The 57,671-nt window shown below is 70.2% G+C and carries 47 protein-coding genes (2 of these 47 running past the window's edge); 27 read left to right on the forward strand and 20 right to left on the reverse strand.

Going from position 1 to position 57,671, the window contains the following annotated elements; translation table 11 throughout:
- Positions 1 to 91, reverse strand: the start of a protein-coding gene (locus NAG42_RS21670) for a dienelactone hydrolase family protein (RefSeq protein ID WP_250032466.1). 785 nt of this gene lie to the left of the window's left edge; only the first 91 of its 876 coding nucleotides appear in the window; its start codon is at positions 89 to 91; its stop codon lies off the left edge, out of view.
- 203 nt (positions 92 to 294) lie between these two features.
- On the opposite strand from NAG42_RS21670, the gene NAG42_RS21675 reads away from it, so the two are divergent.
- Positions 295 to 1,170, forward strand: a complete 876-nt coding sequence (locus tag NAG42_RS21675; protein ID WP_250032469.1) for an alpha/beta hydrolase — start codon at positions 295 to 297, stop codon at positions 1,168 to 1,170.
- Here NAG42_RS21675 and NAG42_RS21680 read toward each other — a convergent pair.
- The 7 genes from NAG42_RS21680 to NAG42_RS21710 all read right to left on the reverse strand — a co-directional run bounded on the left by NAG42_RS21680 (position 1,158) and on the right by NAG42_RS21710 (position 11,568).
- Positions 1,158 to 1,667: a cyclophilin-like fold protein gene (locus NAG42_RS21680; RefSeq protein WP_250032472.1), complete on the reverse strand. Its 510-nt coding sequence runs from the start codon at positions 1,665 to 1,667 to the stop codon at positions 1,158 to 1,160. The two genes, NAG42_RS21675 and NAG42_RS21680, sit on opposite strands and share 13 nt — an antisense overlap.
- A gap of 34 nt (positions 1,668 to 1,701) precedes the next feature.
- Positions 1,702 to 2,829, reverse strand: a complete 1,128-nt coding sequence (locus tag NAG42_RS21685) for a (R)-mandelonitrile lyase (RefSeq protein WP_250032475.1) — start codon at positions 2,827 to 2,829, stop codon at positions 1,702 to 1,704.
- Between the two features lie 34 nt (positions 2,830 to 2,863).
- Positions 2,864 to 3,886 (reverse strand): zinc-dependent alcohol dehydrogenase family protein, encoded by a 1,023-nt coding sequence (locus tag NAG42_RS21690; RefSeq protein WP_250032478.1) that lies wholly within the window; start codon positions 3,884 to 3,886, stop codon positions 2,864 to 2,866.
- A 106-nt stretch (positions 3,887 to 3,992) separates the two neighbouring features.
- A complete protein-coding gene (locus tag NAG42_RS21695) occupies positions 3,993 to 8,438 on the reverse strand; it encodes a multicopper oxidase domain-containing protein (RefSeq protein ID WP_250032483.1) in 4,446 nt (1,481 codons plus the stop codon).
- 18 nt (positions 8,439 to 8,456) lie between these two features.
- Positions 8,457 to 9,161 (reverse strand): DUF2182 domain-containing protein, encoded by a 705-nt coding sequence (locus NAG42_RS21700; RefSeq protein WP_250032486.1) that lies wholly within the window; start codon positions 9,159 to 9,161, stop codon positions 8,457 to 8,459.
- On the reverse strand, positions 9,158 to 9,820 hold the full coding sequence (locus NAG42_RS21705; protein ID WP_250032488.1) for a DUF1326 domain-containing protein: 663 nt from the start codon (positions 9,818 to 9,820) through the stop codon (positions 9,158 to 9,160). The genes NAG42_RS21700 and NAG42_RS21705 overlap by 4 nt, the downstream gene beginning before the upstream one ends.
- A gap of 14 nt (positions 9,821 to 9,834) precedes the next feature.
- The gene (locus NAG42_RS21710) at positions 9,835 to 11,568 is read right to left on the reverse strand and encodes a PKD domain-containing protein (protein WP_250032489.1); all 1,734 of its coding nucleotides are present in this window, start codon (positions 11,566 to 11,568) and stop codon (positions 9,835 to 9,837) included.
- Positions 11,569 to 12,651: 1,083 nt separating this feature from the next.
- Here NAG42_RS21710 and NAG42_RS21715 point away from each other — a divergent pair.
- From NAG42_RS21715 to lysS, 10 genes are all read left to right on the forward strand, one after another.
- On the forward strand, positions 12,652 to 13,476 hold the full coding sequence (locus NAG42_RS21715; RefSeq protein ID WP_250032491.1) for a class I SAM-dependent methyltransferase: 825 nt from the start codon (positions 12,652 to 12,654) through the stop codon (positions 13,474 to 13,476).
- Positions 13,477 to 13,580: 104 nt separating this feature from the next.
- Entirely contained in the window at positions 13,581 to 14,078 is a 498-nt protein-coding gene (locus tag NAG42_RS21720) for a dCTP deaminase (RefSeq protein ID WP_250032492.1), read from the forward strand.
- On the forward strand, positions 14,075 to 14,620 hold the full coding sequence (gene dcd, locus NAG42_RS21725) for a dCTP deaminase (protein WP_250032495.1): 546 nt from the start codon (positions 14,075 to 14,077) through the stop codon (positions 14,618 to 14,620). The genes NAG42_RS21720 and dcd overlap by 4 nt, the downstream gene beginning before the upstream one ends.
- Entirely contained in the window at positions 14,607 to 16,349 is a 1,743-nt protein-coding gene (locus NAG42_RS21730; RefSeq protein ID WP_250032497.1) for an amino acid--tRNA ligase-related protein, read from the forward strand. Before dcd ends, NAG42_RS21730 begins: the two co-directional genes overlap by 14 nt.
- 22 nt (positions 16,350 to 16,371) lie before the next feature.
- A complete protein-coding gene (locus NAG42_RS44980; protein WP_250032500.1) occupies positions 16,372 to 17,568 on the forward strand; it encodes a cytochrome P450 in 1,197 nt (398 codons plus the stop codon).
- A 104-nt stretch (positions 17,569 to 17,672) separates the two neighbouring features.
- Positions 17,673 to 18,455: a class I SAM-dependent methyltransferase gene (locus tag NAG42_RS21740; protein WP_250032501.1), complete on the forward strand. Its 783-nt coding sequence runs from the start codon at positions 17,673 to 17,675 to the stop codon at positions 18,453 to 18,455.
- An 11-nt stretch (positions 18,456 to 18,466) separates the two neighbouring features.
- On the forward strand, positions 18,467 to 19,708 hold the full coding sequence (locus NAG42_RS21745) for an MFS transporter (protein ID WP_250032502.1): 1,242 nt from the start codon (positions 18,467 to 18,469) through the stop codon (positions 19,706 to 19,708).
- Complete coding sequence (locus NAG42_RS21750; RefSeq protein WP_250032505.1) at positions 19,705 to 21,783, forward strand: hypothetical protein; 2,079 nt, start codon at positions 19,705 to 19,707, stop codon at positions 21,781 to 21,783. Before NAG42_RS21745 ends, NAG42_RS21750 begins: the two co-directional genes overlap by 4 nt.
- Positions 21,780 to 22,361 carry an AAA family ATPase gene (locus NAG42_RS21755; protein ID WP_250032507.1) on the forward strand — a complete coding sequence of 194 codons (582 nt, stop codon included), beginning with the start codon at positions 21,780 to 21,782 and terminating at the stop codon, positions 22,359 to 22,361. Before NAG42_RS21750 ends, NAG42_RS21755 begins: the two co-directional genes overlap by 4 nt.
- A gap of 37 nt (positions 22,362 to 22,398) precedes the next feature.
- A complete protein-coding gene (gene lysS / locus NAG42_RS21760; RefSeq protein ID WP_250032510.1) occupies positions 22,399 to 24,099 on the forward strand; it encodes a lysine--tRNA ligase in 1,701 nt (566 codons plus the stop codon).
- Positions 24,100 to 24,125: 26 nt separating this feature from the next.
- On the opposite strand, the gene NAG42_RS21765 is transcribed toward lysS, so the two are convergent.
- Positions 24,126 to 25,268 (reverse strand): MalY/PatB family protein, encoded by a 1,143-nt coding sequence (locus NAG42_RS21765; protein WP_250032513.1) that lies wholly within the window; start codon positions 25,266 to 25,268, stop codon positions 24,126 to 24,128.
- Positions 25,265 to 25,927, reverse strand: coding sequence for a hypothetical protein (locus NAG42_RS21770; protein ID WP_250032514.1), 663 nt, complete (start codon positions 25,925 to 25,927; stop codon positions 25,265 to 25,267). Before NAG42_RS21770 ends, NAG42_RS21765 begins: the two co-directional genes overlap by 4 nt.
- A 351-nt stretch (positions 25,928 to 26,278) precedes the next feature.
- Here NAG42_RS21770 and NAG42_RS21775 point away from each other — a divergent pair, with 351 nt between their 5' ends.
- Entirely contained in the window at positions 26,279 to 27,196 is a 918-nt protein-coding gene (locus tag NAG42_RS21775; RefSeq protein ID WP_250032516.1) for an SDR family NAD(P)-dependent oxidoreductase, read from the forward strand.
- 31 nt (positions 27,197 to 27,227) lie between these two features.
- Here NAG42_RS21775 and NAG42_RS21780 read toward each other — a convergent pair whose 3' ends face one another.
- The 3 genes from NAG42_RS21780 to NAG42_RS21790 form a co-directional block, all read right to left on the reverse strand.
- Positions 27,228 to 29,942 (reverse strand): ATP-binding protein, encoded by a 2,715-nt coding sequence (locus NAG42_RS21780; protein WP_250032517.1) that lies wholly within the window; start codon positions 29,940 to 29,942, stop codon positions 27,228 to 27,230.
- 131 nt (positions 29,943 to 30,073) lie between these two features.
- Positions 30,074 to 31,261, reverse strand: coding sequence for a GAF domain-containing sensor histidine kinase (locus NAG42_RS21785; RefSeq protein WP_250032518.1), 1,188 nt, complete (start codon positions 31,259 to 31,261; stop codon positions 30,074 to 30,076).
- Between the two features lie 86 nt (positions 31,262 to 31,347).
- Positions 31,348 to 34,098: a helix-turn-helix transcriptional regulator gene (locus NAG42_RS21790; protein ID WP_250032521.1), complete on the reverse strand. Its 2,751-nt coding sequence runs from the start codon at positions 34,096 to 34,098 to the stop codon at positions 31,348 to 31,350.
- 148 nt (positions 34,099 to 34,246) lie between these two features.
- Here NAG42_RS21790 and NAG42_RS21795 point away from each other — a divergent pair, with 148 nt between their 5' ends.
- A complete protein-coding gene (locus tag NAG42_RS21795) occupies positions 34,247 to 34,798 on the forward strand; it encodes a GNAT family N-acetyltransferase (RefSeq protein ID WP_250032522.1) in 552 nt (183 codons plus the stop codon).
- Here the strand turns inward: NAG42_RS21795 and NAG42_RS21800 are convergent.
- On the reverse strand, positions 34,781 to 35,464 hold the full coding sequence (locus NAG42_RS21800; protein ID WP_250032523.1) for a GOLPH3/VPS74 family protein: 684 nt from the start codon (positions 35,462 to 35,464) through the stop codon (positions 34,781 to 34,783). The two genes, NAG42_RS21795 and NAG42_RS21800, sit on opposite strands and share 18 nt — an antisense overlap.
- Before the next feature lie 298 nt (positions 35,465 to 35,762).
- Between NAG42_RS21800 and NAG42_RS21805 the strand changes: the two genes are divergently transcribed.
- Positions 35,763 to 38,504 carry an ATP-binding protein gene (locus NAG42_RS21805; RefSeq protein ID WP_250032525.1) on the forward strand — a complete coding sequence of 914 codons (2,742 nt, stop codon included), beginning with the start codon at positions 35,763 to 35,765 and terminating at the stop codon, positions 38,502 to 38,504.
- On the opposite strand, the gene NAG42_RS21810 is transcribed toward NAG42_RS21805, so the two are convergent.
- The gene (locus NAG42_RS21810) at positions 38,482 to 39,519 is read right to left on the reverse strand and encodes a zinc-dependent alcohol dehydrogenase family protein (protein WP_250032526.1); all 1,038 of its coding nucleotides are present in this window, start codon (positions 39,517 to 39,519) and stop codon (positions 38,482 to 38,484) included. The two genes, NAG42_RS21805 and NAG42_RS21810, sit on opposite strands and share 23 nt — an antisense overlap.
- A 161-nt stretch (positions 39,520 to 39,680) precedes the next feature.
- On the opposite strand from NAG42_RS21810, the gene NAG42_RS21815 reads away from it, so the two are divergent.
- A complete protein-coding gene (locus tag NAG42_RS21815; protein ID WP_250032529.1) occupies positions 39,681 to 40,445 on the forward strand; it encodes a S1 family peptidase in 765 nt (254 codons plus the stop codon).
- A 32-nt stretch (positions 40,446 to 40,477) separates the two neighbouring features.
- On the opposite strand, the gene NAG42_RS21820 is transcribed toward NAG42_RS21815, so the two are convergent.
- Positions 40,478 to 41,617, reverse strand: coding sequence for a cupredoxin domain-containing protein (locus NAG42_RS21820; protein WP_250032530.1), 1,140 nt, complete (start codon positions 41,615 to 41,617; stop codon positions 40,478 to 40,480).
- Positions 41,618 to 41,787: 170 nt separating this feature from the next.
- Between NAG42_RS21820 and NAG42_RS21825 the strand changes: the two genes are divergently transcribed.
- The 4 genes from NAG42_RS21825 (at position 41,788) to NAG42_RS21840 (ending at position 45,653) form a co-directional block, all read left to right on the forward strand.
- Positions 41,788 to 43,038, forward strand: coding sequence for a tetratricopeptide repeat protein (locus tag NAG42_RS21825; RefSeq protein ID WP_250032531.1), 1,251 nt, complete (start codon positions 41,788 to 41,790; stop codon positions 43,036 to 43,038).
- 67 nt (positions 43,039 to 43,105) lie between these two features.
- Positions 43,106 to 43,819 carry a TetR/AcrR family transcriptional regulator gene (locus tag NAG42_RS21830; protein ID WP_250032532.1) on the forward strand — a complete coding sequence of 238 codons (714 nt, stop codon included), beginning with the start codon at positions 43,106 to 43,108 and terminating at the stop codon, positions 43,817 to 43,819.
- Between the two features lie 96 nt (positions 43,820 to 43,915).
- A complete protein-coding gene (locus tag NAG42_RS21835; protein WP_250032534.1) occupies positions 43,916 to 45,061 on the forward strand; it encodes an FAD-dependent oxidoreductase in 1,146 nt (381 codons plus the stop codon).
- A 7-nt stretch (positions 45,062 to 45,068) separates the two neighbouring features.
- Entirely contained in the window at positions 45,069 to 45,653 is a 585-nt protein-coding gene (locus NAG42_RS21840; protein WP_250032535.1) for an NADPH-dependent FMN reductase, read from the forward strand.
- A 23-nt stretch (positions 45,654 to 45,676) separates the two neighbouring features.
- Here the strand turns inward: NAG42_RS21840 and NAG42_RS21845 are convergent, their stop codons facing one another.
- Positions 45,677 to 46,273 carry a TetR/AcrR family transcriptional regulator gene (locus NAG42_RS21845; RefSeq protein WP_250032536.1) on the reverse strand — a complete coding sequence of 199 codons (597 nt, stop codon included), beginning with the start codon at positions 46,271 to 46,273 and terminating at the stop codon, positions 45,677 to 45,679.
- Positions 46,274 to 46,416: 143 nt separating this feature from the next.
- Between NAG42_RS21845 and NAG42_RS21850 the strand changes: the two genes are divergently transcribed.
- Complete coding sequence (locus NAG42_RS21850) at positions 46,417 to 47,232, forward strand: SDR family NAD(P)-dependent oxidoreductase (protein WP_250032537.1); 816 nt, start codon at positions 46,417 to 46,419, stop codon at positions 47,230 to 47,232.
- Positions 47,233 to 47,280: 48 nt separating this feature from the next.
- Here NAG42_RS21850 and NAG42_RS21855 read toward each other — a convergent pair whose 3' ends face one another.
- Positions 47,281 to 47,934, reverse strand: coding sequence for a response regulator transcription factor (locus NAG42_RS21855; protein ID WP_250032538.1), 654 nt, complete (start codon positions 47,932 to 47,934; stop codon positions 47,281 to 47,283).
- Positions 47,931 to 49,241: a sensor histidine kinase gene (locus NAG42_RS44985; protein WP_250032542.1), complete on the reverse strand. Its 1,311-nt coding sequence runs from the start codon at positions 49,239 to 49,241 to the stop codon at positions 47,931 to 47,933. Before NAG42_RS44985 ends, NAG42_RS21855 begins: the two co-directional genes overlap by 4 nt.
- A gap of 129 nt (positions 49,242 to 49,370) precedes the next feature.
- Here NAG42_RS44985 and NAG42_RS21865 point away from each other — a divergent pair, with 129 nt between their 5' ends.
- The 7 genes from NAG42_RS21865 (at position 49,371) to NAG42_RS21895 (ending at position 56,728) form a co-directional block, all read left to right on the forward strand.
- Positions 49,371 to 49,937, forward strand: a complete 567-nt coding sequence (locus NAG42_RS21865) for a hypothetical protein (protein WP_250032544.1) — start codon at positions 49,371 to 49,373, stop codon at positions 49,935 to 49,937.
- Positions 49,934 to 51,013 (forward strand): peptidoglycan-binding protein, encoded by a 1,080-nt coding sequence (locus NAG42_RS21870; RefSeq protein ID WP_250032546.1) that lies wholly within the window; start codon positions 49,934 to 49,936, stop codon positions 51,011 to 51,013. Before NAG42_RS21865 ends, NAG42_RS21870 begins: the two co-directional genes overlap by 4 nt.
- On the forward strand, positions 51,010 to 51,696 hold the full coding sequence (locus NAG42_RS21875) for an ABC transporter ATP-binding protein (RefSeq protein ID WP_250032548.1): 687 nt from the start codon (positions 51,010 to 51,012) through the stop codon (positions 51,694 to 51,696). The genes NAG42_RS21870 and NAG42_RS21875 overlap by 4 nt, the downstream gene beginning before the upstream one ends.
- On the forward strand, positions 51,693 to 52,877 hold the full coding sequence (locus tag NAG42_RS21880) for an ABC transporter permease (protein ID WP_250032549.1): 1,185 nt from the start codon (positions 51,693 to 51,695) through the stop codon (positions 52,875 to 52,877). Before NAG42_RS21875 ends, NAG42_RS21880 begins: the two co-directional genes overlap by 4 nt.
- Before the next feature lie 82 nt (positions 52,878 to 52,959).
- A complete protein-coding gene (locus tag NAG42_RS21885; RefSeq protein ID WP_250032550.1) occupies positions 52,960 to 53,535 on the forward strand; it encodes a PadR family transcriptional regulator in 576 nt (191 codons plus the stop codon).
- Complete coding sequence (locus tag NAG42_RS21890) at positions 53,532 to 54,257, forward strand: ABC transporter ATP-binding protein (protein WP_250032552.1); 726 nt, start codon at positions 53,532 to 53,534, stop codon at positions 54,255 to 54,257. The genes NAG42_RS21885 and NAG42_RS21890 overlap by 4 nt, the downstream gene beginning before the upstream one ends.
- Entirely contained in the window at positions 54,254 to 56,728 is a 2,475-nt protein-coding gene (locus tag NAG42_RS21895; RefSeq protein WP_250032553.1) for an FtsX-like permease family protein, read from the forward strand. The genes NAG42_RS21890 and NAG42_RS21895 overlap by 4 nt, the downstream gene beginning before the upstream one ends.
- A gap of 97 nt (positions 56,729 to 56,825) precedes the next feature.
- Here the strand turns inward: NAG42_RS21895 and NAG42_RS44990 are convergent, their stop codons facing one another.
- Positions 56,826 to 57,671, reverse strand: the end of a protein-coding gene (locus NAG42_RS44990; protein ID WP_250032557.1) for a putative bifunctional diguanylate cyclase/phosphodiesterase. The gene runs 1,092 nt beyond the window's last position; only the last 846 of its 1,938 coding nucleotides appear in the window; its start codon lies off the right edge, out of view — the gene reads right to left on this strand; its stop codon occupies positions 56,826 to 56,828.

Below are 57,671 nucleotides of genomic sequence, written 5' to 3' on the forward strand. Positions count from 1 at the left end.
GACTGGCGGCCGACGCCGGGCTCGGCGCGGCAGCGGCGATGAGCGCGGCGAAAGTCATCGCCGCGGCGGCCAGGATTCTCCGGATCACCATGAGCTTCCTCTTTCTGGAACGTTTCAGTCACACCACGTACGCACCGTCGCCCAGTCCGAAATTCGTCTCATCCCGGCCGTGAGGCGCAGGCCACGACCTATGGAAAACGTTTCTCACAGGTTTCGAGACAACCATAGGCATCGATACATGGCGGGTCAAGACGCCTGTCCCCTCCACCCGAACCACCTCGAGAGGCTCTTGTCATGACGGTTTCGACGACGGAACGGAAGATCATCGGCCCGCACGGTGAGATACCGATGCGCGTCTACGCTCCCGCGGCGGGTGAGCGGTCGATCCACCCTCGACGGGGTCTGGTGTGGGCGCATGGGGGCGCCTTCGCCGGAGGCGACCTCGACATGCCCGAGAACGACTGGGTAGCCCGGCAGCTCGCCGGGCGCGGAGTCGTGGTCGTCACGGTGGACTACCGGCTCTCGCCGCTTCCGGACGGCGAGAGCTCCGGTGCACCGGCAGTGCGGCGGTTCCCTTATCCGGTCGCGTCCGAAGAGGTGACCGCGGCCTTCGTCTGGGCCACCCATTCCGATTCCGCGGTCCCCGCCGCCAACTGGGCTCTCGGCGGCGCCAGCGCGGGCGGCAACCTGGCCGCGGGCGCGGCCCTGCGGCTACGCGATACCGGCGGCCCGACCCCCTACGCGTTGATGCTGGCCTACCCGGTGCTGCACGCCGCACTGCCACCGGTCCCGCCGGAGCTGGCAGCCAGAGTGCGAGCCCTCCCGCCGCCGTTCAACTTCAGCGCGGAGCAGGTCGCGACGATGAATCTGGCCTATGTGCAGGATCCGGGAGCGTTGAGAGAGGCGTACGCGTTTCCCGGCGGCCACGATGTCTCCGGGCTTCCGCCGACCTTCATCCTCAACGGCGACGCCGACAGCCTTCGCGCGTCCGGACAGCAATTCGGCGCCGAACTCGCGGCCGCTGGTGTCGACGTCATGGTGATACGTGAGCCCGGCACCAGTCACGGCCACCTCAACGATCCGAACGACCCGGCAGCGCCGCGCAGCATCACCCGGATCGCGGACTGGCTGACCCGTTCCGCCCTTTCCGGCGATAGTCAACCGGCCTGAACGTCGACGGTCGCCGTGATGGCGCCTGGCCGGTCGGCGATCCGGCGGGCGGCGTCGCCGTCCAGTCGACCGATGATCACGATTCCGGGGTAGTACGACTGATCCCCGTAGTAGAAGACGAGATCGTTGCCCGGTGCGTAGTAGCCGACGTCGCCGACGTCGGGGTCGGCGCCGTCGGGTTGCCCGTCCAGTGACAGCGGTGACGGCAGCGGGCCGGTCTTCTCCACCGAGCCGTGATCGGTCATGGCGATGGTCAGCGGCAGTTGCGCGATGAGGTCACGGCCGGCGGCGCTGTCGAGAATCGTGGCCTGATGGCGCTCGTCGCCGATCGTGATGCTGATTTTCATCCGGTCCTCCTGAGGGGTGGCGGCCTCACCGGTCGGCTGAGGCGTTGCCGGCCGGGTGTCCTCGGCCCGGCCGGGGCCACTGCAGCCGGCCACGGTCAGTCCGGTGATGGTGAGCAGCACGGCCCAGACGGCCGCGCGGGGCGCCGGCATGGCATCTCCCTTCGTCGGGCAGCCCTCCGGGCTATCAGCGGTGGCGGACGACCTCGTCGAGGATCCGACCGGCGTCGGCGGCCTGCCGAGAGCCGACCTCGTGACTCAGCACCTGGATGAGCCCCCGCAGCTGAGCCTCGGACAGGCCGGTGTGGAGTCCGATGGTGAAGTGTGACCGCAGTTGTGACTCCGTGCCCGCGAGCGTGGCCAGCGCGGCGATGGTGGCTATTTCGCGGCTGCGCCAGTCGAGGTTGTCGCGGCTGAAGATGTCGCCGAACAGGTGTGCCTTGAGGAACTCGTCAATCGCCGGGGCGAAGTCGAACAGGGGACCGGTGACCGGGGCGCCGGTCAACTCGGTCTGGTTCGCGGTGCCGAGCTCGAGGATGTCCGTACCGTCGGGCAGTGGGCTCGGCTCCGGACCGCTCTCATCCTTGGTCCCGTTGTCCTGGCGGTGCTCCAGCACGGTCATGAACGTGCTGATGGCATTGAGACTGCGGGGGAAGCCGGCGTAGGCGTACATCTGCACCAGCACTTCCTTCACCTGGTTGACCGTCACACCGGCGTCCAGGCTCTGCTTCAGCGCCGTCGTCAGCCGGGGCAGGTCGCCGCTCGCGGTGAACGCGCCGATCATGGTGATCGCGGCATGCTGGTCGCTGAGCGCCCCGGTCTGCTCGCGGTCACCGGCCACGCGTCCGTCGTACTGCTCGTCGGACACCTGCTCCAGCCAGGTCACGGCCTGCTCGTCATGCACCCCGGTCAGAGCCACGTGGGTCAGGACGCTGTCCGGTGCCGCGCCGTGCCAGTGCTTGACGCCGGGTGGGCACCACACGACATCACCGGCCCGGATCTCCCGCAGCGGTCCGCCCCACTGCTGGGTACGGCCCACCCCCTCGGTCACCACGAGGCGTTGCCCGGCCGGATGGGTGTGCCAGGCAGAGCGGGCCCCGGGCTGGAAGGTCACGGACGCGCCCGAGTACGGGGCCGTCCCGTCGGCCGGAAACAGTGTGCTGACGCGAACGTCGCCGGTGAAGGTGTCCGGCGAGCCGGCGGTGGACGTCTGATCCTCGCCCCGGGTGATCGTCTGCGTCTTGCTCCGGTCGTCCTTGTCCGCGGCGGCCGCGCCGGTGGCGGCGTTCGATCCGAGCGCTTTGCGGCGTTCCATAAAGGTGAACCTCACATCTCGGGGTCGCGATGGGCTACGGGCGCAGCAGGGTCTTGACGGCGCGGCGCTCATCCATGGCCTGATAGCCCTCGGCGGCCCGGTCGAGGGGCAGGTCGAGGTCGAACACCCGGCCCGGGTTGATGGCGCGGTCGCCGATCATCTCCATGAGGTCGGGCAGGAATCGGCGGACCGGTGCCGGGCCGCCGTGCAGGTGCACCAGAGCGCCGAAGAGTTCCAGGCCGGGCAGCGCCACGTCGTGGGTGACACCGACGAAGCCGACGTGCCCGCCGTGGCGGGTCGAGTGGATGGCCTGCATCATCGACTCCTGCGTGCCGACGGCCTCGACCACCGAGTGCGCCCCGAGTCCCCCGGTCAGGTCCTTGATCCTCGCGATGCCCTCGTCGCCGCGCTCGGTGACGATGTCGGTGGCGCCGAACTCGCGGGCCAGTTCCTGCCGCGGCTCGTGCCGGCTCATCGCGATGATCCGCTCGGCGCCCAGCTGCTTGGCGGCCAGCACCCCGAGCAGGCCGACGGCGCCGTCACCGACGACCGCGACGGTTTTGCCCGGCCCGGCCTCGGCGGCGACCGCGGCGAACCAGCCGGTGCCCAGCACATCGGAGGCGGCCAGGTAGCTCGGGATCAGGTCAGCCGGTGGCACGTCGGAGGTGGCGACCAGGGTGCCGTCGGCGAGCGGGATCCGCGCGTACTGCGCCTGGGTGCCGACGGTGCCCATCAGCACCCGGTGCACGCAGCCGGACTGGTAGCCGGCGCGGCAGATCTCGCAGGTGTTGTCGGAGGCCCAGAACGAGCCCACGACGAACTGTCCCGGCCTGATCGTGGTGACCTCGGGGCCGACTTCCTGGACGATGCCGACGTACTCGTGGCCCATCGGCGTCGCACCGGCAAGCTTTTCGATGCCCCGGTAGGGCCAGAGGTCGGACCCGCACACGCAGGCCGCCGACACCTTGATGATCGCGTCGGTGGGCTGCTCGATCCGCGGGTCCGGACGGTCCTCCACCCGGACGTCGCCGGGGGCGTGCATGACGACACCACGCATGATGACTCTCCTTGCTGATCGTTTCGCACCTCCATCCAATCGCGCCGGCGCGGCGCGGAGAAGTTCCTGCTCATACGTGTACTGGCAGGGCATCCCACCACGGGCCTCAACGCACCCGGATGATGCCCCACACGCCGTTCTCCGTGGCCCAGCGGAACGCCCCCGACCGGTAGGCGTGATCGCCGCGGTGCCGCGCCTTCATCACCAGAGTGCGGGCGGTTGCCGTGGTCAGGCCCGAGAACGAGCCCTCCGGCTGGCCCGGTGCCGCTTCCCACGCCATGCCGTGCACCGTGAAGGTGTGCGCCCGTGGCTTGTCGCAGGCGCCCACCACCCGCAGCCACAGCGTCTGCCCCACCTGGGCGGGCCAGATCGGGGTGGGCGGGTCGTCCCGGGTCAGCCCGTCGCGCGGATGGGCCAGTGGTGAGCCGTAGCTGATGCCCTTGCCGCCCGAGTCCTCCGGGTCGTCGTCCGGCACGATGTCGCGTACCGGAAGGTCGGGGTTGCCGGCCACGAAGTGACGCAGGCCGTCCTGCACCAGCAGGACCTGTTCGTTGGCCACGACCCGGCCGTGCCGGTCGCGCAGCAGGACGTTGCCGCCGGTCCAGCGTTCCAGGCCGGTGTCCGGATCGGTCGCGGTCACGTCGCCCGGCTCCACGACGAGGGCGCCGATCAGCCCATGGTGGCGGTGATTCCGTACGTCAGCCATGTCCTGCAGGTAGCAGACCTGGCCGGGCCCGTCCGTGTGCGACGCGGGCGCGAGCTTCTCGTCCGCATACCACCAGTAGGTGCGCCAGTTCTCCTGGTCGTGGTCGTGACGCGCGGTCCGCCGGAACACCACCCGGCCGGCCGCCTCGGGGTCGACCGGCTCGTGCCGGTGCGCGCCGCCGGGCTCCGGGCGCGAGGCCACCGTGCCGTCGTGGTTGCGTCCGACGTAGGCGCCGTCGTCGCTGACCACGTCGTAACGCACCAACGCCGGATGCATCGACACCCGTGGTGACACCGTGCGCTGTCTCTCGTCCAGCGGCAGCCGCGGCGCCATCGGCTCCACAGTGAACTCCGGCACCAGCGAGCCGTCGTCGTCGATGACCTCGTTGATCAGCGTCACCTTCACCCATTCACCCCGGCGGGCCCGCAGGATCAAAGGCTCGGCAGTCTCCCGTACGCCCGTAGCCCGCCGGCTGCCGTCGTCGCCGGTTTCCCAGCCGTCGGCCTCCTCGTAGATCAGCCCCCACGGGTCGGTCAGCTGCCGCCCGTCGTACTCGTGCTCGTGCCGCCGGGCCCGCACCACGTACTCGCGGACACCGGTGCCGTTGACCGGACGAGCCGGCAGGGTCGCCGGCCGGGGCCGGCCGGGCAGCGGCGGCACCTCGAGCAGGTTGGACGCGTGCGGTACGAGCGCGCGAACCAGTCCCCAGCACCCGAGCCACAGGTCGTCCATGGACGCGAAGTGCCACAGGTGGTCGCCGATGCCGTAGTCGTCGACCTCGAGGGTGAAGGCCTCCGAGATGCCGATGGTCTGCTGGTTGACCAGCGGCGAGTGTTCGTCGTGCCACTCGCGGGGCCAGCGCAGCCCGTGGGTGACGAAACTGTGCGATTCCTCGTGTGAGCCTTGGATGAGGCGCAGGCGCAGGCGCTCCCCGGCGTACGTCCTGATCAGTTCGGTCTCGGGATCCCCGGTCTCGACCGGTGGCGCCAGGGCGTCCTCTTCCTCGGGTTCCTCGGGCGCGGGCGTGCCGCTGCTGGCGAACCACTCGGAGGGGTCGTCGCCGCGGAAGGTGAGCGGGCTGGACCGGAAGTTGACCGCCATCGAGCCCGGGTCGTCGTCGCCGCTGAGCTCACCGGGCGGGTTGAGCGGGCCGTGCTCGTCGACCAGCGGCACGAAGTCGGCCACGGCCAGGCACGCCTCCCGGTAGGGCTCCAGGCCGCTGCCGGTCGGCGGGAGGATCACGGCCTGCGGCCCGGACCAGGCGACCGTCTCCTGATCGGGCAGCAGCCACACCGACCCGTGCGGTTCGGCGATCAGGGCCGCGTAGAGCCCGTGTTTCTGCCGGTAGTTGGCCAGCAGGTGGTCGTGGAAGAAGCACGGCCCGAACTCCTCGTCGACCACCCAGCGGTGCAGCCCGACATTGACCGGCAGGTTGCCGGGATCGTCCGGCACGGCGTCGACCGCCGCCCGGCAACTCGCCCCGGACAGGTAGTTGAAGCCGGTCGACGACCCGTCGGACGCGAGCACGTCGAACTTGACCAGGTGCACGTGCAGGCCGCACTCCACCGGCGGGGTGGGCAGGTCGAAGTCGTCCGCCGGGAACGGCGTCAGCTCGTTGACCATCCGCAGCTCCACCACGTCGCCGTGGTTGGCCCGCGGGTAGAACGGCTCGATCCGCTCGGCGGGTGGCGCCAATTCCTCGCCGTCCACCGCGACCCGCACGATCTGGTAGTGGTGGCCGGTCCGGTCCGTCCAGCCGCGGTTGTTGTAGGTCACTTCGTCGGCGCGGACCCGTACGTCGTAGCTGATCACGCGGGGCGCGGGCAGCCCGGCGCGCGCGTTCCAGGCGGCCGCGTCCCCGTCGAGGTCCACGAACAGCGCACCGGGTCGCGGATCCGCCACCGCGCCCGGCGCGAACGCGGCGAGCTCACGCTCGGAGTGCAGCGGCATGCCGAGCAGCCGCCGCCGGGCACCGAGGAACTCGGGAACGATCGCGGGCGGTGGCGGGGCCTTGCGCGGGAACGTCGCGTCGATGAACCACGGGAAACCCGGATGGAGGTCGTCGCGGGGGTCGGGCTCGCGGCCCGGCAGCGGCTTCAGCGGATGCACCGGCGTCCCGTCGGGGTACGCCGTGACGGCCACCCCGTCGACCAGCCGGTCGAAGCTGCGCCACAGTCCCCACATCCCATGGTGGAAATGGGGATACAGGTGGCAGTGCCAGATGACGTCACCCGGGGCGTGCTGCCGGCTGCCGGAGCCGTAGAGGGGGTCGATCGTCACGGCCGTCTGCGGGCCGATGGTGATCGAGTCGAGCAGCTGCGAGCCCTTGGCCTCACCCGGGCGCGCGCCGTCGCGCGGGTTGGCCCGCCACTGATGCACGTGCAGGTGAAAGACGTGTGTCTCCTTCACCCCGGCGTGCACCAGCCGGACCCGGGCCGGATCACCCTTGTAGGCCCGGAAGATGGGCGTGACCGGATCGTTGAACAGCCACGAGCTGTGGTGCTGCTCCTCGCCGGCCACGATCTCCAGATAACTCCCGTCATGCGTACGCCCGATGTGGAACACCTCGCCCAGTTCGTCGTCGATCTCGATCTCGACGGCGGCGAAGTCGACCTCACCGGCGGGTGGCAGTGGACGGCCGGCGGTCTGCTCGGCGTACCGGCGCATCCGGTGCGGCAGCCGGTTGGGCATCGGCTCAGCCCGGTACGACAGTGGCATCACGGAGTGCTCGCCGACCAGATGCCGGCCGCTGTGCACCTCGGGCTCGTCGTGCATGAAGACGGTGAACTCGCGATGACTGTGTGGATCGCCGTCGACATGCAGGTCGATGTAGTCGTCGGTGACCACATCGCCGGGCACGAGCACATCCACGTACGGCCCGTCCGCGAAGGGCGTGCCGGTGAGCAGTTCGCCGGTCTCCGGATCGGTCCAGGTGGCCCCGGCCGGCTCGACGATGAAGGCCCCGAACAGCCCGTGCACGTTCGTGCCCTGCTCGGTGCCGCGAACGTCGCCGAGATCGTTGACCGGCCAGACACCCTCACGGCCCGCGTGCCAGTGGTACGTCCGGCGCTCGTGCGGGCGTACCGTCGAAGGCTGGTTGCGTCCCACGGCCGCGCCGTCGTCCTGCTGAACCGACCCGATCAGGTCGCCCTGCAGGTGCATGCCCACCGCCCGGCCCCGCACCTGGTTGGCGAAGCGCACCTCGACGCTCTGGCCCAGCGACGCGCGCAGGACCAGCGGCCGGACGACCGGGATCGGGCGCAGCGGGTTGAAGCGGTCGTAGGCGGGGGTCCGCTCGGCCAGCCCGGCCACGTTTCCCCGGTGGTCGTTGAGCAGCAGACGCCGGACCCGCTCGACCCCCAAGCCGCTCTCCTGCGCCAACCGCTGGAATTCGGTGTAGTCACTGGCTTCCAGCTTCGCCAGACGCTCCTCGATCATGGTGCGCGTCTGACCCAGGGCATCACGGTGGAGAGCGGCCCAGGCCTGGCGTACGGCCGGGTCGGGGTCGATCGTCGTGACCTGGCCGTCGGTGAGCCGGACCAGCGCCGCCTGCACCTCCTCCACCGTGGTGGTGAAGTTCTGCACTGCGGCGGGGGTGGCCGGAGAGGGACGCTCCAGCATTCGCTCGTAACGCCACAGGCCGCCCACGACCAATTGCAGCCACTGAGCGCGCTGGTGCATCCGGGGAAGGAACTCGTCGTCGTCCTCCCAGCGGGCCCGGGCGAACCTCAGCAGCGGCTCGTAGGCCCGGAGCGTGAACAGCAGCCCGTTGGGGTCGTGGTCGCCGTCGTTGGTGTAGACGATGGGGAACTCCATCGCGATGACGTCGTAAGTCAGGTCAGGCATGAACGTCTCCTAAGAATCTCAAACCGCACCGAGTAGCAGGGAAGCGCCGATGATGACGGCGGCCGCGCCGGCCGGACGGACCAGTGAACGGCCGTGCCGGGTCAGCCGTTCGGCGGCCATGATCGCCGCGAGCACGGCCATCGCGACCAGCGATCCGGCGCCGGTGGCCAGGCCGGTCGCCATCAGCAGCCAGCAACAGCCGACACACGACGCGGCGTAGACGGCGGCGATGACGGTGGCCTCCTGCCAGGCCGGGCGGACGCCGCGCCAGTGCAGCATCGCTATCCCCCGGGGACTGCGGCAGGCGGTCAGGCACCGGTCCTTCCAGGCACTGAACTGGTAGGCGCCGGCGAGGACCAGTGCGGCACCCAGCGGCGCACGCGGATGCTCCACGGTCCAGGTCCAGTTCTGCGTCCACCGTACGAAGGCGAGGTTGAGCCCGACCAGGACGGCCCCCGCGGCCGTCCAGGTGCCGACATACAGAAGCATCGCCGGTCCGACGCCGTGGCCCAGCCGGCGCAGCAGCTCGAACAGCGGCAGCGCGGTCGGCATCATCATCGCCACGACCATCACCACCCAGCCGCCGAGCGTGATCGTCTGATGGTGATGGCCACCCTGGTGCTGTGCTGCCATCACCACCCACGCCACGGCGGCGAGCGCCACGACGCCCCCGGCGAGCGTGCGCCCGGTCGGTATCCGGGTCGTCGCACCGGAGACCGTCACTTCGGCACCCGGGTGCGGGCGTGGGCATACCGGAACCGGCCCCGCATGGCCGAACGTCCGCGGACATCCAGATAAGCGCCGGGCAACGCCGGGACGCGGACGGCCAGGGCATCGGTGCGGTGTGCCACCACCCCGCCGCTGCCCAGCTCCTTGTCGAGGGCGGTATTGGCGAGGGCGAGCGGCTCACCCTCGTCGAAGGAGACCGCCGAGCCGGTGACCTCCACCAGACCCGTGCCGGGGAAAGGAGAATCCGCGGCCCGGCCGACGAACACGTGCCAGCCGGCCGTGTCGGCGGTGACCTCGATGCGGGCCGGGGCGGTGACCAGGACGGCGCCGCTGACGCCGGCGAGATCGGCGAGCGGGCCGTCGAGCCGGCCGCTGAACGCCTCGGCCAGCAGCGCGTGCTGGTCATCGGTGGCCGCGTGCGAGACGAAGATCGCCGTACTGGTGGCGCCGGCCCGCCGCCCGCCGCTGTGGGTCGAGACGCTGACGACGCTGAGGCCGCCCACACCGACGCCGTCGATGCTCGCCCCGTTGTCGAGCTGCCAGGCGAACAAGCCCGTGCAGTGGTCCTCGTCGGGGGCGTCGTCCAGCCAGCACGGGCAGATCAGCGTGCAGTCGCAGGCCTCGGTGAAGACTCCGGTGAGCGAGTAAACCATGGTCGCGTCCCCTTTCAGTTCCGGATCGTCACGGGCTGGGTGGTCTGGCCGCCGCGGCTGGAGACGACCTCGACGGTCGCGCCGCTCGCCGGGATCAGCCCGGTCTCGCCCGGCACCACAGTGCGGCGGATGTCCCACGCGTGCAGCGCGTCCACCGGCGCACTGCCGATCTCACGGCCGCCGAGCGTGACCGTGACCCGGTCCGGCAGTGGCGCGGTCGCCGTGCCGGTGATCCGCCACCGGCCCGAACCGGTCCGGAACTCCACGAGGCTGGTCCCCAGATCGTCGGTGACCGGACCGGCGGGGTCGATCTGGATCGAGACGGCGTCGGTGTCGGTCGCGCCCTCGTTGCTCACCGTGACCTCGAATTTGAGTGCCCCCGCGGCGGGCGCCACGAATGTCACACGAGCCCGGCCCGCTTCGGTCAGCACGACGTCGGTGCCACCGATCTGGGCCCAGGCGAAGGTGATGCCCGGACCGGTGCTGGCGCCGGCATCGAGGGTGACAAGCTCACCCGCGGCCACGATGCGGTCCAGGCCGGCCGAGGCACGAACCGGATCGGCGGCCGCGGCGGGCCCCGCGATCAGGACGTGCCTGCGGTGTGCGCCACCGTGCGACGAGGTGACCTCCACGCTCGCGGGTGGGGCGTCGAGGTCGAAGACCTGCCCACCTCCGGTCAGCACACCGACGCCGGTCACGGTGAGCACCGGAGGGTCGTCGAGGTCGCTGGACTGTGCCTCCACGGTGAGCTGGTGCAGCGCGGTGTCATAGTCGGCGAGCAGCACGGTGACCGCATCGGTGACGCGCGCGGTCACCGCCGTCGGCGGCAGGTCGGTGACGTTGACGACGTCCACAGTGGGCGGCACGGCCGTGACCGCGGCCCGGGTGTGGTAGTCGGTGCCGGAGGCGGTGAGTGTGGTGCCCTCGGCCACCAGGGTCTGGCCGGGCTCGCTGTGCGCGAAGATGTCGACGACGATGCTGCCGGCCGAGCGGGCGTAGACGGCCCGGACGACCTCGACCCCGGCCAGGGTGGAGAGGCGGCCCTGCACGGTGAACAGATCGGTGAAGATCTTGTCGGGATTCGTGGGGTCCTGCGGATCCGGTGCCGCGCCCGCTCCCCCGACCTGCGGGCCCTCGACGGCGAAGAAGTTGAAGCCGAGCGGGCTGCCCGTGATCTGATGCTCGGTGGCACCGTCGCCGAGGTATCCCGACGGGGCGCCGGCGTTCCACCGCAGGAACGGTGCCACCTCGCCATCGGCGACCGCCCGGTCGAACAGCCCCGCCCCGGCGCCGATGTCCTCGGTGACGAAGACCCGGCCGCTCTCATCGGCTTCGAGCGGGTCGGTCCGGCCGTACGGATGAGTGAACGTGTACGCGGCGCCGGGGATGCCCCCGTCGAGGCGCACCCGGATGCGGGCGAAGACCTGCTGCTGGCCGTCGGCCACGGCCCCCGTCCCGGCGAAGGCGGCCTCCATGGCCAGCACCAGGCGGGCGCGTCCCGCTCGGGGCTGGCCCCCGACCGGCATCTCGGCCTCGGCGAGGAAGTAGAAGGACTCGTCCGGGAAATTGTCCGGGAAACTCACCGGCGCCAGGGGGTCGGGCAGGTCGCCCAGCGCCTGCGTGTTCGGGTCGGCGGGGTCCACGGCGAGCTCGAGGCGCACGCCGGCCGCGTCCTTGTACCAATGGGGAAAGCCGTTGGCCGGGTTGATCGGGCCTCGGGCGGCAAGGCGTTCAGAATTGCGCTGCATACCAGTCCCTCGTCTTGTCATCGGCGATTGAGATCAAGATGGAGCAGTCGGCTGCGGTCGAATGCCGTCATCGGCTCGATGCTTTCTCTCCGCGAGTCATATTCCGACTGGCGAATCGGGAACCCGACAGTTGTACTTCTACTGCGTGATCGTCGCTCGGCCGCCGACACGAGATTGAGCGACAGATGCAATCTGTCTACCCGCATCGACCGACGCCGCTACCAACCCAGCAGATCACCGATGCGCGACGCCGAGGTGCTTGCGTTCAAGATTTGACAATTACACTCGGCCGCCGACTTCGAATCGCCTGACCACGTCGCTTGCTCCCGGAACAGGCCCGCATAAGCCGTTACCTATTCCAAGAACGCCGTTCCCCGCCATCATCTATTCAGCATCGCTGATCGGCCGGCTGTCCGGCGGATCGGATCCGGCCGGCCACGTCCGAGGTATCATCGACCGCGCCCGCAAGGCCGCGACCAGGGTCGGGCAGCTGTCCGGCGGCGACAAGTGGTGACTCGACCCCGCCACCGTGGTTCACGAGCGACCGGAGCTCATCCTCCTGCGCGCCAGCCACAGGGAGGCCATGAGAGAACTGCTCGGCAACCGTCCTACCGTCATCGTGACGACGCACTACCTCGTGGACCGATATCCACTCAGCAGACGCACGGAGACAGCTGATACTGGAAGTGAACGACGATCCCGGAGCCCAACTGCAGGAGGCCCGACACACGATTCCGGAATCGCGGTCGTGGCAGAATGCATCCCTGCGACGGGGCTCGTCGTTCTTCCGTGCCGAGGTCTCGCCGGAGTACACAGAACAGAAGCGAGGCAGCAGGTCAATAAATTCGGTCCGACACGCGGACCGGGAATCGCTACAGTTTGTCGTCGTAGAACTTGGCGAGGCGGTCGACGGGGCGTCGACGCATTCCAGCACGTCTTACATATCGCAGTGGTGGGCGCCCCCCGGTCGACCGGGTGGGGCGCCAGGTCCCACAGCCGCCGGCCCGAGCGAGCGGCCTGACCTTCTCAGGGGTCACGTGCAACGAACGCATGGTTCACCGGCGGATGGCAGACTTCCGCAGCATGACTGGATTCGACGAGGTCAATATTGCGACCTGGGATGCGCGGGCGGCGGTACACGCGGCATCGCCGCAGTATGCGGTGGACCGCTTCGGAGGTGACCCGTCGTACATCAGTGACGTCGTCGCCTTCGACCGGCCTCTGCTCGGAGACGTCTCCGGTCAGTCTGGCGTGCATCTGCAGTGTCACATCGGTACGGACACGATCTCACTCAGCCGGCTCGGCGCAGAGATGACCGGGCTGGACTATTCAGTCGCATCGCTGGAACAGGCACGGGAGCTTTCCACCGCTGCCCGCGCCGAGGTGACATTCGTGCACGCGGACGTGTACGGAGCGGTGGAGGCACTGGGTGGCGCCCGGTTCGACTTTGTCTACACCGGGATCGGCGCTCTCTGCTGGCTTCCCCGGATCGACCAGTGGGTGCGGGTGGTACGCCGCCTACTGCGCCCCGGCGGCCGGCTTTTCCTTCGCGAGGGGCATCCGATGCTGTGGGCGCTGGCTCCGGCCCGCCCGGACGGGCTGCTCGTCGTCGATGCGCCCTACTTCGAGATGGAGCAGCCGACCCACTGGGAAGGCAGCGTCAGCTACGTCGACAGCGAGGTCGCGCTGGCGCATACCGACACCCACACCTGGAACCACGGTCTGGGCGAGATCTTCTCGGCACTACTGGCGAACGGCTTCACGATCACGCGCTTCGTCGAGCACGGAAGCATCCCATGGGACGACAAGCCGGGGCAGATGATGCCGATCGGGGGCGGCGAGTGGCGACTCATCGACCGTCCGGAACGGCTGCCGCACAGCTACACGCTGGAGGCTTTGCTCAGGTAGAGGCCGGTTGTCGGCAGATGAACAGGCAACTAGTTAGATAAATATTCACACTGTTAAGATCCGTTCGTGAAAGTTTTCCCAAGGCCGACGGGGCCGAAAATCAGATGATCTTGACTGGCCCCTTCATCGAGGAGGAGGTCCGCGCCGGACGTATCCGGATCGATCCGTTCGATACCGGCGAGGTCAATCCCAACAGCTACAACTACCGGCTCGGCGCACTCCTCAAGCGCTACGACGACGACCTCGACCGGTTCGTCGAACTCGAGATTCCCGAGACGGGTTATGTGCTGACTCCCCACCGTATGTACCTCGGGCACACCTCGGAAGTGATCGGCAGCACCACTTACGCGATGTCCCTGATCGGCCGGAGCTCGATGGGGCGCCTCGGCCTCTTTCTGCAGGTCTCCGCCGATCTTGGACACACCACATCGTGTCATCGCTGGACTTTGGAGATCGTTGCGACTCGGCCGATCCGGCTTTACCCGGGCATGGTGATCGGTCAGGTGTCGTTCTGGCACAACCACGGTGAGCTGCGCCCCTCACCCGCTACCTATGCGACGTTCAACCAGCCCCACGAATCTCTGGCCGGGTTCGCCCCATGATCCTGACCGGCGATGAGATCCGGCGGCAGGTCGAGCACGGTTCCATCATGATCGACCCGTTCGACCCGGCGCGGTGCACCACGAATTCGTACGACCTGGCGCTCGGCCACCGCTACCTGGTCTACCAGGACGAGATCTTGGATCCGAGGGTCCAGCCGACCGTACATACACACGAAATCCCGGCGGAGGGGCTGTTGCTCCGGCCCGGCGACTTCGTGCTGGCCGAGACGGCGGAACGTATCGGCAGCGACCGGTACGTGCCGCTGATTCACGCCAAGTCGGGCACAGCACGCATGGGGTTGTTTGTCCACGTGACCGCGGATCTGTTCGACATCGGCTTCTATGGTCAGTCGACGCTGCAGCTCTACGCCACCCTGCCGGTGCGGATCCGGCCCGGCATGCTGATCGCGCAGACCACGTTCTGGGTGTCGCACGGCTCCATCCGTCTCTACGACGGCAAGTACCAGGCGTCGGACGGCCCTCAGGCCTCGCGGACATACCTCGACCATCAGCCGCGGACGGTCCAGCATGGACGACGATGAACTCGTAGCCGCTGTCGCGGCCCGGCACGCCGGCACCGCCACCGGCGGACGATGGGATGCCGCCGCCGAAATCCTGCCGCTCACGTCCGTTCTGTTCAGCCGCGAAATCGACGCCGACGCGTACGAACTGCGCACCATCATGGCCGGAATCGGAACGCTGTTGGCGCACACCGACGTTGCGACCGTGCCGCTGTTCAGCGTCGGCGATCCCTCCGTCCCGGAGGAACATCGGCCCTTGGCGGCGTCCGGGCCACCGGAGGCCGACATTTTTGCTCTGGCCCTCGACCGGCCCGAGCGGACCGTCTGGGCCTTGACCGGCACGCTGCGGTGCCGACTACGGATTCTGACCCTGATCGCCGCCGGGTACCTCCTGCGCCGCCTGGCGAGCGCCGCACCCGGGGAACACCGGAATCTGCTCCGGCGTCTTGCTTGGCTGACGGACGCACGAGTGAGTGACCCGGTCGAGCTCCTAACTCAGGTCGCCGGCTCCAGGGACCCGTTGCTGCGGATGGGGAATCGCGGCAAGACCGGCGCACCGGCGGACACCGGTCCGTGGCCGTTCAGCGGCTGGGCGCAGTGGCCGGCCACCGAGCGGATCACGCTGGCCGGGCGGGTGAGCGCCGTGCGGGCGCATCGGCGGACCACCTTCGTCGACCTGACCTGGGACGGCCGCACGGCCCAACTCTCGATGGAGGCCGCGGTCGGCGGCAACATACGAGCCGGCGATCTTCTGGCGGTAAGTGGGAGCACCGGCCGCACGCGGACCGGAGCAGACACCGTCTTCGTGGAGGAAGTTCAGCGCCACCGTCCCTCCCACACCGGTGGAGCCCGTCGACCGGTCGGAGCCGACCGCTCGGCCGTCGAGCTGTCCGATCTGCTGGCCCGACTGCGACCGGCGCTCGCCGCTGAGCGTTTCCTCGAGGCGATCACGCCGATTCTCACCACGTCGTCGTTCGGCGGAGCGAGCCGCCCGTTCTCCACCTGGTCGGCGGCCACCTCCGAGACCGCATATCTGCGGGTGACCACCGAACTCGCCCTGCTCGGGCTGGTGGCGAACGGGTGGAGCCGCTGCTATGAGATCGGGCCCAGCTTTCGCAACGAAGGGCTCCGAGGTGATGCGCTCAAGGAGTTCCTCATGCTCGAGGCGTACGCCGTCGATGTCGATCTGCCTGAGATGGCGGACGTCGTCATCACCCTCGTCGGCGAGGTCCTGGAGGAACCGCTGAAAGCCGAACACGTCGACTTCGACGTTATCTTCCAAAGACTGTCCGGCGTATCCACCGCGGACGTCAGCGGTGTGCAACAACTGGCAAAGAGGCTGGCCCCGGCCACCGCAGAGCGAACCGCAGATCCGGACGTGCTGGTGCGCCGGCTCTGGCGTGGGACCTACCGGCATCAGCTCGGCGAAGGTCTGATCGTTGTGCGCGACATCCCCGGGAGCGGCTCACCATTCATCGCCGGCCGCGGCCGATCGGCCGATCGTCTCTGGCTTTACCTGGACAGCCTGGAGATCGCCGAGATCTCCCGCAACGAACTGGACCCGGCCACGCTCCATGAGCGCCTCGAGCAGGCGTTGGCGCGGGACCCGTACGCGGTCCACCGCGACTATCGCGAGGTGCTCGACGTGTTCGCGAACGGTATTCCGCCTTGCGTGGGCCTGGGTCTGGGTCTTGGACGGCTGGCGAGCGTCCGGACGAGCCGTCGAGAAGCGTCGGGACTGGGCCGATGACCGTTCAGATCAGGGGGGAACTGTGCCGGCGATAACCGAGGAGATTGTGTTCGAAGCGCTCGACGCGGCACGCCCGGAAGCGGCGCTACGCCGGCTGGCGTCCGCCGATCAACCGCTGTGGTGTCCCGGGATCGGCGCCACCGGACGGATGGTGGTCACCCGGCATCCCGCAGTGCGGTCCATACTCAGTGACGTCGAGCGATTCGGTTGCGCCGAGCAGGCCGATCTGCTGCTGTCGTCGCTGCCGCCGCGGCTGTCCGCGACCATGCAGCCCATGCGAAGTTGGCCTCTCTATTCCGATCCCCCGGAGCAGAGCCGAATGCGGTCGGCCATGTCGAAGGCCTTCACCGCACGACGGGTCGAGGCCCTGCGCCCTGTGGTTCGGGCCCGAGTGGAGGACCACGTTCACCGGATGGGCTCATCCGGTGATCTGATCAGCGATCTCGCCGCATCGTTGCCGGTCTCGACGTTTGCGCATCTCATGGGCATCCCCCAAGAAGATTGCGGGCGGCTGAAGGGCTGGTCGACCCACCTGATCCGGCTCACCGAGCCGAGCTTGTCGGACGGCGAGATCAACGAGATAGACCACGCGTGGCACGAACTCTGGCAGTACTTCTCTGACCTCATCGAGCACAAGCGCGAGCGTCCGTTGGAGGATGTGGCTTCGGCCCTGGCCGCCGGCGGCGGAGCGGACATCTCCTCCGACGAGGTCGTCTCCGCCTGCATCACCTTGTTGCTGGGCGGCCATGAGACGACGACCAACCTGATCGGCAATCTGGCGCTCGCGCTTGTCGTCCACCCCGAGCACGGCAGGCCCGCCGCGTCCGACGAGCGTTATGCCGCGGGTCTCGTGGAGGAAGTCATGCGGCTGGACGCGCCGGCCAAGACGACCGCTCGTATCGCCCGGGCCGATACCGTGATCGACTCGACACCGGTCGCGGCCGGCACGCGCGTGCTGCTGATCCTGTCGGCGGCCAACCGCGACCCGGACGTCTTCACGCAGCCCGACACCTTTGATCCGGGACGCCGTCCGAATCCCCACCTGGGTTTCGGGTTCGGCATTCATGCTTGTTTCGGGGCGGCCCTGTCGCGCCTGCAGGCGCAGGAGGTAGCCGCCGTGCTCGGCCGACGGACCCTCCGCGCCGACCTCACTGGTCTCCGCTGGCGTGGCTCCCAGGTGCTGCGAAGCCTCCTGGCTCTGCCCGTCGAACTGTCTTGAGAACACCGATTCACGCACATGGGGGAAAGACCGTGACAATCACATCTGAGCTGCAAGCCTGGCCCTTGGCCACCATCCCGCGCACTGCACGGGACGTGTGGGAAGTGAGCTATCCCGACTTCGTCGCGATGATCAACCAAACCAATGTGATGCCGGGAGCCTTCGCAACGTTGAATGCCTGGGCCACCTTCTCCAGGATCGGAACGGCCTCGTCCGTGCTGGAACTCGCCTGCACTACCGGCTTCTCGTCGCGGGAACTGGCGCGGCTCACCGGCTGCCGAGCGGTCGGCTTCGACCTCTCGGCTGACGCGGTCGCGCTGGCCGGCTACAACCACCGGCTCGCCGACCCGGCGCTGCGACTCACGTATCAGGTTGCGAATGGCATGCAATACCAGCCGCACGAGAAGTTCAGTCACGTCGTGGTCGGCGCGGCGCTCGGCTTCTTCCCGGATCCACGGCGGATGGCGCGCCGGGTGACAGATTTCCTGGTCGACGGCGGCTACGTGCTGGCCTCGCCGTTCTGGAGCGAGACGCCTCTGCCCGACCACGTCCGCAAGATTCGCCGTGAGGTCTTCGGCATCTCATCCGAGATGGAGACGTACAAAGAGGCGTTGGACCTCTTCCGCGGCCTCGACGTCATGTACGAGTCACGGTCCGGCCTAGTCCCGGAGACTGACGCTGAGATCGAGCTCTACTGCACGAGCACCGTGGACCGCGCCTGTGCTCAATCCGGTATCGACAGTGCCGAGGTCCGCCAGGCGCTATTCGACCGGCTCGTGGAGGTCAAGAACGCCACGAACCTGCTTCGCCAATATCAGCGTTACTCGGTGCTGGCGTTGCGCTACGACGCTCGCAGTTATCCCAACCGCTACGTCGAGTTGTTCTGAGTCGAGCCAGGATGACTGAGACCTCAACCGCTCGATGGGCTGACAGCCTGAAGGTGCTCCAACATTTCCCGTACCGGCAGCTGTTCCTGGCACGTACGGCGTCGATGCTCGGCTCAGCGATGGCTCCCATTGCGCTGGCCTTTGGTGTACTCGCGGTAACCGACGATGTCAGTGCCGTGGCGATCGTGGTGGCCGCGCGGCAGATCCCGAACGTCGCGTTCACGCTGATCGGCGGTGCGATCGCCGACCGCTGGCGGCGTGATCGCATCCTGCTCTGGGCGAACTTGATCAGCGGCGTAGCTCAGATTATGACTGCGGCGCTGCTGTTCGGCGGAACGGCTACGGTCGCGCTGCTGGCGGCGCTGGCGGTGGTCAACGGGACGGCGTCCGCGTTCTCCGGGCCGGCCACCTCCGGACTGATCCGCGCGACCGCCCCCGTTGCGCTGTTGCAGCAGGCCAACGCGCTGCTGAGTCTCAGCCGGAATGCCGCGACGATCGGAGGCGCAGCGCTCGGAGGCGTGCTGGTCGGCTTCGCCGGACCGGCCTGGGGATTTCTGGTCGACGGAGCGACATTTCTGGTGAGCGCATGGCTGATGACACGACTCGACCTTCGCCAGGCCGCTCGCATGCGAGCCTCTTCTCTGCTGGGCGACCTCCGGGACGGCTGGCATGAATTCGTCGGCCGCCGCTGGCTGTGGACGGTTGTTCTGATGTGCACGGTGGTCAACTTCGCCGAGGCGGCCACGATCACTGTGCTCGCGCCGATTGCGTTGAAAGACGATGGAGGGGCCGGCTTGCTCGGCTTGATCCTGACCGCGCAGGCGGCGGGCTTTGTGGTCGGCGCGGCGGCGGGGCTGCGTTTCCAGCCGGACCGGCCACTGTTGGTCGGGGTGGCCGCCGTGCTGTTGGTAGCGCCATTGATGCTCGTGCTCGCGGTCACCACAAGCCCAGTGCCATTGCTGCTCAGCGCATTCGTCAACGGACTCGGCTACGAGATCTTCGGCGTGTTCTGGGCAGTCTGCCTGCAGGGACACGTCCCGGACGCCAGCATGTCGCGGATCGGTTCGATCGACGCCTTCGCCTCATACGCGATCATGCCCCTGGGTGCGCTGCTGGCGATTCCGGCCGCGCAGGTGCTGGGCTACGACGGCGCCTTTCTCGCCGGCGGCCTGCTGATCCTGCTGACCGCGGTCATGACCCTGCTCGTCCGCGACGTGCGGGTGCTGCCACGACCGCAGGAGGCGGAAGCATGATTTTCCACGACGTCCTCGACGATCAGGACTGGGACCGCGAGCTGTGGCGGTTCGCCGAGCGACAGACGTTGCCGGCCCCCGTGCTACGGGCCGGAAACGCCGTCACGCTGGCCGCGCCGCTGCACGACTCGGATATCGCCGGCCGTCCCACGGCGCCGGGGAACCGGGCCGTGCTGACCCTTGCCGGAAGTGCTGTCGACAAACACGGCCCGGCGATCGCCGCGGCCGTTGGGGCCACCCATATAAGCGTCTTGGCCTGGGCCGATGTCGCTGCGGCGCTGGGCCGCCAGGCGACCGGCGAAATCCACGCGGGATTCGTCGCGGTGACAGCTGACCTCGAGGAGAGCCAGATCGACGGCATCCGCGAAGACCTGCGGATGCTTGCCGACGACGGTCCGTCCGTGCACGCCGGTTTCCTCGTCGGCCCTGACCTTGCGGCCGTGTCGTGGCTGGTAGCGAAGGCGCTGGCCTGGCCGTGGCGCCGGGGCGAACGGTGCGAGGTGCTCAGCGTCCACTCGGCGGCGAGCAGCAGCCGGGTGAGCGGCGGGGACGTCGTTTTGAAATCCGACGCGACCTTTGAGCGGCTCGCACCCCAGCTGCTGGGTGGGCACGTGGGCCTGTTGTCGTTGATGGCGCACGGTCGTGACGACGTCATCCATCTGCAGGACACTGTCCTGTGCGCCAACCATGTGGGCAAACTCGTGACCACAGCGCCACCGAATGTGCCGACATGCGCCTTCACCGGACGTTGCTGCCGTGACGACGTCGACTTCGATCGGATTTTGGCCGCCGACCGCGTCCGGGCTGACGTCGTGTTCACCAACAGCTGCATGGGCCTGCGCGTCCGCGACGGCATGTTCCCCGAGCCGTACCTGTTGGCACACGGCTTCGCCCGGGGCGCGGTAGCCGGGTACATCGGTTGTTCATCGCTGGTCAGCGGCCGGGAGAAGGTGAACTTGCTGACCCGGCGGGCGATGGAATCCGGGCTGTCGCTGGGCCAGACTGTCTCGCTGCTCAACGATCATTTGGGGTACGAAGGATCGGACATCCCAGCCTTCGGTCTGGTCGGCGCGCCCTGGTTGGCCTGGGCACCGATCGACGTACCCGCGCTGACCTTCGCGGACCCGCGCGGGCTGCAGTCGGATGCGGCGGCAGCCGGCCGGGACACCCTCGTGCTCGAAGGCGGTCGCGGCGACCTGTTTTTCGTGTCGTCCCGCACGGCGCCACTCGCGGACCGGATGACTGCACTACCTCCGCGGACGCTGACCGACCGAGCCGAGGTGGACAGCTTGGCCCTCCGCGCCGGCGCCGCCATCGAGAATCTAGGCGACCTGCCGCTCATCGGGTTACGCACGGCCAGGCAGGGCAATCTGCTGGTGCAGCTGCGCGACCAGATCGCCTCGACCGCGCGGGCGCTGTCCGAAGCGCTTGAGGGGTCGCAGCCGGAGCGCGCCCGCAAGCGGCTTGCCTCACTGCGAACCGCGGTTGCCCGGGCCGAAGAGGATGTCGCCACCTCGCTGTTCGAACGGGGCACCACCAGTAGCTTCGAATTCGAAGATCTTTGGTGCGAGATTCTCAACCAGCGAAGCGAGGGCACGGTGGACCGTACCTGTCCTCGATGCGACCGCGCCCTCAAGCGACTGTCGGCGGAGCACCCCTTGTTCCGCCGCCTGCGCAGGCAGTCGCTGGTGTGCCCACAGTGCACCCTCGTGGAGGATCTCGACCCGCGGGGCGACGTCGTGAAGCTGGAGCTGATCACTGCGCCCTACTGGGTGCGCGGTACCGAGCAGCGGGTGACGTTGCGGATCAGCGTCGACGAGCAGGTGGACCGGCCGGTCACCGGCTACGCAGCAATCTTCGCCAAGAACTCGGCGAAGTACGGCGTCGGCGTGCCGCCGCCCGAGCGTCTCGAACTGACCCCCGGCAGCGTAACGGAGCTCTCGGTCACGGCCCAGGTTCTGGATCGAGCGGGCCGGTATCACCAAGACTTCCTGAAAGGCTTCGTCGTGTCGAAGGGAACCGTGTCCTTTGCGTCCTGCCCGATCTGGTACCGGCCCCCGGGTGCGTACGAGTGATCGTGTGGTTGAACGGGCCGTTCGGAGGCGGCAAGAGCACGATCGCGCCCATGGTGGCGGCCGCTCTGCCGGATGCCCTGGTGGTCGACCCCGAACGGGTAGGTCATCTGCTCTGGTCGCAGCTGCCGGCTGCCCTCCGGAAGGAGGAGTTCGAGTTGGAACCGGTCTGGCCCTTGATGACCCGGTCACTACTGCAAGGTATGACCGCGGCCTATGGGCGGCCGCTGGTCGTACCCATGACGGTGGTCCGGCCGGTGGTGTTCGACGCCCTCATCGGCGGGCTGCGGGCAGACGGCCTCGTCGTGTGGCATTTCAGCCTTCTCGCCGCGCCGGGGACCATCCGGGAGCGGCTACGGCACAGAATGGCCGAGCGCGGCGAGAAACCCGATCGGTGGGGCGAACTCAGCTGGGAAGGGCTGCAGGTCGACCGGTGCCTGTCCGCCCTCCTCGAGCCACGATTCGGCCGCCACGTCGATACCGAGTATCGGTCACCCGCGGAGGTCACGGCCGAAATCATGCTTCAGATGACAGCCGGAGAAGGGTCGCGCGAGTCGCCGCGGCCGCACCTGGGAGAATGAGCCGACAATGTACAGCCCTCGAGAGGATTCGCGCCTCATGGCCAGCTCTGCCGAATCGGATTGGGTCAGCCGCTTCGCTGACGAGGTCATTGCCGAGGCAGAACGCCGGGCGCCGGGCGCGGTGATCGTCTGCGCGTCGGGGCTGAGCCCATCCGGGCCCATCCACCTGGGTAACCTTCGCGAGGTCATGACCCCGCACCTGGTCGCCGACGAGATCCGTCGTCGCGGCCGCGAGTGTGTGCATGTCATCTCCTGGGACGACTTCGACCGTTTCCGCAAGGTGCCGGCCGGCATCGACTCGAGCTGGTCGGAGCACATCGGCAAGCCGTTGACCTCGGTACCGGCACCTCCCGGGAGCGTGCACGCCAACTGGGCCGAGCATTTCAAGGCGGCCATGGTTACGTCGTTGAGTGAACTGGGCGTGGTCTACCGCGGCATCAGTCAGACCGAGCAGTACCGTTCCGGCGCCTACCGGGAGCAAATCCTGCTGGCGATGCGCGAGCGTCACCGCATCGACGCGATCCTGGGGCAGTACCGCACGAAACAGAAGACGTCGACGGCTGAGGAGAGCCTGCCCGAGGCGGTGCTGGCCGCCGAGGGATCGGGCGCGGCGACCGAGGACGACGGCAGCGGCGGCGCGGAATACTTCCCGTACAAGCCGTATTGCTCCGTCTGCGATCGGGACACGACGACCGTGACGGCGTACGACGACGAGACCACCGTTTTGACGTATGTCTGCTCCTACGGCCACGGTGAGACGGTCAAACTCAGCGAGTTCAACCACGGCAAGCTGGTCTGGAAGGTCGACTGGCCGATGCGCTGGGCGTACGAGGGAGTGGTCTTCGAGCCGTCAGGCGTGGACCACAGCTCCCCCGGCTCGTCCTACGTCGTGGGCAAGCAGATCGTCCGGGAGATCTTCAGCGTCGACCCGCCGATCGGACCGATGTACGCGTTCGTCGGAATCTCCGGCATGGCTAAGATGAGCAGCTCGAAGGGCGGTGTGCCGACGCCGGCCGACGCGCTGCGGATCATGGAAGCACCCCTGCTGCGCTGGCTCTACGCTCGCCGCCGGCCCAACCAGAGCTTCAAGGTCGCCTTCGACCAGGAGATCCACCGGCTGTATGACGAATGGGACGCGGTCGGCGCGAAAGTGCAGGCCGGCACGGCAGTCGATGCGATCGCCTACGACCGGGCCCGGCGCACGGCCGAGATCGAGCTGCCGGTGACGCCCCGCCCGCTGCCTTACCGCATGCTCGCCTCGGTGGTCGACATCACCACCGGCGATCCCGCCCAGATGCTACGCATCCTGCACGACCTCGACCCCGAGCAGCCGATCGACGACCTCGACGAAGTGCGCCCCCGGCTCGACTGCGCCGTCCACTGGGTCGCCGAGCAGATGGCCACCGACGCACGCACCGAGGTCGCCTCGGAGCCCGATACCGAGCTGCTGTCCGGCCTGGCTGACGATGAGAACCGCTCGTTGCGTCACCTGGTCGACGGTCTCGACGAGAACTGGTCCTTGGCCGGGCTGACGACCCTGGTCTACGGCGTGCCCAAGATGGTGCTCGGCCTACCGATGGACGTCGCGCCCTCAGCCGAACTGAAGGCTGTGCAGCGCAAGTTCTTCGTTCTTCTTTACCGTCTGCTGACCGGACGGGAGACCGGCCCGCGCCTGCCCACGCTGCTGCTGGCGATCGGCGCCGATCGGGTCCGCACATTGGTCACCCCACCAGCCTGACCGTTTTCAGATCAAGGCCTGGCTTTTCACTCCCAGGCCTTGACCAGGCGGCCGACGACCTCGGTGAGACGCTCGCGCGAGGTCGCCAGGTTGATACGAACGTAGCCCGTGTAGCTGTCGCCGAATCGGCTGCCTGGGCTCACCGCCACCCGCGTGAGCTCCAGGGCGGTGGCGGACGGGTCGGCCAGACCGTAGGCACGAGCGTCCACCCAAGCCAAGTAACCTGCCTCCATGGGTCGCCAGCGGGCCCGCGGCAGGTGACTGGACAGCAGTTCGGCGAAGTAATCGCGCTGCGCGGCCAGGTAATCGATCGCCGAATTCAGCCACGGCTCGCCCTCGGTGTAGGCGGCGATCGTAGCGACCACCCCAAGGATGGCCGTCGAGGCGTTGGCAACGTGCGGCAGCGACCGCAAGCGGGCGAGGTCCTCATCGTTGCCGACGATGATCTGGGCGCACTTCAAGCCCGGGATGTTCCACGCTTTCGAGGCCGAGAACAGGGTCGTCACGTGCTCGGCAGTGTCGCTCAACGAGGCGTACGGAAGGTGCCGGGCGCCCGGCAATACCAGCGGGGCATGGATCTCATCGCTGATCACCCGGCCGCCGTGGCGGACAACGATGTCTCTGACCGCGGTCAACTCCGCTTTGGTCAGCACCACGCCGAGAGGATTGTAGGGCTGGCAGAGAATGATCGTCCGTGCGCCGGCCGCGAACGCCGCTTCGATGGCATCGAGGTCAAGGACCGACCGCTCGCCTTCCCGGCACGCCACCTCGATCACCGTGCGGCCGCTGAGCGTCACGACGTCGCGGAAGGGTTTGTATGCCGGGGCCGGAACGACGACCGGAGCATCGACGCACAACGTCTCGAGCACCAGCCGCAGCCCGGACATGATGTCGGCGCACATGAGCACTCGCGCCGGGTCGACCGTCCAGCCGAATCGCCCACTCAGAAAGCCTGCCGTCGCCGCGCCGAGGCCGGTCTCACGATCAAGGGGTGGATAGCCGAACATGCCCTGGTCGACGGCGGAGCGCACCGACTCCTGCACTGCCGGGCAGGGTCGCACATCCATCTCGGCCATCCAAGCCGGTAGGACGTCCGGCGGGTAGAAGCTCCACTTCGCCCAGGCGATCGAGAGCAGCTGAGCATCGGTGACTGCGAAATCAATGGTCAACGGGCCTCCCACCAGCGAACCGGCTGTTCGCCGGCGTTCGCCGGCCAGACGAACTTCAACGACTCGACATCCTGCTGAGCGAGCTCAGCATCGTACTGTCGGCCGCACTCGGTATAGGAGTCGCGGATGAGCTGACGGACCTCCTGTTTGATAGTCGCGCCGCGCGGCGTGGCGCGCCGGTCGAACGAAGCCACCGGCTGCAGCAGCACGTAGGTGGAGGGCGATCCAAAAGTGTGCCGCGGCGAGGTGGAGTCGTAGCAAGGCGCGAAGACGAGCACGAACCATCTGGTGTCGCAGAGTGTCAGCCACCAGTGCTCAGAGCCAACTTCGCTCAGCCCGATCGCTTCCGAGGTCCCCTGAGCCTCGAGCAGACCACTCAGGACAGCTCGAGTGCTCCGCGCCACCGCGTCGAGGTCTGCTCCGTGGGTCGGGTCAGTCAACTCGATAAGCAGGCCATCGAGTTCGTCACGGTCGATGCGGGTAGCGAACTCAGCTAGATATGGTGCCGCGGCACAACCAGCCTGACGAGCGTCGGCTCCGTCACTGGACGGCACCGACTCGATCCGCGATCGCGCTGCGAAAACACACTCCGCACGCTGCTGAATCCGCACGAACCCAGCGTCGTGCATGGTGCTCGTTTCCCTGGGTTCGCCAAACATGAGTCGTACTATGCCAGCCCAAGAACGTGGCCGGCTCGGCGGTGCGCCGCGCCGACTGGCTGGGATGCGGACACCGCATCGAGCTGCGGTCGGCGGACTGCGAGAGGTTTCGACCGGAAGCCGGCCAGGATCACGCGGCGCCGATCGCGCCGAGCTCCAACGCGAAACTCGTTGCCCTGCTCGAGCCCTCGACGTGACCACTCGGGTCGACCGGAACCGAAATCGGGCTGTCCCGGAAGTGCTCGCCGGTTGATTTTGCCAGCATCACAGTATCCGGGGTCTGATGTTGCCGGGTGCGGCGCCGCGGCGTACGAGAAAGATCTTGATTGCCGACTGCTCGAGGGGATCAGCATGCGCATCACCACCGCCTATGGGGTCAAGTCGACGGCCGACGGGGTCTCCGAAGGTATCGACCTGACCGGCAAACGGGCCGTTGTCACCGGCGGGGCTTCCGGCATCGGGCTCGAGACGGCCCGCACTTTGGCTCACCGCGGAGCCTCGGTCACGCTCGCTGTGCGCGACACCGAGCGCGGCCTCGAAGCCGCCGCCGAGATCGGTCATGGCGTCGAGGTGCGACCGCTGGAGCTGACCGACCACGCCTCGATCGCCGCGTTCGCCGCCGACTGGGACGGCCCCCTGCACCTGCTGATCAACAATGCGGGGGTGATGGCCCTGCCGTCGCTGACGCCCGACCCGCGGGGCTGGGAATTCCAGTTCGCCACCAACCACCTCGGCCACTTCTCGCTCACCACGCGACTGCATCGCTCGCTGGCCGCGGCCGGTGGGGCCCGGGTGGTCAGCCTCAGCTCATCCGCTCACCTGTTCTCGCCGGTCGTCTTCGACGACATCAACTTCAAGTTCCGGCCGTACGACGCCACGTTGGCCTACGCGCAGTCGAAGACCGCGGTCAACCTGTTCGCCGTGGCCGCGACCGCCCGCTGGCGTGACGACGGCATCACGGTCAACGCGGTCAACCCCGGCGCCATCGCGACGCCGCTGCAACGCCACGTCGGCGGCAAACTCGCCACCCCGGCCGACTTGCAGAAAACCACCGAACAGGGCGCCTCGACCTCGGTGCTGCTGGCCGTCTCACCGCAGTTGGAAGGCATCGGCGGGCGCTACTTCAACGACAACCAGGAAGCCGTGCCCACCGACCAGCGACCCGCCGACGTCGAGGAGCTGGTGCGCAGCGTGGCGCCGTACTCCCTGGACCCGGACAACGCCGAGCGGATCTGGACCATCTCCGCCGCCGCCCTCCGCCTCGACTGACATTCCCCTGCTTCCGCGCATCGGTCCGGTGTCATCCCGCTGCCGCTGGTAGGGCTCGGCGCAGCTCGCGACGGGAGCTGATGTCCAGCTTGGTGAAGACTTTGCGCAAGTGGTACTGGACCGTGCGCGCGGACAGGAACAACTGCCCGGCGATCTCCTGGTTGGTGTGGCCGTCACGGGCCAGGCGGGCGATGAGGGCTTCCTGGGCGGTCAGCGTGGTGACGGTCTCGACGATGCGTTTACGTGCGGTCTCACCGGCGGCGGCGAGTTCCTGGCGCGCCCTCTCAGCGAACGCCTGTGCGCCCATCGCGGTCAGCATCTCGAAGGCCGTCCGCAGCTGGGCGCGAGCGTCGGACCGCCGGTTCTGCCGACGTAACCATTCTCCGTAGAGCAGATGCGCGCGGGCCGCCTGGCCGCCGAGTCCGGCCCGCACGAGGCAGCCGATCGACTCACGGTAGCCGGCTTCGGCGGCCGGGCCCGTGCTGAGGAGTGCCCGGCCCAGGGCTTCCATCCCCGCGGCCCAATCGGTCGGAGTCATCCGCCGGCGTTCGGACAGCCAGTCATGCGCCGCACCGGCCAGTACCGCGTCTCCCGTCCGGGAGGCCGCCTCGGCCAGTTCCGGTACGACCAGTGATCCCACACCGAAGACGTCGAGCTCGAACGCTTGCCGGGCGCAGTCGGCGGCCACCTGGTAGTGGCCCAGCCCGTTGTGCAGGACCGCGCCGGCCAGCAGCGCGTAGGACACCGGTACTTCCACCTCGCGGTTCCTCGCCTCCCGGGTCATGGCTTCGATCAGCTCACTCGTCCGGGTCTCGTCACCGCGCCAGGCGGCGAGCAGCATCCCGGTCGCCGCGCCCATCAGACGACCGGTCATCTTGGGGATCAGGTCGTTCTCCGCGAGAAGCCGGGCGGCCGTGTCCAGTTCTCCCCGGTGAATGTCGAACAGGGCCCGATGGTGCAGTCCGAGTTCGAGGGGCACGAGGGCGCCGGCGTCCCGGGCGAGCTGAACGTTGCGGGCGGTCAGGGTCTGCCAGGAAGTGGTGTCGGACAGTTCCAAGGCGAGGAGGCAACCGGCCGGGCGGGCCCCGGACCACAGCAGCCGCCGGGCTTCCTCCGAGTCGACCGCGATGTCGAGGAACCGGCTGAGGGCCTGGGTCAAGGCCGGCGCGGCGACGGTGAACCCGTTGGCGAACCGCGGCGCCAGCGCGTCGAGGAGGTCGTCGACGGGCCGGGAGGGCTGGGAGGAGGGCGGTGCGGCCAAGGCGGCCAGGGCGGCTTCCTGTCTGAGCCCGTGCCGGTCGCCGGTCCACATCGCGATCTCCCAGAGGGCCTCCAGGTAGGTTTCGCGGGCCAGGTCGACACTGTGCGGCTCGAACAGCCGGGCCGCGTCGAGCAGCAACTGGCCGGCGTCGCGGTTCTGACCCCGGTTGGCGGCGATCTGCCCCCGCAGGTGTTCCACGTGCGCGTTTTCCCGTGCGTGCAACGGCCCGGCCCGGGCTGTGGTCAACAGCTGCGCGGCCGCGGCGAAAGCGCCGGCGTCACGTTTGGCGCGGGCCGCAGTGAACAGCCGGCTCGCCCGGCGTGCGGGATCCGGGGTCAGCAACGCCGCTCGCTCGTGGAACGCGGCCGCCGCGGCCAAACCGCCACGGGCCTGGGCTCGGCCCGCCGACGACTCCAGCTCGACGGCGATCTGCTCGTCCAGCCCGATCGCGGCTCCAGCCCGGTGCCAGGCGCGGCGATCGGGGTCCGCGACAGTGTCGGTCGCCTCGGCCAGCGCGGCGTGCACGACGCGTTTTTCCGGCTGCGCCGCCGACCGGTAGACCGCGGAGCGGAGCAGCGGATGCCGGAACCGCACCTGCACGTCGAAGTCGACCAGTCCTGCTTCGGCGGCGGGTTCTGCGGCGCCTGGCGGCAGATCGAGCCGGTTGGCGGCCCGCCAGACCAACGACGGGTCGCCGGACGGGTCGGCCGCCGCCAGCAGGATCAGCCGCCGGGTAGGGGCCGGCAGGGCCTCGAATTGGCGCAGGAAGCTGTCCTCGATCCGGCCGGTCAACGGCATCGCCCCGGGCAATCCGAAGCCCCCGGCGAGCTGGTCGGCGGACAGCCCCCGCGGCAGTTCCAGCAGGGCCAGTGGATTGCCCCGGGCCTCGGCCACGAGCAGATCGCGGACCCGCCCGTCCAGCGGCGCGGTCAGCGCCGCGTCCAGCAAGGCCCGGGCCTGCTCGTCCGGCAGACCGTCGACGTGCAGCTCGGGGAGTCCGGCGAGATCGCCACCGGGCTCCCGCGTTCCGAAGACCAGCCCGACCGGGTCGGCCAGCAGGCGGCGGGCGACGAAGCCGAGGACCTGGGCCGAACCCTCGTCCAGCCACTGCTCGTCATCGACCACACAGATCAGCGGGCGCTCATCTCCCACCGCCGACAGGAGAGTGAGCACGGCCAAGCCGATGTGGAAGCGGTCCGGTGGCGCGCCGTCGATCAGGCCGAATGCCGTGCGCAGGGCGTCGCGCTGCGGCGCCGGCAACCCTTCGATCTCATTCAGCAGCGACGCGCACAGTTGATGCAGGCCGGCGAATGCGAGTTCCATCTCCGACTGCACGCCGGCCACGCGCACCAGCCGGCATCCCGCCCGCGACGTCCGGTCGGCCAGGTGGTCCAGCAATGCCGTCTTCCCGGCCCCCGGATCGCCGCGCACCACCAGCGATGCGCCATGGCCGCGCCGGACCGCGTCGATGAGCCGATCCAGCACATCGCGTTCGTCCTGGCGGCCCGTCAGCACCCTGGTTACGCCCCCCGCGGCCCGGCTGCTCCCGCTGAGCATGCTGGCCGTAGGCTAACCGGCCGGGTAAGGCCGGCCAAGACCCGCCGCGACGGGGACGCTCAGCGGGGCTGGGCCGGCGTGGGCTGAACGATCGGCAGCGTGGCCCGGATAGTTGTGCCCTGCCCCGGTGCGCTCAGGACTCGAAGCCGGCCACCGCGCGCCTCGACCCGGTCGAACAAACCGGTCAGACCGGAGCCTCCTTCGGCGTGCGCGCCGCCGATGCCGTCGTCGCCCACCTCGATGTGCAAAACGCCGGCGCGCAGGTCGGCGCGAACCCAGGCCCGCCCGGCGCCGGCGTGCTTGATGATGTTGGTGAGCGCCTCGGCGATGACGAAATACGCGGTGGTCTCGACCTCCACGGCCATCCGCGGCACGTCCACGGCGGTCTGGACGGGCAGCGGCTGATCGGTCAGCAGCGACTCCACTCCGCCGCGCAGGCCGCGGCGGGTCAAGGCCGCCGGAAGGATGCCGCGGACGATCTCCCGCAGTTCATCGGTGGCCCGCTGGGCGTGCAGCAGTGCCTCCTCGACGCGGTCGATGCTGGTCGGCATGTCGCCTTGGGTGAGGGACTGCCGGGCCAGTTTGAGGGAGATCACGGTGTGGACCAGGCGTTGCTGCGCGCCGTCATGGACATCGCGCTGAAGCCGGCGGCGTGTCTCATCAGCCGTCGACAGGACTCGGGCCCGGGAGGCGATGAGCTCAGCACGGCTGGTCGCGTTGCCGACCGCGGTGCCGGCCAGGTTGGCGAACCGCTGAAGACGGTCTTCGATGCCGGGCCGCAGCGGTTCGCCGGCCGAGGTGGCCACGAGCATCCCCCATACACAGCTCTCCACCACGATCGGGGCCGCGACCCCGGCGGTCAGACCGTGGCGGCGCGCGAAGGCAGCATGAGGGTCCATGGTGAAGTCGTCCACCCGTACGGCCCGCGCCGTGCGCCGGACACGGTCCGGCATCGTGCCCGGCGGGTAATCGATCCGGATTCCCGGGGGGATGGGTCCGTCGCTCACGCTGATCACCGTCATCGCCGCGTCCGGCTCGAAGCGGACCAGGGTCGTCGGCTGGCCGTTCAGAAGCTGCTGCGCCTCGGCCGCCACGGCCTGGAACACGGCATTCGGTGGTCCACCACGGGCGACCAGCTCGGCGACTCGCAGCAAGGCCGCCTGTTCATCGGAGAGCGCCTGGATGGCGGCGCGGGCCTGGAAGCCGGCGATTCCGGCGCTCTCCCGGCCGACGGTGACGATGCTCATGGTGCCTCCGCGGAAGGTTGGCTCGTGTCTTGACCATCCTTTCCGCGCCCGGCCGGCATCGAGTCCGCCAAAGTGCACAGTCACGGTCACCCGGTCGCCGAGGGAAGTGCGGCGCGCAGCTCCCGGCGGGAGCTGATCCCCAGCTTGGTGAAGACCTTGCGCAGGTGGTACTGGACGGTGCGCGACGAGAGGTAGAACTGCCCGGCGATCTCCTGATTCGTGTGCCCGTCCCGGGCCAGGGCGGCGATGAGAGCTTCCTGCGCGGTCAGTGTGGTAGTCGTCTCCACGCTGCGCTTGCGAGCGGTCTCGCCCGCGGCGGCGAGCTCCTGGCGCGCTCGGTCGGCGAACCCTTGCGCACCCATCGTGGTCAGCATCTCGTGGGCTGTGCGCAGCGGACCGCGAGCGTCGGAGCGGCGGTTCTGGCGCCGCAACCATTCCCCGTAGAGCAGATGCGCGCGGGCGTGCTGGGTGCCGAAGCCGGTGCGACCCAGGAACGTGATCGACTCCTGGTAGCCGCTTTCGGCCGCGTCACCCTCGCTGAGCAGGGCACGGCCACGAGCCTCCATCCCGGCCGCCCAGTCGGTCGGAGCGGTGCTCGCGCGTTCGGACAGCCACTCCAGCGCAACACCGGCCAACGCCGTGTTCCCGGTCCGGGAGGCTGCCTCGACCAGTTCGGGCGCGACCAGAGGTCCCACGGCGAAGACGTCGAGCTCGAAGGCCTGCCGGGCGTAGTCGCCGGCCTGCTGGTAGCGGCCCCGTCCGTTGTGCAGGGTCGCGCCGGCCAGCATGGCGTAGGACCCCAGCACCTCGGTCTCCCGGTCGCTCGCCTCCCGCGTCAGGGCCTGGATGAACTCCCCTGCCTGTGCCTCGTCACCGCGCCAAGCGGCGAGGAACACCCCAGTGATCCCGCTGGTCAAACGGGTCATCTCATCGAGCAGATCGATCTCGGCCTGAACTTGGGCGGCCGAATTCAGTTCACCTTTGTGAATGAGGAACAAGGCCCGATGGTGCTGCCAATGCTGCAGTTGCACGACGTCGCCGATTTCCCGGGCGAACCGCACATTCCGTTCGGTCAGAGCGTCCCAGGCCTCGAAGTCGGACAGCTCCATGGTGAGCAGGCAACTGGCCGAGCCGGCCGAGCCGGCCATGAACAGCGACGTCCGGCGGCCGTCCTCCGAATCGACGTCCATGGCCAGGAGGCGACTGAGGGCCCCGGTCAACGCCGGCGCGGCCACGGCGAACCCGTCAGTGAATCGCAGCGCGAGCGCATCGAGCAGGTCATCGACGGCACGAGCGGGCTGTGGGGCGGGAGGCGCGGCCCGGGCCGTCAACGCGGCGGCCAACCGGGGCCCCTGCCGGCCGCCGGTCCACATCGCGATCTCCCACAGCGCCTCCAGGTACGTCACGCGCGCCCGGTCGACGCTGACCGGCTCGAACAACTGAGCCGCGTCGAGCAGCGCCTGCCCGCCTCGGCGCGGCTCACCCAGGTGACCCGCGATATGCCCGCGCAGGCGCTCGAGGTCAGCGGTATCCGGTGGCGTCAAGGGCCCGGCCCCCGCCGCGTCCATCAGTCGCGCGGCTGACTCGTACGCGCCCGCTTCGCGCTTGGCGTGGGCAGCGGCCAGCAGCCGGCTGGCGCGGCGAGCCGGGTCCGGGGTCAGCAACGCCGCCCGCTCACGGAACGCCGCCGCGGCGGACAGACCGCCCCGGGCCCGCGCCCGGCCGGCCGAGGAGTCGAGGTCGACGGCGACCTCCTCATTCAGGCCGACCTCGGCGTGAGCCCGATGCCAGGCCCGCCGGTCCGGATCCGCCACCACGTCGGTCGCCTCGGCCAGCGCCGCGTGCACGGCACGTTGCTCGGAAGGCGCGGCCGACCCGTACACCGCGGAGCGCACCAGCGGATGCCGGAACCGCACCTGTGTACCGAACTCCGCGAGGCCCGCTTCGACCGCCGGCTCCCCGGCGTCCTGGGGAAGACCGAGCCGCTGGGCCGCCCGCCAGACCAACGACGGGTCGCCGGACGGATCGGCTGAGGCCAGCACCATCAGCCGCCGGGTCGCGGGCGGCATGGCGTCCAGCTGCCGCCGGAAGCTGTCCTCGATCCGGCCGGCCAGCGGCACCGCACCGGGCAGCCCGAACCCGCCGGCCAGCTCGCTCGGCGACAGCCCGCGCGGCAACTCCAGCAGGGCCAGCGGATTGCCTCGCGACTCGGCCAGAAGCAGGTCGCGGACCCGCCCGTCCAACGGCGCGATCAGCGCCGAATCCAGCAGGGCCCGGGCTTCCCGATCCGGCAGACCCTCGACCTTCAGCTCGGGCAGCCCGGCCAGCTCGGCAGAAGGTTCACGAGCCCCGAAGACCAGCCCGACCGGATCAGCCAGCAACCGGCGCGCGACGAAGCCGAGCACCTGCGCCGAGCCCGCGTCCAGCCACTGCTCGTCATCGACCACACAGATCAGCGGACGATCGCCCTCGGCCACCGACAGCAGACTGAGCACTGCCAAGCCGACCTGGAACCGATCCGGCGGCGGACCCGCGACCAAGCCGAACGCGGTCAGCAGGGCGTCCCGCTGCGGCGCCGGCAACCGCTCGGCCCGATCCAGCAACGGCAGACAGAGCTGATGCAACCCGGCGAACGCCAGCTCCATCTCGGACTGCACGCCCGCCACGCGCAGCAGCCGGCAACCCGCCCGGGACGCTTCGTCGCACAGATGGTTCAGCAACGCTGTCTTGCCGACCCCAGGCTCGCCGCGCACCACCAGGACACGTCCCGTGCCGGCCCGGACCGCTTCGACCACCCGGTCCAGCACACCCCGTTCCAGCCTGCGCCCCGTCAGCATCGTCAAACGCCCCCTACCGGCCCCGCCCTACGGGAGCACGCTGGACGAAGGCTAACCCGCCGGGGCGGGCCCGTTCTCGCTTGTCGCACCCTTCCTCGTCCGCGGACGGCCGTGCGGACGCTGTCCCGTGATCCAGCAGAATCGGGTGATGGGAATCGAGTTCGCGACCGGACAGGACGACCTGGCGGCGCTCACCGACCTGATCAACCGGGTCTACCTGGACGCCGAGAAGGGCCTGTGGACGCAGGGTGCCGAGCGCACCACCCTGGCCGAGGTCGGCGCGCTGGTGCGGGCCGGCGAGATCGCGCTGATGCGCGACGGCACCGCTGTCGCCGGCTCGGTCCGGATCCGGCAGCTGAGCGACCACCTGGGTGAGTTCGGCATGCTGGTCGCCGACCCAGCCCGCCGAGGGGCGGGGATCGGGCGGGAGCTCGTCGCGTTCGCCGAGCAATGGGCCCGTGACCGAGGGCTGCGGTGGATGCAGCTCGAACTGCTCGTCCCGCGGACCTGGGAACACCCGGTCAAGGAGTTCTTGCGCGGCTGGTACACGCGGATCGGTTACGTCCCGGTCCGGCTGGGCCGGTTCGACGAGGATTTTCCGGAGCTCGCGCCGTTACTCGCTACGCCTTGCGACTTCCTCGTCATGCACAAGGATCTCCGGACATCGCCGACCGGTCGAGGCTCACTCGGCGGACCCTGAGGTCGCGGCAACGATGCGGGCGATGGTCTCGGTGGCGGCCTCGGCGCCGGTGTCTTCCTGCTCGATCCGCTTGGCGCGGGCGATCACGGAGGCGGTCCAGGGGACCCCGGGGCCGAACCGGGGAAGCGTTCCGCTTGCCGACAGCAGAGCGGCGAGGGCGGCCAGTCGCGGTTGCGGTTGCACGCCGTCGACAAGCACTGACCGTACGTCGTGGAGCAGCGCGGCCCGGCGTCCGGTTCCACCGTCCTGCAGAACCTCCACCGCGACCAAGCCGAGCGGTGTGCGCCTGGAGCGGCGGATGTCCCCGCGCTCGACGAGCCGGTCGAGCAACGGGTCGCGCAGGTCCGGTCCGATCGCGGCGATGGCGGCCTGGAGACCTCGGGGCCCGGCCGCGAGGTGATCCCAGGCCGACCGCAGGATGTCGTCCGTCGGCGGACGGTGGGCGACGGCTTCCACCCTGGTCGACCCGCCCTGGCCGGGCGTGATCCGCACCTGCCGGCCGAGCCCGAGATCAGCCAGCACCGCCCCCGCCAGGGCGTGGGAGAGTGTGCTCTCACCGGCCACGACTCCCGTGTCCCGCGTCGGCTCCGGCTGGAACAGCAGCAGCAGGAGATCTTCGGCCAGGATCGCCGGCCCGAGCACGGGTTCGCGGGTTTGCTCAGCCACTGTGCCCTCCCCTCGGCAGTGATTCGAGGGGCTGCTCGAGGATCGTATTGACTGTCGTGCCGGCGAGCTCCGCGAGTTCCCGAGTGCTCCAAGCCACGTCGGCTCCTCCCCCCTTGTACGGCTGTGGCTCCACGCTCGCATTGGCACGGTGACGTTCGCGTCGGTGAAACACCCTTACCGGCCGGGACGTGCCGTGCAGAATGCCTGGTCCGCCACACTGTGTTCCAGGCACACGGCAAGACTGATAAGCTGCCGCTTCTTAAGTACCGGGCGGTACCTAAGGACGGGGGCGGAGCTGGTGGACCTGCTGGGCCGCCGCACGGAACGCGACGCGGTGAAGCAGCTGCTGGACCGGGCGCAGTCCGGGCACAGCGGGGCCATCGTGGTGCGCGGTGAGGCCGGCATCGGCAAGACCGCGTTGCTGGAGCAGGCCGGCGACATCGCGGGCGGGTCGGGTTTCCGGGTCCAGACCTCGGTCGGGGCGGAGTCCGAGACCAATTTCGCCTTCGCGGGTCTTCATCAGTTGTGTGGCCCGCTGCTGGACCGGGCCGGGGTGCTGCCCGAACCGCAACAGGCCGCGCTGGGTGTCGCGTTCGGACGGCAGGGCGGAGTGACGCCGGACCGCTTCCTGGTCGGGCTGGCCACTCTCAGCCTGCTGGCCGAGGTGGCCGAGGATCAGCCGCTGCTGTGTCTGGTCGACGATGCGCAGTGGCTGGATCAGGCGTCCGCCCAAGTCCTGGCCTTTGTGGCGCGACGGGTGGGGGCCGAGCGGCTCGCTTTGATTTTCGCGCTGCGCGACCCTGGTGACAGTGACGTCCAGGTGTTCGACGGGCTGCCTGAGGTGCGCCTGGACGGACTCTGCGAAGCCGACGCGCGGGAGCTGCTGATGAGCGCGGTCCCGGCCCCTCTGGACGACGACGTCCGCGAGCGCATCGTCGCGGAGGCCCGGGGCAACCCTTTGGCGCTGCTGGAACTGCCCCGGAGCGCACAACCGAGCCGGTTGGCCGGCGGGTTCGAGCTGCCCGACGTGCTGAGCGTCCCGCACCGCGTCGAGGACAGCTTCCAGCGCCGCTCGGCCAGCCTGCCGGTCGAGAGCCAATTGCAGTTGCTGGTCGCGGCGGCGGAGCCGACCGGTGACGTGGCGCTGCTGTGGCGTGCGGGCGAGGAGCTGGGCATCTCGCGGGAGGCGACCGCGCCCGCGGAAGCCGCCGGACTGCTGGAGATCGGTACGCGGGTGCGGTTCCGCCATCCGCTGGCGCGCTCGGCGGTCTATCGGGCGGCCTCGCCACCGGATCGCCGGCGCGCCCATGGGGCGCTGGCCGCCGCCATCGATCCTCTCGTCGATCCTGACCGGCAGGTGTGGCATCTCGCGCAGGCGGCATTGGGTCCCGACGAGGAGGTTGCCGCGGGCCTGGAGCGTTCGGCCGGGCGGGCGCGGGCTCGTGGCGGGTCGGCCGCCGCGGCGGCGTTCCTGCAGCAGGCGACCGAGCTGACTCCCCGTCCGGCCGACCGGGCCCGGCGAGCGCTGGAGGCCGCGGACGCCAAGCAGGAGGCCGGTGCGTCCGAGGCGGCCCTGGAGCTGCTGGCGATGGCGGCGGCCGGGCCGCTGGACGCCCGGCAACGCGGCCGGCTGCAACTCTCCCGCGCTCGGATCGCCTTCTACCTGACCCGGGGCAGCGACGTACCGGGGATGCTGCTGGATGCCGCCCGGACACTCGGCCCGCTGGACGCCGCGCTGGCCCGCGAGACCTACCTGCACGCGTTCGATACGGCGATCATCACCGGCAAGGTCGGCCAGGAACGCGGCGTGCTGGAGGTTGCCCAGAGCGCCAAGGGCGCGCCCGCCCCGGTCGGGCCGCCGAAACCGGCCGACATGTTGCTCGACGCACTGGTGACCGCGTTCACCCAAGGCTACGAAGCCGGCATGCCGCAACTGCGCCGCGCGGTGAAGGCCTTCCTCGACCAGCCGGTGGAGCAGAACTCCGACAACCACCGGTGGCTCTGGCTGGTCAGCCGCATCGCCCTGGCGTTGTTCGACGACGACTCGGTCCTGGAGCTGGCCGAGTGCAACGTCCGGCTCGCCCGCCAAGCGGGTGCGCTCGGCGTACTGCCGGCCGCGCTCCTGTTCCAATCTGTCGTGCTGGTGTTCGCCGGCGAGACCGAGCACGCCGGCGAGCTGGCCGCCGAGGAGGTCGGCATCACGCAGGCGACCGGAGGCGTCCATCTGCTCCACGCCCAGCTGGTGCTGGCCGCATGGCGCGGCCGCGAGGCCGAGGCCACCCAGCTCTATGCGGCAAGCGTCGAACAGGCGACCGCCCGAGGCGAGGGCACCGCAGTGACCATGGCCCAGTACGCCATGACGGTCCTGCACAACGGTCTGGGCAACTATCCCGACGCACTGGACGCCGCGACGAGCGCGGCCCGGACCGACGAGACGCTGTTCAGCAATCTGACGCTGCCCGAGCTCATCGAGGCGGCCTCCCGCGCGGGTGAGCCGGAGCGCGCGACCGCCGCCGTGAAGCTGCTCAGTGAGCGGGCCCGGGCCAGCGGCAGCCCGTGGGCGCTGGGTCTGGCGGCGCGCTCGCAAGCGCTGACCAGCACCGGGCCGGCCGCCGACAAGCACTACCGCGAGGCGATCGAATGGTTGCGGGCCAGCCGGATGGCCGGCCACCTCGCCCGCACCCACCTGGTGTACGGCGAATGGCTGCGCCGTGAGGGTCGGCGCCTGGACGCCCGCGAGCAGCTGCGCACCGCGCACGAGTTGCTGTCGAGGATGGGCCTGGAGGCGTTCGCCGCCCGCGCCGCCCGAGAGCTGCGGGCCACCGGCGAGCACCCTCGTAAACGGACGACTTCGACCGCCGACGCCCTCACGGCCCACGAGCTGCACATCGCGCGGCTGGTCGCCACCGGCGCGACCTCCCAGGAGGTGGGCGCTCAGCTGTTCTTGAGCCCGCGAACGATCGAGACCCACCTACGACACATCTTCCGCAAGCTCGGCATCACCTCGCGCCGTCAGCTCAAGGAACTGCGCCTGCGCTGAGCGGACTCTGCGAGATGCGCGGGGGAAGCTCAACCGCCTCACCGGCCACATCGATCGCGATCTTGCCGCGCAGTGCGTACGACCGCCTGTCCTCCAGGAGCTCATGAGCCTCGCCCATTCGAGCGAGCGGAAGAGTCGCACCGACGACCGGCTTCACGAGACCGCGCTCGACCAGCGTGGTGAGCGCGTCCAGCTTTCCCCGGTTCTGGCGGGTGAAGACGAAGTGATAGGCGGCGTTGCGGCCCCACGCCTCGATGAGGTTCTGCGGCTGCGCGATGTCGACGATGCTGACGACGCGTCCGAAGTCGGCGAGCGTCAGCGGGCTCCGGGTGAGAGCGTCACCCCCGATCGTGTCGAAGACGACATCGACTCCCCGGCCCTGGGTCATCTCGGCCACGGCATCGACGTAGTCCCTCGCCGTGTGGTCGATCACCGCATCCGCGCCCAGAGAACGCACGAAGTCATGGTCGCCGGCCTTCGCGGTGGTGATCACCCGTGCGCCCATCGCCTGCGCGACCTGAATCGCGATCGTGCCCACACCCCCCGCGCCGGCATGGATGAGGATCGTCTCCCCCACGGTGAGCTGAGCCCGCGTCACCAGGGCCTCCCAGACCGTTCCGCCGACCAGAGTCAGGCTCGCCGCCTCCAGGTGAGTGAGGTTCTCCGGCTTACGGCCGACGAGCTCGACGTCGGCGACGTGCTGCTCGGCGTAGGAACCGGGGCCGCCGAAGATCCGGGGTGTGTAGTACACCGCGTCGCCGGCGCGGAACTCGGTCACGTGGGATCCGGCTTCCTCGACCACGCCGGAGATGTCATGCCCGATGATCGCCGGAAGCGGCACATGATCCGGGTAGTCCCCGCGGCGGATCTGAAAGTCGAGCGGGTTGACGGCAGTCGCATGGACGCGCACCCGCACCTGGCGGGGTCCGACTTGCGGTACGGGGACATCGCGCAGCTCGAAAGCATCGGCCCCGCCGAAACGAGCGAGCACAACAGCCTTCATCGAATCAGTCATATCGGTGTCCCCCGGCGACAGTGGTGTGCCGCCATCAGAAACCGTGTGCTCACCACACAGTCAAGGGCGCCTCGACCGAGATGCACGGCTCAGCAGGCAACGAAACGTCCACTGTGGGGATCTTCTCTACGAGCCCCATAGTCTCTCTCGAAGGATGGCCGATGCGCTTCAAACGACTTCTGACCGCCGGGGTGGCGATCGCCGCCGTGCTGAGCATGGCCGCTCCGGCCGCCGCCATCAGCGGTGGTGAGCGGGCCGCTCCCGGTGAGTTCCCCTGGGCGGTCCGGCTGCTGCCGGTGGGATGCGGCGGAAGCCTCATCCACCCGCAACTGGTCCTCACCGCCCAGCACTGCGTCGACGAGCAGCCGGGCGACAGCTTCACCGTCGTCTCCGGGGCCGTCGACCTCGAAAGCCCCCGCCGTACGGTCACCCGGTCCACCGCCGTCGCCGGTGGGACCGCGTGGTGGGACGGGCCGGACTGGGCCGTGGTCAAGCTGGAGAAGCCGCTCGGACTGCCCACCCTGCGGATCGCCACCACGCCCCGGCCGGTGCGGACGTTCACCGTGGCCGGCTGGGGCAGGCAGACGTGGGAGGCGCCTCAGGAGCGCTTCCTGCGCAAGGTGGAGCTGCCGTATCTGGCGGACGAGCAGTGTTTCGACGACCCCTGGTGGATCGAGAACCCCGAGTACCCGCGGGCGACGATCTGCGCGAGGTCGGTGAACCGGAAGAGCCACTGCGGCGGCGACTCCGGCGGGCCGGCCGTGCACCGGCTGCCCCACGGCGTCTGGGAGCAGATCGGCATCGTGAGCTCGGGCTCGGACTGTGACTGGGACGCCGGCGAGGAGCCGAGGCCCAACTACACCGACGTCGCCTATTTCAGCCGGGAGATCCAGCGGGCCGCCCGCCAGTTGCTCGCCACCCGGTAGCCGGCCGGGCCGCGAATCCGCCCGGCGGCCCGTCATGGGCCGTCGGGCAGGCAGAAACGGAGCCGGGTGGTGGTCTCCGGGATGCCGTCGAGGGCCAGCCGATAGCAGCCTCGGGGGTCGCCGGGGAACGTCCGCAGCTCCCAGAGGGCGAAACCGCGGGAGTCCATCCGGATCGGGAAGGTCGTCAGGTAGCGCGACCGGACCGTGCCGCCGGGAATCCGCTTCTCCGCGCCGTAGAGCCGCATCGGCACCTCCGCGTACGGCGGGAAACCGCCGACGGCCACGCGGAAGGGTGGCTCCGCGGCCTCGAACGACTCCTGATCGTCGTCCAGGTAGGGGATGAGTGCGGGGGACGACACCGGCCGGAGCGGCGCCGTCGTGGACGCCGAGCGCTTCTGCTGGGTCAGCTGGAAGCGATAGACGCCGGGCTCGTCGTACGGCATGCGCCGGAATCGCAGGGTGAGCGAGCTCTCGTACACGGGAACCGCCTCCCAGGACTGGACGATCCGGCCGGACGGCGCGTACGCCGACACCTCGACCGTTTGCCCGGGGCGCAGGCCGTTGGCGCAGATGGTGGCGAAACCGGGTGCGGACAGCACCTCGTCCACCACCGAGATGCCGAATCCGCTGCGGGACCGGCACGGTGACTCCGCGTTCGAGCCGCCGATGAAGAAACTGAGCTGCGCCTGCACGCCGGCCGGGACCGCCTCGTCGCGCGACAGCACGCTCGTCAGGTTCCAGGTGACCGCGAGCTTGGGCGCGGGCGGCGACGGGCGACGCGACCGGATCGGCGCAGTCCGCGAGGATTTTCGCGACGGGGAGGCGGCAGGTGGCTCATCGCGTGACGGTGGGAGCGGCGGCACGCCGAGCCGCGGCGGGGGTGAGGGCGATCGCGTCGAGAAGTGCGACGGCAAGGACTGCGGCGAAATGCGAGCCGGGGTGGCGGATTGCAGCGCCGGCTTCGACGACGGCGCCGCCGCCGCGAGAGCCGACGGCGCGGCCGAAAGAGCCGACGGGGCGGCCGAAAGGGCCGGCGGCAGGTCAGCCGGGGACGACGCCGTCAACGTGGGCGGCGGCCCCGCAGCCGTCCGGCCGGCGTCGGTGCAGGCGCCGACCGACGGGATCAGCGCCACGGCGACGATCCCGGCGGCCCACCCTCGTACGCGCACCATGGTTCTCCCATCGTCGAACCGGGCGCCGGCTGCGCCTCGCCAGGCATATCGGAATTGAGCCGCACGCAGTTAGTTCCGGTGTGACGGATGGCCCGGATTCCAGCCCCGCGGGTGACCCGGAGAGGAGCCGCCTGGCAGCGCGCCTGGAACGGTTCCAGCACCGCCGGGCCGTGCCGATCATCGCGGTCTCGGTGCTTCTGGCGACGATCGGCGTCCAGGCGGACCTGGCGAGTCTCTGGCCGGACCGCCCGTGCTGGCTTCGTTCGGAGCAGCGCCTCACCGGGCCGTACAACATCGTCGTGGCCGACCCGGCAGTCGACCGGTCCGGCGCGGACGAGATTTCGCGGGAGGAGACGGACCGGCTCGCCCGCGACCTGAGGGACACGCTCGATCGGCAGATCCTGGACACGGCCGCCGCCGACGACGCGCTGGTGCGGGTCGGCCGCTCATGCCGGCCGCGCGTCACGACCTTCGACGGGGATCGGCCGGCCGCGCTGGACCGGGCCCGGCAGGCCCAGGACGGCGACGTCGCCGTGTCGTTCGTTCTCCGCCCGCGTCGGTACCACACCACCGTACGGCTGGAATTGAGCATCGGCGGCAGCCGGCTCCGCGAGGCGGCCGAGCTCGCCGGCTACCCGATCTTCGAGGAGCGCGACATCGGCAGCTTCGAGGAGGCGGCGGCCGGCCGGGACCTGCACACCTCGGCGGCCGAGCAGACCGGCGCCCACCTCCTGCTGCTGCGCGCGGTCAGCCAGTATTCCGCCGCCGACTACCGTGCTGCCCTCTCCACCTTGACGGCCGTGCTCGAGAAGTCACCCGGCGACCTGACCCGCCGGCTGGTCCTGGTGCTGCTCGGCAACGCGCACGGACGGCTCGCGGTGCGGAGGAACTTCGCGCCGGCGCAACGGAACTACGAGGAAGCTCTCCGGCTCGATCCGGCGTACCCCCGGGCCCTGCTCGGGCTGGCGGAGATCTCCTATCAGGAGGGTGCGGTGGACTGCGAACGGCCCCAGCCGGCCCAGCTGCGCGCGCTGAGCCAGGCGTACCGCGAGTACGAGTCGATCCTCAGCCGGCCGATCACCCCGGACCTGCCGGACGCCGACATCCGGGCGAGGGCCGGAATGGGCCGGGTGGCGGCCTGCCACCTGCTGGCCGGCGACCGCCGCTGGCTGACCGTGGGCACCTCGAACCTTCGTCTCGTGGTCGACCGCTACGAGCGGGACCCGAGCCGGCACTGGTTGCGGACGCCGGCCTCGGAGGCGTACGGGATGCTCGGCCTCCTCTACGGGCACGTCGAGGGCGACGGTCCACGCGGGGCGGCCTGCTATCGGCGAGCGGGCGAGCTCGCGGCGCCCGACCAGGCGGAGTTCTTCCGCACGAGGGCCGAACCGTGGCTGATCAGTCCGCTCGTCACCTGCTGACGCGTGCGGCCGACTACGGCCGGAGGGGCCTCTTGGCAATCACGAACATGTTCGCTACGATCGCGTTATGAGTTCTCGTCGAGTCCCCGTCAGCCGCCGCGACCGGCCGGCCAAGCCGCCGCTGAGCCGGGCCGGCGCTGTCGCGGTGGCGCTGCGCATCATGCGGGAGGAGGGGCTGGAGCGGGTGACCATGCGCCGGCTGGCGGCCGAGCTCGACACCGGCCCGGCCTCGCTCTACGTCTACGTGCAGAACATGGCGGAGCTGCACGGCGCGATCCTCGACGAGCTGCTCACCGGCCTTCCCCTGGTCGACCCGGCCGCCGTGGGCGAGCGCTGGCGCGGGGAGCTCCTCGACCTGCTCACCGGATACACGCGGCTGCTCCTCGGCCAGCCGAGCCTGGCCCGATCGGTGCTCGCGCTGCGCCCCTCCGGTGCGAACTATGTGCGCCTGGTCGACACGCTGCTCGGGCTGCTGCACGCCGGTGGTGTGCCGGTGGCGCAGGCGGCGTGGGGCGTCGACCTGCTCCTGCAACACGGCACCGCCACCGCTGCCGAGCAGGGCGTCCGAGGTGAGGCTGTCGATGCGGCCGCCGAGCAGGACGCCTTCGTCGAGGCGTTGAACGAGGCCGCGGACGGCGACTGCCCCAACATCGCCCGCGCTCGCGACGACCTTTTCTCCGGGACCGGCGCACAGCGCCTGACCTGGATGTTCGACGTCCTGATCACCGGCATTTCCACCGTGGCACCACCCGCGCGAGCCGCCGGCCACGAGCGGAGCTGAAGACTTCCTCCGGTCCAGGCGGATCGGAGGCTCGCCATGCCCATAAAGAACATGTTCGTAGCGAACAGGTTTTATCTGATCCAGCTGGAGGAAGACATGACCGATCCTGTCGCCATCATCGGAGCCGGCCTGGGCGGGCTGACGCTCGCCCGGGTGCTGCACGTTCACGGCATTCCGTCGACCATCTACGAGTTGGACGCCTCACCGCGGGCGCGCACTCAGGGCGGGATGCTGGACATCCACGACTACAACGGCCAGGTCGCGGTCAAGGCCGCCGGGCTGTTCGACGAGTTCAAGAAGATCATCCACCAGGGTGGCGAGGCGACCCGGATCCTCGACAAGCACGGCACCGTGTACACCGATGAAAACGGCGAGCCCGGCGGCGATACCGGCTCCCGCCCCGAGGTCGACCGCGGTGATCTGCGCCAGATGCTGCTCGACTCGCTGCCCGAGGGCACCATCCGCTGGGGCACCAAGGTCACCGCGGTGCAACGGCTGGGCGGCGGTCAGCATGAGCTGACCTTCGCCGACGGATCGGCCGTCACCACCGGCCTGCTGGTCGGCGCCGACGGTGCCTGGTCACGGGTACGGCCACTCCTGTCGGACGCCGAGCCCGCCTACACCGGCATGTCGTTCATCGAGCTCGACCTTCAGGACGCCGTCCGGCGCCATCCCGGCCCGGCCAAGACGGTGGGTGCCGGCATGCTGTTCGCGCTCGGCGCCGGCCAGGGCTTCCTCGCCCACGCCGAGACCGACGGGAGCCTGCACGTCTACCTCGCCCTGACCAAACCGGTGGACTGGGTCGGCACCGTCGATTGGACGGACACCGCCAGGGGCAAAGCCGTCCTGATCGAGGAGTTCGCCGGCTGGGCGCCCGAGTTCCACGCCCTGATCACCGAGGCCGACGGCGCCCTGGTCCCCCGTACGATCAACGCCCTGCCCGCCGGACACCGCTGGACCCGGGTCCCCGGCGTCACCCTGCTCGGCGACGCCGCCCACGTCATGTCGCCCTTCGCCGGCGAGGGGGCCAATCTGGCCATGCTCGACGGCGCCGAACTCGGCCAGGCCATCGCCGCCCACCCCGGCGACGTCGAGGCCGCCCTCACCGCGTACGAGAAGGATCTGTTCCCGCGCAGCGCCGAGGCCGCCGGGGAAGCCGCCCGCAACCTGGAGCTCTGCTTCGACGAGCGCGCCCCGCACAGCCTGCTGGACCAGTTCGCCGCCTACGCGGAAAGGAACTGATGCCCCGATGACCACTATTGCCATCATCCTCGGCAGCACCCGCCCCGGACGCCACGGCGAAGCCGTCGCGAACTGGGTCCTCGACCGGGCCCGCGAGCGCACCGACGCCCAATTCGACCTGGTCGACCTCGCCCAGCACCACCTGCCCGACATCGACGAACCGGTCCCGCCCGCGCGTGGCCACTACGCCCACGAGCACACCAAAGCCTGGGCCACCACCGTCGCCCGCTATGACGGCTACGTCATCGTCACGCCCGAGTACAACCACGGCATGCCCGGCGCGCTCAAGAACGCCCTCGACCGCGTCCATCCAGAGTGGAACAACAAGGCCGCCGGCTTCGTCTCCTACGGCTGGAACGGCGGTGTGCGCGCCGCCGAACAACTGCGTCTGGTCATGGGCTCGCTGCAGGTCGCCGACGTCACCGCGCAGGTCGCCCTCAATATGGCCACCGACTTCCGCGATCGCACCGAGTTCGCGCCCGCCGACTACCAGAGCGCCGCCCTCACCACACTGCTCGACCAGGTCGTCGCCTGGAGCACAGCGCTCGCCCCGCTGCGCACCCGCTCTTACAGCAACTCGCTCACGCGCTGAGGGGCGCGAGCGAGGCGGCGGCCTCAAGGCTCGAGCAGGAGAGGCGGTGACAGCACGGTGCCCAGGACGCGGAGGAGATCGGCCTCCGAGGGGGCGCCTTCGTGGGCCTGCTCCCACATCACCACCGCTTGGAAAAGGACGTAGGCGACGATGGGCACGTCACAGGCCGGACTCAGCTCGCCGCGGCGGACAGCCCGCTCCAGCGCCCGGTGGAACGGCGCGAGGGTCCGGGCGTTCGCGGCGCGGACGAGCTCCCGGAGTTCCGGCGCACCGGTGGTCGCCGCCGTGATCATCGCCCGGCCCTCGGGCCGGGCCGCGTTGTCTCTGATCAGAATCATAAGGGCGAGCAGGTCACCGGAGGCCGTCCCGGTGTCCGGGTCGACGTCGTAGCGCTCGAGCAACGGCTCCACGACCGCCTGCAGCAATGCCGCTTTCGACGGCCAGCGCCGATAGATCGTCGGCCGGCTCACCCCGGCCGTCTTGGCCACGGCGTCGATGGTGAGCTTCCCGAACCCGGTCCTCGACAGCTCGGCCAGGGTGGCGGCGCGGACGCTCTCGACCACCTGGATGCTGCGCGGGCCCCGCTGGATGCCGCGGGTGGGCCGGTTCGGTTCCGTCATCAGGTGTCGACCTTAACGGACGCCGCGGCCACCGGCGACCATGAATGGTTACATTGTGTTGCCATTTTGCCGAGTGGCCTCTACCGTCGGCGATTACACGCCCGCCGCTGACCGGCAGGTGCCACCAACGGGAAGGAACCGCCATGTCCACCGCCGACGTATCCAGCAAGTCCCTGACCGACCTCATCTCCCTGACCGGCCGCCGGGCCGTCGTGACCGGTGCGGCACGAGGGCTGGGCAAGGCGATCGCCCTGCGCCTGGCTGAGGCGGGAGCCGACCTGGTGATCGGCGACGTCGAGGAGGAGCTGGCCGTGAAGGCCGCCGAGGACATCGCCCGGCGACATGGCGTACGCGTCATCGGCTGCGCCATGGACGTCACCGACACGACGTCGGTCCAGGCGGTCGCGGACCGGGCGGTCACCGATCTGGGCGGCCTGGAGATCTGGGTCAACAACGCCGGCATCTTCCCCAGCGTGCCGCTGCTCGAGATGAGCGACGAGCTCTGGGACACCGTGCTCGCCGTCAACACCCGGGGCAGTTTCGTCGGCGCCCGCGAGGCCGCCCGCCGGATGACCGACGCCGGCACCGGCGGGGTCATCGTGAACATCGTCTCCACGGCGGGTTTCCGCGGGAGCGCGCCCGGCCTGGCCGCCTATGTGTCGTCCAAGCACGCCGTGCGGGGACTCACCAGGGAACTGGCCCTGGAACTGGCGCCGGCCGGCATCCGGGTCCTGGGCGTGGCGCCGAGCCACGTCCCCACCGAGGGCAACATCGCCGCCGCGGCCGCCGCCGGGATCCCGGCCGAGGAGCTCTCCACGATGGCCCTGATGATGACCGGCCCGATCGGCCGGCCCGGCGTCCCGGACGACATCGCCCGCGTCGCGTTGTTCTGCGCCTCGGACCTGTCCGCCTTCATGACGGGCAGCACCCTGCTGGCCGACGGCGGCACCACCGCCTGAGCGCGTGCGGCCTGGTGGGCATGATGGCCGGCGGGAGCGGCAAAAGGATCAGTCGCCGGCGAGGCCGCACTCGTAGCCGAGGATGACGGCCTGCACGCGGTCGCGCAGCCCGAGCTTGCCCAGGACGCGACCGAGGTGCGTCTTCACGGTGCTCTCGGACAGGAACAGGGCCGCCGCGATCTCCGGGTTCGACAGGCCGCGCGTCACGAGGGTCAGCACCTCCCGCTCCCGCGCGGTGAGGGCGGCGAGCCGTTCGCCGGTGACCGAGCGGGTCGCGGAGCTGCCCAGGTAGTGGGCGATCAGGCGGCGGGTCACGCTCGGCGCGGCCACCGCTTCGCCGGCGGCCACAACGCGTACGGCCGAGATCAGGTCGGCGGCGAGCGCGTCCTTGAGCAGGAAGCCGCTCGCTCCCGCCCGTAGTCCGGCGAGCACATACTCATCCAGGTCGAAGGTGGTCAGGATGATCACCTTGGCGGGGTGCGGGCCGGACCGGAGGCGGCCGGTGGCTTCGATGCCGTCGAGGCCGGGCATCCGCACGTCCATCAGCACCACGTCCGGCTTGGTCCGGGCGACCACCTCCAGGGCCTGGGAACCGTCCGCCGCCTCACCCACCACGTCGATGTCGCCGGTCTCGTCGAGCACGAGCCGGAAACCGGTGCGCACCAGCGTCTGGTCGTCGACCAGCACCACCCGTACGGTCATCGCCGCGCCCCGAGCGGAAGCGTCGCGACCAGCCGGAATCCGCAGCCGGGCCCGTGCCCCGCCTCCAGCGCCCCGCCCAGCACGGCAACCCGCTCGGCGATCCCGCGCAACCCTTGGCCGCGCCCGTCGGCTCCCTCGACCCGGCCGGCGCCGTCGTCGACCACCTCGACCCGCAGACAGTCCGCAACGAACTCGAGCCGCACCCGCGCGCCGACGCCGTCTCCCCCGTGCTTGAGCGTGTTGGTCAGAGCTTCCTGTACGACCCGGTACGCGGACAGATCGACCGCCGCCGGTATCACCTCGGGCACGCCGTCGATGTGCAGCTCGATCCGCATCCCGGCCGACCGTAGCCGGTCGACCAGCGCCGGCACGGTGCCGATCCCGGGCTGGGGGGTGAGCTGCGGGTCGGTGGCCGTTTCCGTGCGGCCGGCGGCGAGCAGCCGGCGCATCTCCTCCAACGAGGACCGGCCTGTGGTGATCACGTGCTGCAGCGCGGTGGCGGTGCGTTCGGGATGCCGATCGAGCGCGGCCGCCGCGCCCTGGGCCTGCACCACCATCACCGACATGCCGTGGGCGACCACATCGTGCAGCTCGCGGGTGATCCGGGCGCGTTCGGTGGCGACGGCCAGGGCGGCTCGCTGACGCTGTTCGCGGGCCAGGTCGGCGGTCCGCTCCTCGACGGCGGCCAGGTGGGCGCGGCGGCTGCGCATACCGTCGCCGACCGCGAAGGCGGCGATCAGCAGCAGCCACATCTCCAGCACCGCCTGGCTGGTGTCGACCACCACGTCGATCCACGGCGGCGCCGTCACCCGGACCGTCTTGATGACCGGACGATCGCCGCCGTTCCGCACGACCTCTTGCTCGGCCTGCTTGGCGTTGCGCGCAGCCTGCCGCTGGTCCATCAGCCGGCCGCCGAACATCGCCGCGTACGACAGAACCATGACGACTCCCAGGACGACCAGGGCCACCCGCCGCCTCCGGGCCATCGCGGCCACGCTGTACATCACCAGCGGCAGCGCCAGGTCGATGAGCTGGAACTTGGTCTGGGTCACCAGGTGACCGAAGGTGCCCAGCCCGGTGAGGACCAGGGCCGTGAGGGGGCGCTGCCGCCGGATCACCACCCCGGCGACGATCAACCCGACCAGCAGCCACCATGCCGCGCCGACGGGCAGACCCGACCGCTCCAGGAGGCCGGCCGGGTCGCCGGGTTTGCCGACGGTGGCCAACCCGGTCACCAGGCCGGGCCCGACCGTCACCAGCACCAACGCCAGAGCGATGGCGGCATCGGTCAACAGGCGCCGCGGCACGCCCTCATCGTAGGCAGCGGCGGACGCGAAAGCGTCGTACCCAGGTCCTACATCGGTGGTGCCACGGTGCGACGAAACCCCCACCGGGGTCGGACGATTTCCCTCGCCGGGACGGCCACGGTGAAAGCCATGACCAGAACGAAGTCCACTGTGCTGCTCTGCGTGCTGTTCGTGGGCGGGCTCGCCGGCTGCGACGCCGGCGGTCCGGCCGCTCCGCCCGACCCGTCGGCGTCGGCCGGCGTGAACCGTCAGCAAATTCTCGCCCTCGGTCAGGAATGGGTCCAGTGCCTGCGAGACAAGGGTCTGACCCGGATGCCCGACGCCGAACTGTCCCCCGAGGGTTACCTTCAGTTCCCGCCCGTGGCCGGCTACAACTGGAAGGACGACCTCCGCACCCGCCGGACGGTCATCGAGGCCTGCCAGCCGATCGAGGACAGGTACCCGCCGAACGCCTTCCGCCCCCGGCAACAGTTCTCCGCCGACGACCTGCGCAAACTCGCCGCGTACGCCGAATGCGTCCGCAAGCACGGCCTGCCCGGCTTCCCCGACCCGAACGCCGCCGGCGAATTCGACCTCACCGGGACGCCACTGGCCGACGGCATCCCGGGACCGCTGCGCGAGCAGGCCGAGGCCGCCTGTCACGACATCTGGTCCGGCGACGTCCGTGTCACCGGCGGCAGCGGGGGCAAGAAGTGAGCCGCAGGGCTACGGGCGTCGTGCTCGCCGTGGCGGTGACCGCGGCGGGTGTGGCCTACGCGGCCCGCCCTCAGGCGGATGCCGGCGAGACGCCCGTCGTCGAGGTGTCCACCGGCGCCGTGGAGGTGACGCGCGGGGTGCTCACCCAGAGCGTGCAGATCTCCGGGGCGCTCGGCTACACCGGCTCGTACACGATCGATCATCAAGGCGTGCCCGGTGTGCTCACCGCGGCGGCCGCGCCCGGCAGGCTGGTCGGTCGCGGCGGCATCCTCTTCCGGGTCGCCGACGCCCCGGTCCGGCTCCTGCTGGGCTCGGTCCCGGCCTATCGCGACTTCCGGTACGGCATGACCGACGGCCCCGACGTCCGCCAGCTCGAGCAGAACCTGGCCGCGATGGGGCACGACCTGACCGTCGACCGGCACTTCAGCGCGGCCACCGCCGCCGCGATCCGCCGCTGGCAAGCCTCCTGGGGACGTGCGCGCCACCAGCGCACCGGTCGCCTCGCCCACGGCGCGATCGTCTTCCTGCCCACACCGCTGCGGGTGACCGCGCAGCAGACCCGGGTCGGCGCGGTGGCCGGATCCGGGTCCACGGTGCTCACCGCGACCTCGACCACCCGCGCGGTCATGGCCCCGCTCGACACCGCCGATCGGGAGGCCGTCCACGTCGGCGACCAGGTCGAGGTCTCGCTGCCGGACCGCGACCCGATCCGCGGGCGGGTGACCGGCATCGGCCAGGTGGCGACCTCGGAACCCGGCGACAGCAACGCCGAGCCGCCCCAACCGCAGAACACCGGCGCGGCGACGGTCCCGGTCACCATCGCCGTCCAGCTTCCCCGCGGGTTCACCCTGGACCAGGCGCCGGCGACAGTCGACATCACCACCGGCACCCACCGCGACGTGCTGCTCATCCCGATCGTCGCGCTCCTCGCCCGGCCGGGCGGCGGATACCAGGTTCGCCTGATCGGTGGCCCGCTCGCGCGGGTGGAGCTGGGCCGCTTCGACGAGAGCACGGGCCGGGTGGAGATCGTCAGCGGTCTGACCGAGGGCCAGTCCGTGGAGGTGCCCGGCTCATGACCGCGGCCCTGGAACTCGTCGACGTCGGCAAGACTTACCCCGGCACTCCGCCGGTCGCATCGCTGCGCGGGGTGACTTTCACCGTGCGCAGCGGCGAACTGGTCGCCGTCGCCGGACCGTCCGGCTCCGGCAAGACCACACTGCTGAACCTGGCCGCCGGCCTGGACCGTCCATCCACCGGTTCGGTCCGGATCACCGGCCGTCCGGTCGAGAAGCTGCGCGACCGGGCCCTGTCCGGGGTGCGCGCACACCTGCTCGGGGTGGTCTTCCAGCAGTTCGTCCTGCTCGAACGTCTCAGCGCGACCGAGAACGTCGCCGCCGGGCTGCTCTATCGCGGCGTACCGGCCACGAAACGCCGCCAGGCCGCGCTGGTCGCCCTCGAGCGCGTCGGCCTCGCGCACCGCGCCGGTTTCCCCGCCGCGCATCTGTCGGGCGGAGAACGGCAGCGGGTCGCGATCGCCCGTGCGCTGGTCGGACGGCCCGCGGTGGTGCTGGCCGACGAGCCGACCGGTAATCTCGACTCGGCCTCCGGCGACGGCGTCGTCGCCCTGCTGCACGAGCTCAACGCCGACGGGGTCACCATCGTGGTGATCACCCACGACGCGCGGATCGCGGCCGCGATGCACCGGCAGGTCGAGCTCAAGGACGGCCTGGTCGTGCGGGATACCGGAGGTGCGGCATGAAGTCGCGCCTGCGGGTCGCCGATCTGCTGCCGGTGAGCACGGTGGGGTTGCGATCCCGGCCGGGCCGGACAGCGTTGTCCATCCTGGGCGTGGCTATCGGGATCGCGGCGATGGTGGCCGTGCTCGGTGTCACCCGCTCCAGCCAGTCGGACGTGCTCACCCAGATCGACCGGGTCGGCACCAATTTGCTGACGGTGGCGAACGGCAAGACTCTGCGCGGCGCCGAGGCCGAGTTGCCGAGCACGGCGGGCTTGGCGGTCTCCCGTACGCCAGGGGTGTCGTCCTCCGCGGCGACGGCGACTCTTCCCGTACGCGTCTATCGCAGCGACCGCATTCCGCCCGGCCGCACCGGTGGTCTGTCCGTGCGCGTCGCCGACCCGGGCCTGCTCGACACCCTCGACGCGACACTCGTGCACGGCCGTTTCCTGGACCGGGCGCTGGCCGCTCATCCGGTGGCGGTGCTCGGCCACTACACCGCCACCGTGCTCGGCATTCGCGACGTCGCCGACCGGCCGCAGATCTACCTCGGCGACCGCTGGTTCACCGTGGCCGGGGTGCTGGCGCCGGTCGAGCTGGCGCCCGAACTGGACGCCGCGGCGCTGATCGGCGCGCCGGTGGCGGCCGCCCTGTTCGGCTACCAGGGCCACCCGACCCGGATTTTCGTGCGAGCGGAGACCGAGCGTACGGATGAGGTGGCCGGACTGCTCGGGCGGGCTGCGAACCCGGCGCATCCGGAGGAGGTGGCGGTCAGCCGGCCGTCGGAGGCGCTCACCGCGCGGCTTGCCGTCACCGGCGGCACCACCGTCCTCCTGCTCGGCCTCGGCGCGGTGGCCTTGCTGGTCGGCGGGATCGGGATCGCCAACGTCCTGGTCATCTCCGTACTCGAACGGCGCGGCGAGATCGGATTGCGCCGTGCCCTCGGCGCCACCCGCGGCCACGTCGGCGCCCAGTTCCTGGCCGAGTCGCTGCTGCTGGGCGCGGGCGGCGGCGCGGTGGGGGTGTTGCTGGGTGCGCTGATCACGTACGCGGTGGCCGCCTCCCGCGGCTGGCCGACGCTCGTCCCGGCGGGTGCCGCCGGCGCGGGGCTCGCCGCGGCCGTGCTGATCGGGGGCTGCGCGGGCCTTTACCCGGCCTTACGCGCCGCGCGCCTCTCCCCCACTGAGGCTCTGCGCACCGCGTAGCAGGGCCGCTTGCTGAACGAGCGCGTGACAACACAATAATACTGAGTATTATACCGAGCATGATGCTGACGACGGTGACCTGATGAGCATTCGGCACGCCCTGCTGGCGCTGCTCAGCGAGGGCCCCAAATACGGCCTTCAGCTCCGCGAGGAGTTCGAGGCGCGGACCGGTGAGGTCTGGCCGCTTAACGTCGGGCAGGTCTACCAGACCCTGCAGCGGCTGGAACGCGACGGACTCGTGGAGTCCGACGACGATGCCGAGCCCGGTCCGCAGAAGGGATTCCGGATCACCACCACCGGCGCCGGCGAACTGACCGGCTGGCTGCACACGCCGCCCGATCTGGCGTCGCCGCCGCGCGATGAGCTGGTCATCAAAATTCTGGTCGCGGTCCACCTGCCCGACGTGGACGTCCACGACGTGGTCCAGACCCACCGGCGCTACGTGGTCGAGTTGATGCAACAGTGGACCCGGCTCAAAGAGGAGGCCGGCAACGACCTCGCGCTCACGCTGGCCGTCGACGCCGAGCTCTTCCGGCTCGACTCGGTCGTGCGCTGGCTCGACACCGCCGACGGGCGGCTCAAGCGCGCCGCTCTCGCGCCCCCGCCGTCGAGTCCGGCCACGCCGCAGATCCGCCGCCGGTCCGGGGTACGACGATGACCAGCGTGCTGGAGCTGCGCCAGGTCTCCAAGACCTATCGGGACGGCGCCGACGAGGTGCACGCGCTGCGCGAGGTCGACCTGAGCGTCGAGGCCGGAAAGATGGTCGCGGTGATGGGCCCCAGCGGCTCCGGAAAGAGCACACTGCTGACGATCGCCGGCGCACTGGAGACGCCGACCGCGGGCGAGGTCTCCGTGGCCGGCCTGGCGTTCGCCGGGATGTCCCGCGAGGACCGGAGCCGGCTGCGGCGGCGCGCCATCGGCTACGTCTTCCAGGACTTCAATCTGCTGCCCGGACTGACCGCCGCCGAAAACGTGGCCCTGCCGCTGGAACTGGACGGCCGATCCCGCCGCAAAGCTGGTGCTGCCGCCCTGGACGCACTGCGGCAACTGGACCTGGGCGACCGCGCGGACCGATTCCCCGACCAGCTCTCCGGCGGCGAACGGCAACGGGTCGCGATCGCCCGGGCGGTCGTCGGCGACCGGCGGCTGCTGCTCGCCGACGAACCGACCGGCGCGCTCGACTCCACCAACGGCGAGGCCGTGATGCGGCTGCTGCTCGACTCCTGCCGGCGTGGTCTCGCCGCGATGGTGGTCACCCATGACGCCCAGCTCGCCTCGTGGGCCGACCGGGTCGTCTTCATCCGCGACGGCCGCATCGTCGACGGGACCGCCGCCCGGCCCGGGCCCGACTCGCTGCTCACCGAACAGCCGGCCCGGTGAGCACCGCGCTGCAGGACCGGCCACTGGTGCTCGGCACCGGCAACGGCGGGATGGCCGCCCGCCGGGCCGTCCTGCGGTGGGCCTGGCGACTCTTCCGCCGCGAATGGCGCCAGCAGTCCCTGATCCTGGCCCTGCTGCTGCTCGCGGTGGCTGCCACCACGATCGGGCTCGGCCTGGCCACCAACTCTTCCGGCTCGCAGGCATCGTCGTTCGGCACCGCTGATCGCCTGCTCACGCTGACCAGCACCGGAAATCGACTGGACGCGGATCTGGCCGCGGTGCGCGCCTCGTTCGGCGTCACCGAGGTGATCACACACCAGGATGTCCCGGTGCCGGGCTCGGCGAACGCGATCGACCTGCGAGCCCAGGACCCGCGAGGCCCCTACGGCGCGTCGATGCTCCGGCTGGACGAGGGCCGTTACCCGCGGGGCCCGGACGAGGTCGCGGTCACCACCGGCGTGGCCAAGGTCTTCGGCCTGGTGCTCGGCGGCGGCTGGGACGTGAACGGCCGCCACCGCACCGTCGTCGGCCTGGTCGAGAACCCGCTGGACCTGAAGGACCGCTTCGCCCTCGTGGCGCCCGGCCAAGCCACGCCGCCGGATCGGGTCGTAGCGCTGGTCCGCACCGGCCCGACCGATCGCGGCGCCCGGCCTCTGCCGGACGGGGTCTCGGCCGAGGTCCGCGGCGACGGAGCGGACAACGCCAGCGTCGTGGTGCTCCTCCTGAGCACGATCGGCCTGCTCTTCGTCGGGCTGCTCGCGGTGGCCGGGTTCACCGTGATGGCCCAGCGCCGGCTGCGCTCACTCGGCATGCTCGGCGCGATCGGCGCCGCCCAACGCCACCTACGGCTGGTCCTGGTCGCCAACGGCGCCGTCATCGGCGCGGCCGGTGCGCTCGCCGGCTGCGTGACCGGCCTCGCCGCCTGGTTCGCCTTCGGCCCCCGGTTCGAGTCGCTGATCGGGCATCGCATCGACCGTTTCGACCTGCCCTGGCCGGCGGTGGTGGCCTCGATGCTGCTGGCCGTCCTCACCGCGATCGGCGCCGCGTGGTGGCCGGCGCGGGCCGCCGCCCGCGTCTCCGTCGTCGCCGCGCTGTCGGCCCGCCCGGCAGCACCGCGGCCGGCGCACCGGTTCGCCGCGCTCGGCGTGCTGCTGCTGCTCGGCGGCCTGGGCGCCTTGGTCGCGGCGCAGCAGACCAAGCCGCCCTACATCATTGTCGGTGTGGTGGCCTCCACGCTCGGGCTCCTGCTGCTCGCGCCGCTCGGGATCGCCGCTCTGGGCCGGCTCGGCGGGCTCGCCCCACCGGCGACCCGCCTCGCCCTGCGCGATCTGGCCCGCTATCGGTCCCGGTCGAGCGCGGCCCTGGCCGCGATCGGGCTGGCGGCGGGCATCGCGGCGGTGATCGCGCTGAGTGCCGGCGTGTCCGTCGCCAAGGCCGCCGAGCCCACCGGTGGGAATCTCCCCGCCGACCAGATCATCGTCTGGCTGAACGAGGACGGGCTCGACGGCCCGGTGCCCTCGCTGACCCCCGCCCAGGCGAACGACACGAAGCTCCGGGTCGACGCGATCGCCGCCGGCCTGGACGGCGCGACGGTACTGGCCCTGCAGACGGTGGTGAACCCGAACGGGCCACAGCTCGGGGGCGAGTCGGGCGGGCGGGCGCCGGTCCAGCTGGGGCGGCCGCACGCAACGACGCTCAACGGACGGCCCGGCGTCGAATACCGCGGCGACGAGGCGATCTCGTTGTTCGTGGCCACGCCCGAGGTGCTGCAGCGATACGGGATCGAACCGGCGAGCATCGCCGCGGACACCGACATCGTCACGGTCCATGATCTGAGCGGGTACGACCTCTTCCCGGGCCGTTACGGCGATTGGCACCCGAGGATCCAGCACGTGGACCTGCCGGCGTACACCTCGCTACCGACCGCTTTGCTCACCACGCACGCCGTACAGTCGCTGCGTTTGACGCCGTCCCCGGCCGGCTGGCTGGTGCGAACGGCCGGCCCGCTGGCCCCGGCCGACATCGAGCGGGCGGAGAAGGCCGCGCAGGCCGCCGGTCTCACCGTGGAATCGCGGCCGACCGGGGCGGAGATCGTGCGGCTGGCCGGCTACGCCACCGCCGCCGGCATCATGGTCGCTCTGGGCGTGCTCGCGATGACCGTGGGGCTGATCCGCAGCGAGACGGCCCGCGATCTGCGCACCTTGATCGCGGTCGGCGCTCGGCGCCGCACCCGGCGGGCACTCACCGCGGCGACCGCCGGAGCGCTGGCCCTGCTGGGCGCGGTGCTCGGCATCACCGGCGCCTACCTGACGCTGCTCGCCTGGCACCACCGGGATCCGCATTGGCTGACCTCCGTGCCGGCACCGCACCTGGCCGCGATCCTGATCGGCTTGCCCGTGATCGCGTACGGGGGCGCCTGGCTCCTGGCCGGCCGGGAGCCCGCCGCGGTGGCCCGCCAGCCGCTGGACTGAGGTCACTTCGAGAGCGTCAGAGGGGGCCTCTCCTGTGCTGGAGCGGCTCTCCTGACACCCCCGGCCAAGGCATGCCGCTCCTCGATGTCCGTCCGAGCTAATCCACGGCCGCGAATCGTCGGCCGACAAGCGTGGTCGCCTCGCGGGGCGGGAGCGGGTGGTGAAAATAGAAGCCCTGGCCGATCTCGCAGCCCATGTCGATGAGGGCGGTCGCTTGATCGGCCGTTTCGATGCCCTCGGCCACCACGTTCATCTTGAAGGCCCCACCCAGGTGGACCACGGCCTCGCACACTGATCGCGCTTCCGGGTCGTCGGCGATACCGGTGACGAACGAGCGGTCGATCTTCAGTACGGTGACCGGTAGGCGGCGAAGGTAGCTCACGGCCGAATAACCGGTGCCGAAATCGTCGACCGCCAGCTGGATGCCGAGGTCTCGCAGCGCCTCCAGGCGGCTGATGGTGAGCGGGTCGGGTTGCAGGACGACGCTTTCGGTGATCTCCAAGGTGAGCCGATCGGGCGGGAAGCCGTCGCGCCAGCCGGTCGCCTCGCGGCAGGCCGCACGCAGGACCCACGCGCCCAGCGGCACCACCGCACCGGTCTCCTCGGCCAGATCAATGAAGTCGCCCGGGCCCACCAGACCGCGGACGGGATGGTTCCAGCGGACCAGGGCCTCGAACGCCCGCAGGTCGCCCGTGCCGAGCGCCACGATGGGCTGGAAGTACACCACCAGTTCGTCGTGGGCTACGGCGCGGCGCAGCTCGGCCTCGCGCGCTTTGGTGTCCATCACGTCCGAGTAGTACTCGAACCGGGCCCGGCCCGCGCGTTTGGCCGCGTACAGGGCGGTGTCGGCCTGTTGCAACAGTGTCTCGCCGGAGGCGTTCGGATCGTCGTGGATCGCGACGCCGATGCTCGCCTCCACCATGAGCACGTGCTCGCCGAAGAC

The sequence above is a fragment of the Paractinoplanes maris genome, from assembly GCF_023544465.1.
Taxonomy (GTDB): domain Bacteria; phylum Actinomycetota; class Actinomycetes; order Mycobacteriales; family Micromonosporaceae; genus Actinoplanes; species Actinoplanes maris.

Bases quoted from the DNA above. Each gene is read 5' to 3' on its own strand.
- NAG42_RS21795 (WP_250032522.1), top strand. From the start codon at position 34,247: ATGGGAATCGAGTTCGCGACCGGACAGGACGACCTGGCGGCGCTCACC.
- NAG42_RS21785 (WP_250032518.1), bottom strand. From the start codon at position 31,261: ATGAGCATCGTCACCGTCGGCCGGGAGAGCGCCGGAATCGCCGGCTTC.
- NAG42_RS21720 (WP_250032492.1), top strand. From the start codon at position 13,581: ATGATCTTGACTGGCCCCTTCATCGAGGAGGAGGTCCGCGCCGGACGT.
- NAG42_RS21820 (WP_250032530.1), bottom strand. From the start codon at position 41,617: ATGGTGCGCGTACGAGGGTGGGCCGCCGGGATCGTCGCCGTGGCGCTG.
- NAG42_RS21830 (WP_250032532.1), top strand. From the start codon at position 43,106: ATGAGTTCTCGTCGAGTCCCCGTCAGCCGCCGCGACCGGCCGGCCAAG.
- NAG42_RS21850 (WP_250032537.1), top strand. From the start codon at position 46,417: ATGTCCACCGCCGACGTATCCAGCAAGTCCCTGACCGACCTCATCTCC.
- NAG42_RS21685 (WP_250032475.1), bottom strand. From the start codon at position 2,829: ATGGAACGCCGCAAAGCGCTCGGATCGAACGCCGCCACCGGCGCGGCC.
- NAG42_RS21855 (WP_250032538.1), bottom strand. From the start codon at position 47,934: ATGACCGTACGGGTGGTGCTGGTCGACGACCAGACGCTGGTGCGCACC.
- NAG42_RS21815 (WP_250032529.1), top strand. From the start codon at position 39,681: ATGCGCTTCAAACGACTTCTGACCGCCGGGGTGGCGATCGCCGCCGTG.
- NAG42_RS21680 (WP_250032472.1), bottom strand. From the start codon at position 1,667: ATGCCGGCGCCCCGCGCGGCCGTCTGGGCCGTGCTGCTCACCATCACC.
- NAG42_RS21745 (WP_250032502.1), top strand. From the start codon at position 18,467: ATGACTGAGACCTCAACCGCTCGATGGGCTGACAGCCTGAAGGTGCTC.
- NAG42_RS21775 (WP_250032516.1), top strand. From the start codon at position 26,279: ATGCGCATCACCACCGCCTATGGGGTCAAGTCGACGGCCGACGGGGTC.
- NAG42_RS21750 (WP_250032505.1), top strand. From the start codon at position 19,705: ATGATTTTCCACGACGTCCTCGACGATCAGGACTGGGACCGCGAGCTG.
- dcd (WP_250032495.1), top strand. From the start codon at position 14,075: ATGATCCTGACCGGCGATGAGATCCGGCGGCAGGTCGAGCACGGTTCC.
- NAG42_RS21890 (WP_250032552.1), top strand. From the start codon at position 53,532: ATGACCAGCGTGCTGGAGCTGCGCCAGGTCTCCAAGACCTATCGGGAC.
- NAG42_RS21835 (WP_250032534.1), top strand. From the start codon at position 43,916: ATGACCGATCCTGTCGCCATCATCGGAGCCGGCCTGGGCGGGCTGACG.
- NAG42_RS21885 (WP_250032550.1), top strand. From the start codon at position 52,960: ATGAGCATTCGGCACGCCCTGCTGGCGCTGCTCAGCGAGGGCCCCAAA.
- NAG42_RS21715 (WP_250032491.1), top strand. From the start codon at position 12,652: ATGACTGGATTCGACGAGGTCAATATTGCGACCTGGGATGCGCGGGCG.
- NAG42_RS21865 (WP_250032544.1), top strand. From the start codon at position 49,371: ATGACCAGAACGAAGTCCACTGTGCTGCTCTGCGTGCTGTTCGTGGGC.
- NAG42_RS21770 (WP_250032514.1), bottom strand. From the start codon at position 25,927: ATGTTTGGCGAACCCAGGGAAACGAGCACCATGCACGACGCTGGGTTC.
- NAG42_RS21690 (WP_250032478.1), bottom strand. From the start codon at position 3,886: ATGCGTGGTGTCGTCATGCACGCCCCCGGCGACGTCCGGGTGGAGGAC.
- NAG42_RS21880 (WP_250032549.1), top strand. From the start codon at position 51,693: ATGAAGTCGCGCCTGCGGGTCGCCGATCTGCTGCCGGTGAGCACGGTG.
- NAG42_RS21790 (WP_250032521.1), bottom strand. From the start codon at position 34,098: ATGCTGACGGGGCGCAGGCTGGAACGGGGTGTGCTGGACCGGGTGGTC.
- NAG42_RS21810 (WP_250032526.1), bottom strand. From the start codon at position 39,519: ATGACTGATTCGATGAAGGCTGTTGTGCTCGCTCGTTTCGGCGGGGCC.
- NAG42_RS21730 (WP_250032497.1), top strand. From the start codon at position 14,607: ATGGACGACGATGAACTCGTAGCCGCTGTCGCGGCCCGGCACGCCGGC.
- NAG42_RS21840 (WP_250032535.1), top strand. From the start codon at position 45,069: ATGACCACTATTGCCATCATCCTCGGCAGCACCCGCCCCGGACGCCAC.
- NAG42_RS21705 (WP_250032488.1), bottom strand. From the start codon at position 9,820: ATGGTTTACTCGCTCACCGGAGTCTTCACCGAGGCCTGCGACTGCACG.
- NAG42_RS21845 (WP_250032536.1), bottom strand. From the start codon at position 46,273: ATGACGGAACCGAACCGGCCCACCCGCGGCATCCAGCGGGGCCCGCGC.
- NAG42_RS21875 (WP_250032548.1), top strand. From the start codon at position 51,010: ATGACCGCGGCCCTGGAACTCGTCGACGTCGGCAAGACTTACCCCGGC.
- NAG42_RS21710 (WP_250032489.1), bottom strand. From the start codon at position 11,568: ATGCAGCGCAATTCTGAACGCCTTGCCGCCCGAGGCCCGATCAACCCG.
- lysS (WP_250032510.1), top strand. From the start codon at position 22,399: ATGGCCAGCTCTGCCGAATCGGATTGGGTCAGCCGCTTCGCTGACGAG.
- NAG42_RS21675 (WP_250032469.1), top strand. From the start codon at position 295: ATGACGGTTTCGACGACGGAACGGAAGATCATCGGCCCGCACGGTGAG.
- NAG42_RS21695 (WP_250032483.1), bottom strand. From the start codon at position 8,438: ATGCCTGACCTGACTTACGACGTCATCGCGATGGAGTTCCCCATCGTC.